47 protein-coding genes (2 of these 47 cut by a window edge) are annotated in these 57671 nt (G+C 62.4%); 18 read left to right on the forward strand and 29 right to left on the reverse strand.

Translation table 11 applies throughout. The features are described 5' to 3' along the window. From LJY25_RS11380 to LJY25_RS11450, 15 genes are all read left to right on the forward strand, one after another. A protein-coding gene (locus tag LJY25_RS11380; RefSeq protein ID WP_227608463.1) for a c-type cytochrome crosses the window boundary here: on the forward strand, positions 1 to 494 show its 3' portion. It extends 232 nt beyond the left edge of the window; only the last 494 of its 726 coding nucleotides appear in the window; the start codon falls outside the window, past its left edge; its stop codon occupies positions 492 to 494. Positions 495 to 500: 6 nt separating this feature from the next. Beyond that, positions 501 to 1826, forward strand: coding sequence for a quinol:cytochrome C oxidoreductase (locus tag LJY25_RS11385; protein ID WP_227608464.1), 1326 nt, complete (start codon positions 501 to 503; stop codon positions 1824 to 1826). Between the two features lie 104 nt (positions 1827 to 1930). Further along, a complete protein-coding gene (locus tag LJY25_RS11390; protein WP_227608465.1) occupies positions 1931 to 3004 on the forward strand; it encodes a cytochrome c oxidase subunit II in 1074 nt (357 codons plus the stop codon). Positions 3005 to 3031: 27 nt separating this feature from the next. Beyond that, positions 3032 to 4894, forward strand: coding sequence for a cytochrome c oxidase subunit I (locus LJY25_RS11395; protein ID WP_227608466.1), 1863 nt, complete (start codon positions 3032 to 3034; stop codon positions 4892 to 4894). 138 nt (positions 4895 to 5032) lie between these two features. Next, complete coding sequence (locus tag LJY25_RS11400) at positions 5033 to 6112, forward strand: COX15/CtaA family protein (RefSeq protein ID WP_227608467.1); 1080 nt, start codon at positions 5033 to 5035, stop codon at positions 6110 to 6112. A 51-nt stretch (positions 6113 to 6163) separates the two neighbouring features. Then, positions 6164 to 7015: a heme o synthase gene (gene cyoE / locus LJY25_RS11405; RefSeq protein WP_227608468.1), complete on the forward strand. Its 852-nt coding sequence runs from the start codon at positions 6164 to 6166 to the stop codon at positions 7013 to 7015. A 12-nt stretch (positions 7016 to 7027) separates the two neighbouring features. Next, entirely contained in the window at positions 7028 to 7615 is a 588-nt protein-coding gene (locus LJY25_RS11410) for a cytochrome c oxidase subunit 3 (RefSeq protein ID WP_227608469.1), read from the forward strand. Positions 7616 to 7636: 21 nt separating this feature from the next. Next, positions 7637 to 8407, forward strand: a complete 771-nt coding sequence (locus tag LJY25_RS11415; protein WP_227608470.1) for a cytochrome c oxidase subunit 3 — start codon at positions 7637 to 7639, stop codon at positions 8405 to 8407. Between the two features lie 116 nt (positions 8408 to 8523). Continuing rightward, complete coding sequence (locus LJY25_RS11420) at positions 8524 to 8865, forward strand: cytochrome C oxidase subunit IV family protein (protein WP_227608471.1); 342 nt, start codon at positions 8524 to 8526, stop codon at positions 8863 to 8865. Positions 8866 to 8868: 3 nt separating this feature from the next. Beyond that, positions 8869 to 9543, forward strand: a complete 675-nt coding sequence (locus tag LJY25_RS11425; RefSeq protein WP_227608472.1) for an SCO family protein — start codon at positions 8869 to 8871, stop codon at positions 9541 to 9543. Further along, positions 9524 to 10075, forward strand: a complete 552-nt coding sequence (locus LJY25_RS11430; protein WP_227608473.1) for a DUF420 domain-containing protein — start codon at positions 9524 to 9526, stop codon at positions 10073 to 10075. The genes LJY25_RS11425 and LJY25_RS11430 overlap by 20 nt, the downstream gene beginning before the upstream one ends. A 74-nt stretch (positions 10076 to 10149) precedes the next feature. Further along, complete coding sequence (locus LJY25_RS11435) at positions 10150 to 10413, forward strand: hypothetical protein (protein WP_227608474.1); 264 nt, start codon at positions 10150 to 10152, stop codon at positions 10411 to 10413. Positions 10414 to 10685: 272 nt separating this feature from the next. Further along, positions 10686 to 14387, forward strand: a complete 3702-nt coding sequence (locus LJY25_RS11440) for a sensor histidine kinase (protein WP_227608475.1) — start codon at positions 10686 to 10688, stop codon at positions 14385 to 14387. 1 nt (position 14388) lies between these two features. Continuing rightward, positions 14389 to 14922 carry a flavodoxin family protein gene (locus LJY25_RS11445; RefSeq protein ID WP_227608476.1) on the forward strand — a complete coding sequence of 178 codons (534 nt, stop codon included), beginning with the start codon at positions 14389 to 14391 and terminating at the stop codon, positions 14920 to 14922. Between the two features lie 87 nt (positions 14923 to 15009). Continuing rightward, positions 15010 to 18516 carry a hypothetical protein gene (locus LJY25_RS11450; RefSeq protein ID WP_227608477.1) on the forward strand — a complete coding sequence of 1169 codons (3507 nt, stop codon included), beginning with the start codon at positions 15010 to 15012 and terminating at the stop codon, positions 18514 to 18516. A 92-nt stretch (positions 18517 to 18608) separates the two neighbouring features. Here the strand turns inward: LJY25_RS11450 and LJY25_RS11455 are convergent, their stop codons facing one another. Beyond that, positions 18609 to 20690, reverse strand: coding sequence for a beta-N-acetylhexosaminidase (locus LJY25_RS11455; RefSeq protein ID WP_227608478.1), 2082 nt, complete (start codon positions 20688 to 20690; stop codon positions 18609 to 18611). A 141-nt stretch (positions 20691 to 20831) separates the two neighbouring features. Between LJY25_RS11455 and LJY25_RS11460 the strand changes: the two genes are divergently transcribed. After that, a complete protein-coding gene (locus LJY25_RS11460; RefSeq protein WP_227608479.1) occupies positions 20832 to 22628 on the forward strand; it encodes a hypothetical protein in 1797 nt (598 codons plus the stop codon). Positions 22629 to 22874: 246 nt separating this feature from the next. Here LJY25_RS11460 and LJY25_RS11465 read toward each other — a convergent pair whose 3' ends face one another. From LJY25_RS11465 to LJY25_RS11490, 6 genes are all read right to left on the reverse strand, one after another. Further along, positions 22875 to 24233, reverse strand: coding sequence for a DUF58 domain-containing protein (locus tag LJY25_RS11465; protein WP_227608620.1), 1359 nt, complete (start codon positions 24231 to 24233; stop codon positions 22875 to 22877). A 144-nt stretch (positions 24234 to 24377) separates the two neighbouring features. Next, complete coding sequence (locus LJY25_RS11470) at positions 24378 to 25424, reverse strand: AAA family ATPase (protein WP_227608480.1); 1047 nt, start codon at positions 25422 to 25424, stop codon at positions 24378 to 24380. 78 nt (positions 25425 to 25502) lie between these two features. Next, on the reverse strand, positions 25503 to 26759 hold the full coding sequence (locus tag LJY25_RS11475) for a DUF4350 domain-containing protein (RefSeq protein WP_227608481.1): 1257 nt from the start codon (positions 26757 to 26759) through the stop codon (positions 25503 to 25505). After that, a complete protein-coding gene (locus tag LJY25_RS11480) occupies positions 26756 to 27520 on the reverse strand; it encodes a DUF4129 domain-containing protein (RefSeq protein ID WP_227608482.1) in 765 nt (254 codons plus the stop codon). Before LJY25_RS11480 ends, LJY25_RS11475 begins: the two co-directional genes overlap by 4 nt. Positions 27521 to 27640: 120 nt before the next feature. After that, positions 27641 to 28639, reverse strand: a complete 999-nt coding sequence (locus LJY25_RS11485) for a hypothetical protein (protein WP_227608483.1) — start codon at positions 28637 to 28639, stop codon at positions 27641 to 27643. A 39-nt stretch (positions 28640 to 28678) separates the two neighbouring features. Next, positions 28679 to 29632, reverse strand: a complete 954-nt coding sequence (locus LJY25_RS11490; protein WP_227608484.1) for a stage II sporulation protein M — start codon at positions 29630 to 29632, stop codon at positions 28679 to 28681. Positions 29633 to 29736: 104 nt separating this feature from the next. Between LJY25_RS11490 and LJY25_RS11495 the strand changes: the two genes are divergently transcribed. Next, positions 29737 to 30489: an RDD family protein gene (locus LJY25_RS11495; protein WP_227608485.1), complete on the forward strand. Its 753-nt coding sequence runs from the start codon at positions 29737 to 29739 to the stop codon at positions 30487 to 30489. A gap of 84 nt (positions 30490 to 30573) precedes the next feature. On the opposite strand, the gene LJY25_RS11500 is transcribed toward LJY25_RS11495, so the two are convergent. The 3 genes from LJY25_RS11500 to LJY25_RS11510 all read right to left on the reverse strand — a co-directional run bounded on the left by LJY25_RS11500 (position 30574) and on the right by LJY25_RS11510 (position 34648). Beyond that, complete coding sequence (locus LJY25_RS11500; protein ID WP_227608486.1) at positions 30574 to 32574, reverse strand: DUF4394 domain-containing protein; 2001 nt, start codon at positions 32572 to 32574, stop codon at positions 30574 to 30576. Positions 32575 to 32788: 214 nt separating this feature from the next. After that, positions 32789 to 33520 carry an SDR family oxidoreductase gene (locus LJY25_RS11505; protein WP_227608487.1) on the reverse strand — a complete coding sequence of 244 codons (732 nt, stop codon included), beginning with the start codon at positions 33518 to 33520 and terminating at the stop codon, positions 32789 to 32791. A 531-nt stretch (positions 33521 to 34051) separates the two neighbouring features. After that, positions 34052 to 34648 (reverse strand): helix-turn-helix transcriptional regulator, encoded by a 597-nt coding sequence (locus LJY25_RS11510; RefSeq protein ID WP_227608621.1) that lies wholly within the window; start codon positions 34646 to 34648, stop codon positions 34052 to 34054. Between LJY25_RS11510 and LJY25_RS11515 the strand changes: the two genes are divergently transcribed. Continuing rightward, complete coding sequence (locus LJY25_RS11515) at positions 34638 to 34790, forward strand: hypothetical protein (protein WP_227608488.1); 153 nt, start codon at positions 34638 to 34640, stop codon at positions 34788 to 34790. The two genes, LJY25_RS11510 and LJY25_RS11515, sit on opposite strands and share 11 nt — an antisense overlap. Before the next feature lie 238 nt (positions 34791 to 35028). Here the strand turns inward: LJY25_RS11515 and LJY25_RS11520 are convergent, their stop codons facing one another. The 19 genes from LJY25_RS11520 to LJY25_RS21370 form a co-directional block, all read right to left on the reverse strand. Beyond that, on the reverse strand, positions 35029 to 36411 hold the full coding sequence (locus tag LJY25_RS11520) for an ABC transporter permease (RefSeq protein WP_227608489.1): 1383 nt from the start codon (positions 36409 to 36411) through the stop codon (positions 35029 to 35031). A gap of 4 nt (positions 36412 to 36415) precedes the next feature. After that, positions 36416 to 37831: an ABC transporter permease gene (locus LJY25_RS11525; RefSeq protein WP_227608490.1), complete on the reverse strand. Its 1416-nt coding sequence runs from the start codon at positions 37829 to 37831 to the stop codon at positions 36416 to 36418. Positions 37832 to 37837: 6 nt separating this feature from the next. Continuing rightward, positions 37838 to 38545, reverse strand: coding sequence for an ABC transporter ATP-binding protein (locus LJY25_RS11530; RefSeq protein ID WP_227608491.1), 708 nt, complete (start codon positions 38543 to 38545; stop codon positions 37838 to 37840). Positions 38546 to 38615: 70 nt separating this feature from the next. Further along, positions 38616 to 41036 (reverse strand): TonB-dependent receptor, encoded by a 2421-nt coding sequence (locus LJY25_RS11535; RefSeq protein ID WP_227608492.1) that lies wholly within the window; start codon positions 41034 to 41036, stop codon positions 38616 to 38618. A gap of 376 nt (positions 41037 to 41412) precedes the next feature. Continuing rightward, a complete protein-coding gene (locus LJY25_RS11540) occupies positions 41413 to 41808 on the reverse strand; it encodes a hypothetical protein (protein WP_227608493.1) in 396 nt (131 codons plus the stop codon). 215 nt (positions 41809 to 42023) lie between these two features. Continuing rightward, positions 42024 to 42488 carry an RDD family protein gene (locus LJY25_RS11545; RefSeq protein ID WP_227608494.1) on the reverse strand — a complete coding sequence of 155 codons (465 nt, stop codon included), beginning with the start codon at positions 42486 to 42488 and terminating at the stop codon, positions 42024 to 42026. Positions 42489 to 42567: 79 nt separating this feature from the next. Continuing rightward, positions 42568 to 43332, reverse strand: a complete 765-nt coding sequence (gene map, locus LJY25_RS11550; protein WP_227608495.1) for a type I methionyl aminopeptidase — start codon at positions 43330 to 43332, stop codon at positions 42568 to 42570. Between the two features lie 285 nt (positions 43333 to 43617). Then, positions 43618 to 45315, reverse strand: coding sequence for a bifunctional GNAT family N-acetyltransferase/carbon-nitrogen hydrolase family protein (locus LJY25_RS11555; protein ID WP_227608496.1), 1698 nt, complete (start codon positions 45313 to 45315; stop codon positions 43618 to 43620). Between the two features lie 141 nt (positions 45316 to 45456). Then, positions 45457 to 46617 carry a T9SS type A sorting domain-containing protein gene (locus LJY25_RS11560; protein WP_227608497.1) on the reverse strand — a complete coding sequence of 387 codons (1161 nt, stop codon included), beginning with the start codon at positions 46615 to 46617 and terminating at the stop codon, positions 45457 to 45459. A gap of 154 nt (positions 46618 to 46771) precedes the next feature. Further along, entirely contained in the window at positions 46772 to 47431 is a 660-nt protein-coding gene (locus LJY25_RS11565; RefSeq protein WP_227608498.1) for a 3-oxoacid CoA-transferase subunit B, read from the reverse strand. A gap of 3 nt (positions 47432 to 47434) precedes the next feature. Further along, positions 47435 to 47677 (reverse strand): hypothetical protein, encoded by a 243-nt coding sequence (locus LJY25_RS11570; protein WP_227608499.1) that lies wholly within the window; start codon positions 47675 to 47677, stop codon positions 47435 to 47437. Next, positions 47670 to 48050 (reverse strand): hypothetical protein, encoded by a 381-nt coding sequence (locus LJY25_RS11575; RefSeq protein ID WP_227608500.1) that lies wholly within the window; start codon positions 48048 to 48050, stop codon positions 47670 to 47672. Before LJY25_RS11575 ends, LJY25_RS11570 begins: the two co-directional genes overlap by 8 nt. Positions 48051 to 48073: 23 nt before the next feature. Continuing rightward, positions 48074 to 48775 carry a CoA transferase subunit A gene (locus LJY25_RS11580; protein WP_227608501.1) on the reverse strand — a complete coding sequence of 234 codons (702 nt, stop codon included), beginning with the start codon at positions 48773 to 48775 and terminating at the stop codon, positions 48074 to 48076. 116 nt (positions 48776 to 48891) lie between these two features. Next, positions 48892 to 49845 carry a bifunctional riboflavin kinase/FAD synthetase gene (locus LJY25_RS11585; protein WP_227608502.1) on the reverse strand — a complete coding sequence of 318 codons (954 nt, stop codon included), beginning with the start codon at positions 49843 to 49845 and terminating at the stop codon, positions 48892 to 48894. A gap of 47 nt (positions 49846 to 49892) precedes the next feature. Continuing rightward, positions 49893 to 50693: a tRNA pseudouridine(55) synthase TruB gene (truB, locus tag LJY25_RS11590; RefSeq protein ID WP_227608503.1), complete on the reverse strand. Its 801-nt coding sequence runs from the start codon at positions 50691 to 50693 to the stop codon at positions 49893 to 49895. A 74-nt stretch (positions 50694 to 50767) separates the two neighbouring features. Next, positions 50768 to 51598 carry an undecaprenyl-diphosphate phosphatase gene (locus tag LJY25_RS11595; protein ID WP_227608504.1) on the reverse strand — a complete coding sequence of 277 codons (831 nt, stop codon included), beginning with the start codon at positions 51596 to 51598 and terminating at the stop codon, positions 50768 to 50770. Continuing rightward, positions 51599 to 51946, reverse strand: coding sequence for a DUF3098 domain-containing protein (locus LJY25_RS11600; protein ID WP_227608505.1), 348 nt, complete (start codon positions 51944 to 51946; stop codon positions 51599 to 51601). A gap of 118 nt (positions 51947 to 52064) precedes the next feature. Then, a complete protein-coding gene (locus LJY25_RS11605; protein WP_227608506.1) occupies positions 52065 to 52964 on the reverse strand; it encodes a cell division protein FtsX in 900 nt (299 codons plus the stop codon). 174 nt (positions 52965 to 53138) lie between these two features. Further along, positions 53139 to 57671, reverse strand: the 3' portion of a protein-coding gene (locus LJY25_RS21370; protein ID WP_227608507.1) for a translocation/assembly module TamB domain-containing protein. The gene runs 36 nt beyond the window's last position; 4533 of the gene's 4569 nt are visible here — the last part of the coding sequence; its start codon lies off the right edge, out of view — the gene reads right to left on this strand; the stop codon is at positions 53139 to 53141.

The raw sequence follows: 57671 nt of genomic DNA on the forward strand, positions 1-57671 counted from the left end.
ACAACCACATCCCAAAGGACAGTGTAGGGGGAGCTCAGCGCCGACTGCGTAATCCCTATCCCTACACCAAAGCCAACCTCGAGGAAGGCAAGGTGCTGTACACCCGCATCTGCTCCCACTGCCACGGTGAGAACGGCGACGGTCAGGGCCTGGTAGGCGTGAAGTACAAGGGTGTGCCGAGCTACGCCAACGGGCAGTATGCTACCATGAACGATGGGCACATCTACCACGTGATTGTATGGGGCAAAGGCCGCATGATGCCGCATGGCTCGCAGGTAAGCCCCGAGGAGCGCTGGAAGATTGCCATGTACGTACGGGTGCTGCAGAAAGGCAAAGGCCCCGAAGGGCTGGCCGATCTGGTGAGCGTAAAAGACCAGACCACGCAGATGACCGATCCCACGAACCAAAGCCCGGTTCGGGAAGCACAGGCAGACAAGGAGTCAGCTACTCCCGGACAGGGCGGCGACCAGGCACGTAACGGAACCGCGAACTAACTCGATATGGCAACTCTGACGCATCACGAAGGCGCCACGGCTGAACACCTGGAGGTATCGCCGCGGACCAACCGCAATTTCATTTTCATCATCGTGGCCGGGGTCGTTCTCCTGGCCATCGGCCTGATCATGTCGGCCATGGGCATCGGCTCGGGTCATCATGAGGCTGCTGCCGGCGTAGCCCACGGGGCCGGCGCCGTGCAGAATGCCGGCCACGCCGCTCCGCACGAAAGCCCCACCTGGCTGAAACGCCTGATCGTGAGCCTGTGGCACAGCAACGTCTTTTTCATCGGCGTTTCCACCATCGGTACCTTCTTCGTAGCGCTGCAGTACGTAGCCTACGCCGGCTGGTCGGTTATGATTAAGCGCATCAACGAGGCCATGAGCGCCTGGATTCTGCCCGGCGCTATTATCATGCTGGTGGTATTCCTGTTCGGCCGCCACGACCTGTTCCACTGGACCCACGAAGGGATCATGGACCCTAAGTCGGAGCACTACGACGCCATCATTGCCGGCAAGAGCGGTTTCCTGAACCTGCCCTTCTACCTGATCCGCACGGTGGTGTACCTGGCTATCTGGTGGTTCTTCTCCCGCTGGCTGCGCAACCTCTCGCTGGAAGAAGACCTGCACGGCGGTACCGAGTACTTCCACAAGAGCATCAACGTAGCCGCCCTGTTCCTGGTACTTTATGCCGTGACCTCGTCGATGTCGGCCTGGGACTGGGTGATGTCGGTAGACGTGCACTGGTTCAGTACCATGTTCGGCTGGTATGTATTCGCCTCCTGGTGGGTAACCGGCATTGCCGTAACGACCCTGACCGCCATCTACCTGAAGCAGGCCGGCTACCTGAAGTTTCTGAACTCCAACCACCTGCACGACCTGGGCAAGTTCATGTTCGGCTTCAGCATCTTCTGGACCTACGTGTGGTTCTCGCAGTTCATGCTGATCTGGTACGCTAACCTCCCTGAAGAGGCCGTGTACTACAACCAGCGCCTGGGCGGCTTCAACGGCGCCTATACCTGGATCTTCTTCTTCAACCTGATCATCAACTTCGTTTTCCCCTTCCTGGCCCTTATGCGCCGGGACGCCAAGCGGCAGATGATCATGCTGAAAATCGTTTGTATTGCCATCATCATCGGTCACTGGTCGGACTTCTATTTAATGTTCATGCCGGCAACTATGAAGGGCGACAACGGGTTTATCATTGAGATCGGCGTAGCCCTGATTTTCCTCGGTGCCTACCTGATCCTGTTCACGAAGCGCCTGGCCTCGGCCGCCCTCGTGCCGGTGAATCACCCCTTCCTCGACGAGAGCATCCACCATACCACCTAATAAAGAAGGTAGGAGTTAGACGCTAGGAGCTGGTAGTATACTGTTTGTTCTTCCCGCCCCTGATTATTCTAGCTCCCAACTCCTAGGTTCTAACTCCTGAAAAAATGATTGCACTCGGTATTCTTCTGGTTCTGGTGTTGCTGCTGGTCGTGTTTGGCCTGTTGTTCCGCCTCCAGATCCTCACCTCGATATTCTCGGGGAGCTTTACGCGTGATATTGGCATGAGCAACCGCGTCAATGCCATTCTGATGCTGGTCTTCCTGATTGTGGGAGGTGCTGCCTTCGCCTGGTCGTTCGTGGACAGCTACGACAAGATGAACCCGCCCATCGCCTCGGTACACGGCTACGAAATGGAGCGTCTGTTCTGGACGACCATGATTGTTATTGGCATCGTGTTCGTGCTGACCCAGATTCTGCTGTTCTGGTATTCCTACAAGTACCAGCACCAGGAAGGCCGCCGCGCGTTCTTTTTCCCGCACAACAACAAGATCGAGATTATCTGGACGGTAATTCCGGCCATCGTCATGGCGGCACTGGTATTTGCCGGCTGGAAGGAGTGGACCAAGATTACCGGTCCGGCCCCCAAGGATGCCGTGGTGGTAGAGGTTATGGGCAAACAGTTCAACTGGCTGGTACGCTACCCTGGTCGCGACATGAAGCTGGGCGTCGTAAACTACCGCCTGATTGACGCTACCAACGAGTTTGGCTTTGACCTGACCGACAAGAACGCCTTGGACGACTTTACTGCCGGCGAGGTTCACGTACCCAAGGGTCACCCCGTGCTGCTGAAGATTCGCTCGCGCGACGTTTTGCACGCCGTCTATATGCCCCACTTCCGGGTGCAGATGTACGCCGTCCCCGGCATGCCCACCAAGTTCTGGTTTACGCCGACCAAGACGACCGACGAGATGCGTGCCCAGCTGGGTAAGCCGGACTTCAACTACGAGCTGGCCTGCAACCAGATCTGCGGTCGTGGTCACTTTGCCATGAAGTTGAACATTGTAGTCGACGAGCCCGACGACTACGTGGCCTGGTTTGCCCAGCAGAAGTCGTTCTCGGAGCAGAATCCGGACGTACTGGCTGGATTCAAACAAAAGACCAACAAACTAGTTGAGAATGAAGCGGCTGCACCCGCTGCTGCGGCAGTGGTAACGCCTGCTGCTAACGCCTCGCTGTAACCGCATAATTTAACGCAAGCTCTTCCTATGGCTGCTACCAATCTTCCCACCAACGCCCAAGCGCAGGGTGGCATCGGGGTAACCGTGCCGCACACTGAGCACGACGAGCATCACCACGATGAGCACCACGAGCAGCACTGGCTGTTCAAGTACGTGTTCAGTCAGGATCATAAAGTTATTGCCAAGCAGTTCCTGATTACGGGTATCTTCTGGGCAATCTTGGGCGGCACGCTCTCGAGCCTGTTCCGTCTGCAGCTCGGCTGGCCCGAGTCAACGTTCGAGTGGCTGTCCCCGTTCCTGGGCCGCTGGATCGAAGCCGGTAAGCTGAACCCGGAGTTCTACCTGGCTCTCGTCACGATGCACGGTACCATCATGGTATTCTTCGTGCTGACGGCCGGTCTGAGCGGTACCTTCTCTAACTTTCTGATTCCGCTGCAGGTGGGTGCCCGCGACATGGCTTCGGGCTTCATGAACATGCTCTCGTACTGGTTCTTCTTCCTGTCGAGCATCATCATGTTTACCTCCCTGTTCCTGGAAACCGGCCCGGCTTCCGCTGGCTGGACAATCTACCCCCCGCTGAGCGCCCTGCCCCAGGCTATTCCCGGCTCCGGCATGGGTATGACGATGTGGCTTGTGTCAATGGCGCTGTTCATTGTTTCCCAGCTGCTGGGCGGTGTTAACTACATCACCACGGTCATCAACCTGCGGACCCGCGGCATGAGCATGGGCAAGCTGCCCCTCACCATCTGGGCGTTCTTCCTGACGGCTATCCTCGGTCTGCTTTCTTTCCCGGTACTGTTCTCGGCAGCCCTGCTGCTGATCTTCGACCGTAGCTTCGGCACCAGCTTCTTCCTGTCCGACATTTACATTGCCGGTCAGGCGCTGAACCACCAGGGTGGTTCGCCCATCCTGTTCCAGCACCTGTTCTGGTTCCTGGGTCACCCCGAGGTGTACATCGTAATCATGCCCGCCATGGGTATGGTGTCGGAAATCCTGGCCACCAACGCCCGTAAGCCGATCTTCGGCTACCGCGCCATGATTGGCTCCCTGCTGGGCATCTCCCTGCTGTCGTTCGTCGTGTGGGCTCACCACATGTTCGTAACGGGCATGAACCCCTTCCTCGGATCGGTGTTCATGTTCCTGACGCTGATTATTGCCGTGCCCTCGGCCGTGAAGACGTTTAACTGGCTGGCGACGCTGTGGCGTGGCAATATCCGCTTCACGACGGCTATGCTGTTCTCCATCGGCTTCGTGTCGCTGTTCATCTCCGGTGGTCTGACGGGTATCATCTTGGGTAACGCCGCGCTGGATATCCAGATGCACAACACGTACTTCGTGGTAGCTCACTTCCACCTGGTAATGGGTTCGTCGGCCTTCTTTGGTCTTTTTGCCGGGGTGTACCACTGGTTCCCCAAGATGTTTGGCCGCATGATGGACGAGAAGCTGGGCTACATCCACTTCTGGCTGACCTTCCTGGGCGTATACCTGGTGTTCCTGCCGATGCACTACGTTGGTATTGCCGGCTTCCCCCGCCGCTACTACGCCTGGACCGGCTTCGATGCCTTCAGCCAGTTCGCCGACATGAACAAGTTTATCTCGATAGCGGCTATCCTGGCGTTCTTCGGTCAGTTCATCTTCATCTTCAACTTCTTCTACAGCATCTTCCGCGGCCGTCGGGCAACCGAGAACCCCTGGAACTCGACCACGCTGGAGTGGACCACGCCTATCGTTCCCGGTCACGGCAACTGGCCCGGCGCAATTCCCGCCGTGTACCGCTGGCCCTACGACTACAGCAAGCCCGGTGCTGCCGAGGACTTTATTCCGCAGAACGTGCCTTACTCGCAGACGCAGTCGTCGAACCTGCCCTACGAGCGCGACACAGCTGAATAAGCTCGATTGCACCAGAAGTCCCAAAGCGGGCCGCCGAAGCACGGCGGCCCGCTTTTTTTTGCCTTTCAGTTAAACAAAACCACTGGAAACACACCGGGCTACCGGTGGTTTTTCCAGTAACTAGCTTAACCCAGTAAGATGGAGAGTCCGGCCTTTGTGCAGCGGTTTCGGTTGGTGGGGTTACTGACCGTCGTTTCAATTTACCTGCTGATCCTGGTGGGCGGCATCGTGCGCAGCACCGGTTCCGGCATGGGCTGCCCCGACTGGCCCCGGTGCTTTGGAAAGTGGATTCCCCCGACGCGCATCGAACAGCTGCCGGCAGGCTACAAGGAAGTGTACGCCGCCCAGCGGGTTGCCAAAAACCAGAAGCTGGCCCGGACCCTGGAGCGGTTCGGCTTTCATCAGGTGGCTGCCAACATCTTCCGGAACCCGAGCCAGTACATTGAAACCGACTTCAACCCCACCAAAACCTGGATTGAGTATCTGAACCGGCTGCTGGGCGCTTTGATCGGCATCTTCGTGTTCCTGACCGTGGTGCTGGCGTTGCCCTACTGGCGGCGCGACCGAGCCGTCTTCTGGCTGGCCTTCTGGTCATTTATCCTGACCGGGGTGCAGGGCTGGCTTGGCTCCCTGGTAGTATCAACGAACCTGCTGCCGGTGATGGTGACGATCCACATGGGCCTCGCTCTGCTGATTGTAGGCATGCTACTGTACGCCGTCAACCGTTCCCAGCGTGAGCAGGAGGGGCCCCAGCCCGTGTCGTATTCGGGAGCGTTGCTGCTGGCGCTGGGCGGCGCGGTGCTGCTCACCTTCGTGCAGATTGTAATCGGCACGCAGGTACGGGAGGAAGTGGACATGGTCGCCTTTGGCGCGCACTACGCCGACCGTGCGGCCTGGGTAGAGCAGCTGGGCAACATCTTCCGTTTCCACCGCAGCTTCTCGATCCTGCTGGTGCTGGTCAACGGCTACGTGGCGTACCGGCTTTACCAGCTTGGCTCGGCCCGGCTTAATCGGCTGGCGACTTTTATCCTGGTATTGCTGGTGCTGGAGGTGGTGGCGGGCATCACGCTGGCGTACCTGGCCCTGCCGGCCCTGGTGCAGCCAGTTCACCTCACCCTGGCGACCGTTCTGTTCGGCGTGCAGTTCCTGGCCTTCGTTGAGCTGCGCCGGGCAATGAAATCCAGGCGGCAGCCCGCTTATCCGAGCGTTGTTGCGTAACTTTGCGGCCCATTCGGAGACGGCCCGGCGGCCTGTTCTTTCCCCTTCTTAATGCTAAAACTCAGGGCGTACTTTCAGCTGGTTAAGTTCCGGCTTTCCATCACGGTCGCGTTTTCCAGCGCAATCGGCTATCTGCTGGGAGCCCGGGAGCTAAACTGGAGCAGCGCGCTGCTGGTGATGCTGGGTGGCCTGCTCGTAACGGGCTCGGCCAATACCATCAACCAGATCCACGAGAAGGAACTGGACAAGCTGATGAAGCGCACCCGGAAGCGGCCCTTGCCCACCGGCGTGCTGAGCGTCACCGAAAGCTGGATATTCACCCTGGTTACGGGCGTTGCCGGCCTGCTGCTGCTGGGGTTCTGGTTTAACTGGCTGGCCGCGGCGCTGGCGCTGCTTTCCCTGATCCTTTACGGCTTCGTCTATACCCCGCTCAAGACCATTTCGCCTATTTGCGTCTTCGTCGGCGCCATCCCCGGCGGGCTGCCGCCGCTCATCGGCTGGGCGGCCGCCACGGGTATGATCGGGGTGGAGGGCTGGATCCTGTTTGGTATCCAGTTTATGTGGCAATTCCCGCACTTTTGGGCCATTGCGTGGGTTTTAGATGAGGACTATAAGCAGGCGGGCTTCAAGATGCTGCCCAGCCCCGGCCACAAGGATTTGCGCACTGCCTTTCAGATCATGACCTATACCATGCTGCTGATTCCGCTGAGTCTGCTGCCCCTGCAGTTTGGGATGGCGGGCAAGACGTCGGCGCTGATTGCGGTGGTGTGTGGGGTGCTGTTTCTGATGCAGACCCTGTATCTGATGCGGACGGGCACCAAAAAAGCGGCCATGCGGATTATGTTCGGTTCCTTTTTGTACCTGCCCATCGTGCAGATTGCGCTGGTACTCGACAAAGTTTAATTCTTCCTGATTATGCATCCTTCCGAAACATTAACGCACAAGGAGCCCGGCACCGGCCTGCATCCGATGCGTCTGGTGCTCATCCTGCTTATCATCAGCATCGTGATGATGTTTGCCGCTTTTACCAGCGGCTACATCGTGCGGCGCGAAGAGGGCAACTGGCTGGAGTACGCCCTGCCAGGGTCCATGCTTTACACGAGCATCATCATTGCTCTCAGCTCGGCCACCGTGCAATGGGCCTGGGTGTCAGCGCGTAAGGACAACGTCCGGCAGGTGCAGATTGCCCTGGTGCTGACCATGCTGCTGGGCGTGGCCTTCCTTTACGGACAGTGGCAGGTGTGGGGCGAGCTGGTACAGAACAAGGTGTTCTTCGGCGGCACGGATTCCAATCCGGCCGGCTCCTTTACGTATGTGCTGATGGGCGTGCACGGATTTCACCTGATCACCGGACTAATTTTCCTTTTAATCGTATTGGGCAAAAGCTTTCGGTACCAGGTGCATTCGCGCCAGATGCTGGCTATTTCCAACTGTTCCATCTACTGGCACTTCCTGGGTGGGCTTTGGTTGTACCTGTATTTGTTCCTACTTTTGAACCACTGATTTCGTCTTTACCTGCACGCTATGTCCACCATTTCCACGACGCAGACCTATTCGCCTACCTCGCATGAGCAGCCGCGCAGCGGCACCTGGGATGGAGGCAACGAACCCTTCAAGGCAAGCTATGGCAAGCTGATGATGTGGTTCTTTCTGCTGTCGGATGCCTTCACGTTCGCGGCCTTCCTGACCACGTACGGCCTGATGCGGCACCGTCACCTGGCTTTCACCGGCAAACCCGAAGATTTCACCTTCTCCACGGCCTACTGGCCTATTCCGGACAAGGTATTCAACTCGTTCCCCGGTTTTCACGGGGTGGATCTGCCCCTGGCCTTTGTGGCGTTGATGACGATGATTCTCATCTTCAGCTCCGTGACGATGGTACTGGCCGTAGAAGCCGGCCACCGTATGGACAAGGCGGACGTGCAGAAATGGCTGCTCTGGACTCTGCTGTTCGGCACTACGTTCGTGAGCTGCCAGGCCTGGGAGTGGAGCCACTTCATCGGCGGCACCGATGCCGGCACCCGGATGGCGGACGGCAGCATCTTCCACGGCGCTAACTTGGTCACTAACCAGTACGGCCCCCCGCTGTTTGCCGACCTGTTCTTCTTTATCACGGGCTTCCACGGTACCCACGTATTCAGCGGCCTGTGCTTGCTAACCTGGGCCTTTATTGCCACGACCAACGGCACCTTCGAAAAGCGCGGCCACTACGAGATGGTCGAGAAAATCGGTCTGTACTGGCACTTTGTAGACCTGGTGTGGGTGTTCGTCTTCACCTTTTTCTACCTCGTCTGATTCTTAATTAGTAATTGATAATTGGTAATTAAGAATTTGAGTCGGCTGCATCACTGCTCCTCACTTCCTGATTGCCAATTCTTAATTCCTAATTGTTAATTCTTAATTAAAAAGCAATGGCTCATCACGCATCAACCGAACCAACGCAGCTTGGCGAAATTCCAAAGCCGGTTACCGGCTGGATCTGGAAAACCTTCTTCATCCTGGTTGGCATCACGGCCCTGGAGTTCGTGTTCGTGTTCTTCATGGACGCCGGTACCCTGCGCAACTCGATCTTCATCATCCTGACCATCTTCAAAGCGTTCTACATCGTAGCGGAGTTCATGCACCTCAAGCATGAGACCAAGGGCCTGATCTGGACGATTATGATTCCGATGGCGCTGCTGATCTGGCTGCTGGTGGCCCTTATCACCGAAGGCTCCTACGTGGGCGAAGCCATTCAAAACGCCTTTAACTAACGGATGAGGCCCAAACAGACCTTGCTGCTGGGCCTCGTCCTGCTGGTGCCCGTACTGGCTTTTCTTTTTCTAAAAACCTTCGGGACCAACCACTACGCGCTGCCAACCTATCTGCCCGACCGCGTCGATTCGACGCAGGTTGGCGGGGGCTGGCAGCGCGATACTGTTTTTCACCAGCTCGCCGATTTCCGTCTGCCCTCTCAGTCGGGGCGGATCGTGACGGAGCAGGACCTGAAGCAGGGGCTGTACGTGGCCAGCTTTTTCTTTGCCACCTGCCCCGGAGCCTGCCCCCGGGTGAACAGCCAGCTGATGCGGGTGCAGGAGAAATTCCGGCACGAGCCCCGGGTGAAGCTGGTTTCCTTTACCGTCGACCCCGAGCATGACTCCGTGGCGGTGCTGTCGCGCTACGCTGAGCAGTACGGTGCCATTGCCGGCAAGTGGTTTTTCCTGACCGGAAACAAAGCCGACCTTTTTCGGATTGCTACAGAGGAGTTCCGCCTGCCCGCCCCGACCGGGGCCGGTCCGGGCTTGGTACACAGCCAGAACCTGTACCTCGTCGACAAAGACCAGCGGGTGCGCGGCATCTACGACGGCATGAAGCCCAAGGAAATTCAGCGCCTTATCACTGAGATGAGCATTCTGCTCTACACGTATGACCATGACAAGCCCCGTTCTTGAGCCTGAAGTAAACTACACCCGCTACAAGGTGATAATGGGCGTACTGGCGGCAGTCGTACCGCTGCTGGTGGGCATTCTGTACTCCTTTCCGGGCGCCTTTCAAATCGAGGGGGTGGAAGTGAAGTTTCTGCCCAAGGTTATTGCCGTGCTCAACTCCCTGACGGCGGTAGCGCTGGTGCTAGGCTATTACTTTATCCGGCAAAAGCAGGTGAACCTGCACCGGGCCATGATGGGCATTGCCTTCGGGCTGGGAGCAGTATTCCTGCTCGCCTATGTCGCCTACCACTCCCAGGTGCCGTCCACCAAATTTGGGGGTGAAGGTGCTATACGGGGTGTATACTACTTTCTGCTGCTGACGCACATCCTGCTGGCTATTGTGACGGTGGGTCTGGTGCTGTTTACCCTGTACTTCGCCCTCACGCGGCAGTTTGCCCAGCACCGCCGCATTGCCCGCTGGACGTTCCCGATCTGGCTGTACGTGTCGGTAACCGGCGTCATCGTTTACTTTATGATTTCGCCGTATTACACCTGACCGGCCGGAAACTTTGCTGCCCGGGGTATGTTAGCAAGTACCGGCCATTAGTGGCCCTGACCGTGAGAAGAGATATGAAAAAGTTTGTTTCAACCGCCGTGCTGACCCTGCTGCTTGGGTTTATGCTCGTGCTGGCCCCGGCTACCGCTTCGGCCCAGTGCACCATGTGCAAAACCCAGGTAGAAGCTTCCCGCACCGAGAAGGACGGCTACCAGAACTACTCCGGCCTCAACCGCGGGATTCTGTACCTGATGACCGTTCCCTACCTGCTGATGGGCGTGGTGGGCTTCTTCTGGTACCGCAGCACCCACCAGAAAAAGAAGCAGGCAGGAATTTAAGGATGCCTTCTGGGTAGCGCTGCCTGACCAGCGTCCCGCGTATCAGTGTCGCTTTTCGTTTCGCTGGTCAGCCTGGCCCCGCCGGGCGTTCCATACTACTGCTTCCACGGAACTGACTTCAAAGCCTGGTTGCAGCCGGTCGTAATAGCCGTTAAAATAGGAAATGCCGCCAAATGGCGGCATTTTTGTTAGGGGCCCGCTGCACCTGCTGCCCGCCTCCCGGAACGGCCAGACCACTACCCGACTTGACTTTTTCGCGCTTTTCCCCCTTTGTGCTGTTGCTTGTCGCCCTGCTTTGCCTGGCGGGGGCTTATCTGAGCAATCAGTACGGGAAGGCGCCCAACGTTTTGCTCCGGGCCGACACGGCCCGGCTGCAGGCCCTGGTAGGGGAGGCCGAGCGCACGGCCGGGCGCGAAGCCGCTGAGGTGGAGGCGCGGCTGCGCCAGGGTGAACTGCGGTTCGGTAGCCTGGTGGGCGTTACCACGTACCCCTGCTTTGTATTCCGGGGCGACCAGCTGCTTTACTGGTCTGACCACACCATGCGGCCGGAGCCCGAGAACGTCAGCCAGAACTTCCGGGAAAAGCTGGTGGAAATGAAGTTCGGGCAGTTCCTGGCCCTTCGGCGCATGGCCGGGGCTTACGTGATTCTCACGTACGTGCCCCTGGAGCAGTTTTACGGCATCAGCAACCGGTACCTCCGGGATGGCGCTGAGCATGCGCTGTTCCGCGGCCTGAACGTGCGCCTGACCGTCAATAGTGCCAACACCCGTCTGCCCCGGCTATACTCCCAGCAGGGCAGCTACCTGTGCTCGGTGGAAAGCCTGCAGCCCAACCCGTTCACCGATAAGTACCTGCCCTTGGCACTGCTGATCCTGGGATCCGGGCTGTATATCCTAAGCTGCCTGCAGCTGGCCAGGCGGCTGTTTCGGGCCCGGCGGCCAGTGGTGGGCACGGCTGCCATGGTCCTGCCCCTGGTGGCGTTCCGGGCCGGCCTGCTGTATTTTGGGCTACCTTTCTCGTTCATCGAGCTGCGCCTGTTCGACCCCCGCCTGTACGCGGCCTCGTGGCTGGCTCCCTCGCTCGGCGACCTGCTGATAAACGCCCTGCTCTTGCTGGTCGTGGCCTACTACGGGCTGCTGCTGTTTCGCCGCGCCGCGCTGGCGGCCCGGGTCCGGCGGCTGCAGGAACTGGATCTGCGGATTGGGGTGGGGGCTGTGGCGGTGCTGCTGTTCTGGGGCCTGCTGGTGCTGCTGTTCACGTTCTTCTCCAACAGCGTCGACAACAGCCAGCTGGTGCTCGACGTGACCCAAAGCATCCAGGTGTCGAGCTTCAAGCTGCTGCTGTGCCTGGCCATTGTGCTGCACACGGGCGGCTACATGGTGGGCTGCTATATTCTGACCCAGCTGTTCATGGCCTCGGTGCGAATCGAAACCCAGGGGGCGGGGGTACTGCTGCTGGGCGTATTTGCGGGCCTGTTTCTGCCCCTGGGACTGGTGCTGGGCATTGCCAGCCTGGCGCTGCTGGGAACCACGCTGCTGTTCTTTTTCCTGATCCGCCTTACCGGCCTGTCGCGCGTGGCCAACGTGGTGCCCTACCATGTCTACATCTTTATCTTCCTGATGCTGGGCGTAAGCTCAGCGGTGGGAGCATTGGCGCTGTTCGAGCACTTCGACCGGCAACTCGTGCTGAACAAGCAGCGGCTGGCGGGGAATATGCTGGTTGATAACGACCTGCAGGGCGAGTATCTGCTGGCCGAGCGCACCCGGCAGATGGCGGCCGACCCGCTGGTGCAGCGCATGCTGGCCAGTCCGTTTGCCAACCAGGACATGGTGCGCCAGAAAATCGTCAAGTACTACCTGCGCGATTACTTCGACAAGTACGAGGTAGCCATTTCCATCTTCGACGCCGCCGGCCGGCCCATCAAGGGCGACAGCATCCAGACCATCAGCAAGCTGCGCCACCGCATTCAGGGCACGGCCACGTCCACCGACCAGTTCAACCTCTACCTGATCCGGACCAGCAACCCGTTCAGCACGCGCCGGTACGTGATGTTCGTGCCGGTACGCACTTCCGAGGGCACGGTCAGCACGGTAGTGCTCGAGTTAATGCTGAAAAAGCTGACGGCCTACAGCGTAGTGCCCGAGCTGCTCGTGGACCAGAAGTTCTTTCAGCCCAGCCTGGGCTCCGAGCTTAGCTTCGCGGGCTACGAAAACGGCCGCCTCGTGTACAACGAGGGCGAGTTCGACTACGTCAACAGCCTGCCGCCGGGGCTGCTTACCGACTCCCGGATATTCAGCACCGGCCTGTCGGTAAACGGCTTTCATCACCTGGCCGTGCGTGGCCCCCAACGCCGGGTTATGCTGGTCACGACGGCCACCTACTCAGTTGCCGATGGGCTGGCCAACTTTTCCTTTCTGTTTCTGCTGCACACGTTCTTCTGGCTGCTGGGCATTGGCGTGTACACGCTGGCCAAGGGGCGCTACCTCGACGTGTTCCGCACCAATCTGAGCACCAAGATTCAGCTGTTTCTGAACTTCGGCATTCTGGTGCCCCTGCTCGTGGTCAGCGTAGCCACCGCCAGCCTCGTTACGTCGTCGTACAAGCGCGACCTGCTGCGGACCTATGAGCGGCGGGGGCAGGCCGTGCAGGAAAACCTGCTTAAGGGCCGGGGCCTGCTTACCGATTCCGCCAGCCGGGCCGAGCTTATTGAGCTGACAGAAAATGTGTCTACGCTCACGGAAACGGACATAAGCCTTTACGATGCCCGGGGCCAGCTACTCGTGAGCAGCCAGCCCCTGATTTTCGAGCTGGGCCTGCTTAGCCCGCTCATGAACCCGCAGGGACTAAGTGCCCTGGCCGAGCGGGGGCAGCGCCGGGTCCTGCTGCTGGAAAAAGCCGGTAGCCTGTCGTTTAACGCCCTCTACCTGCCTTTGCGCGCCGCAGGGGCCCGGCCCGGGCAGCCCGAGGTTGTGCTCGGCTATGTAGGAATTCCCTTTTTCGACTCCGAGAAAGAGCTGGATACCAAGCTGATCGAGCTGATTACGACCATCCTGAACATCTTCACGGTGATGTTCATTCTGTTTGTGCTGCTCACCTTCGTGGCATCGCGCCTGCTCACGGCTCCGCTTAAGCTTATCACCGAAAAGCTGAAGCAGACCACCCTTACCGGTCAGAATGAGATGCTGTCCTACCAGGCCTCGGACGAAATCGGGCTGCTGGTGAGCGAGTACAACGCCATGCTGCTGAAGCTGGAAGCCAGCAAGCAGGAGCTGGCCACGCAGGAGAAGGAAGCGGCCTGGCGGGAAATGGCCCGGCAGGTAGCCCACGAAATCAAGAACCCGCTCACGCCGATGAAGCTTTCCCTGCAGTTTCTGCAGAAGGCTATTGCCGAGCAGCGGCCCAACGTGAGCGACCTGATCAGCCGCATTTCCCAGACCCTCATCACTCAGATCGACGTGCTCTCCGACATTGCCACGTCTTTCTCCACCTTTACCAACCTGCCCGCCATGAAGCCCGAGCGGCTCGACATCGTGCCCATTCTGCGGCGCTGCGTGGGGCTGCACCAGGGCGAAACGGTAGGCGGGGCGATTCACCTGGTGCTGCCGGAAGGTGCCGAGGACCAGCAGTTCAGCGTATTCGCCGACGAGAACCTGCTGGTGCGCACGTTCAACAACCTGCTCATCAATGCCATTCAGGCGGTGCCGGAAGGGCGGGTACCCGAAATAGAGGCCCGGATTGAACCCGTCGGCATCGACCGGGTGCGGATCTGCATTCAGGACAACGGCGCCGGGATTCCCGAATCGGTGCGCGATAAGGTGTTTGTGCCCAACTTTACGACCAAGGAAACCGGCTCCGGCATCGGGCTGGCCGTGGCCCGGCGCGGCATCGAAAGCGCCGGCGGCACCATCTGGTTTGAAACGGAAGAGGAGGTCGGCACCCAGTTTTGCATTGAGCTACCCCTGGCGCCGGAATAGAATGAATGCGACTCCCTTGCTGCTCGTCGGCAGTGCCCGCCACGAAAGCCAGGCCGGAGACTTTGCCCGCCGCCTGCTCGCCGGTACCGGCTACGCCACCATCAACCTGTTCGACCTGCGGATCGCGCCCTACGACTACCAGCACGCGTATCCACCCGACGACCAGTTTGCCGAGGTTGTCGACGAACTGCTGAAGCACCCGGTGCTGGTGCTGGCCACGCCGGTGTACTGGTACGCCATGAGCGGCCCGATGAAAACGCTTTTTGACCGCCTCACCGACCTCACCAAAACCCGGAAACCTGCCGGCCGCGCCCTGCGGGGCAAGTTCGTGCTGCTGGTGGCCACCGGCTCGGACGAAGCGCTGCCCGCCGGTTTTACCGTGCCGTTTGAGCGCACTGCTGCCTATTTTGGAATGCAGTTGCAGGGCAGCTTTTACGCCTCAACGCGGGTGCCAGCAGGCCCGGCCGGGCAGGAAACGCAGCGGCGGGAGTTTCAGGAACTGCTTCGGTTTAACGCCGGCCCGGCGCTGCGCTAGCGCAGCGGCTGGAAGTGGCACGAATAACCAGCTAATTTGCGTTGTGGTGCAAATGCCCGCGCCCGGCGCGTCACCTTGTCGTTTTCCATGATCAGCAGTCTTACGCCCCGCTTCCTGCGCGCCTGCCTGCTGCTGTTTTTCCTGCTGCCAGCCGCAGCCAGCCTGGCTCAACAGCTGAGCCCGGCTTCGTCGCGGCGCTGCCGCTGGGTGCGCGTGCCGGCGGCTGACACCACCGGTTTCCAGCTGGCCGATACGCTGACCGTGGTGCCGGGCTCGGTAACGGCCAACGGCCGCCCGGTGGTGTACCAGGAGCGCACCAACCGCTACCGCCTGCTGCCCGCCGACGCGCCGCGCCCCGACTCCGTGCTGATCTGTTACCGGGTGCTGCCGCTAAGCCTGACCCGGGCCCGGTACAAGCGCCCCCGCAGCCTGCTCGATACGCTCGGGTTTCTGCGCCGGCCGTTCACCTACGAGGACTTCAGCCAGAAAGAACAGATCCTGAACACGCCGGGCATCAGCAAAACCGGCAACCTCTCCCGGGGCGTTTCCTTCGGCAACACCCAGAACGTGTTCGTGAACTCGGCCCTGAACCTGCAGCTCGAAGGCAAGCTCACCGACAACCTGACTTTGACGGCCGCCATTACCGACCAGAACGTGCCGTTCCAGCCCGAGGGCAACACCCAGAACCTGCAGGAGTTCGACCGGATCTTTATCACCCTGACCCACCCGCGCTGGAACCTGACCGCGGGCGACGTGGTGGTGCGCAACAAGCCCGACTACTTTATGCGCTTCTACAAGAACGTGCAGGGCGCGGCCATCGAAACCAACCTGGGCCAGGGCACCCGCAAAAGCAGCACGATGGTAGCCGCGGGCGTGGCCAAGGGCAAGTTTGCCTCCATCGACGTGCTGCCGATTGAGAACGTGCAGGGGCCGTACCGCCTGCGCGGGCCCAACGGGGAGCAGTTCATCATTGTGCTGGCCAACTCCGAGCGGGTATACCTTGACGGCCGCCTGATGACCCGGGGCTTCGACTTCGACTACATCATCGACTACAACCAGGCGGAAATCACCTTTTCGCCCCGCCACCTCATCACCCGCAACTCCCGCATCAAGGTTGATTTCGAATATTCCGACTTCAACTACGCCCGCTCGCTCTACCATGCCAGCCATTACCAGCAGCTCGGCCGGCTGAGTTTGCGGGTCAACTACTTTCAGGAAACCGATAACCCCAACAACTCGCCCAACCTGATTTTGAGCGAGGCCGACAAGGAGCTCCTCACCCAGATCGGCGACAACGTGAACTTGGCCCAGACGCCCGGCGCCGAACTTGTCGACTACGACCGGCGGCAGGTGCAGTACAACCGGCAGACCATCCAGACGCCCGGTGGGCTGCCCCTCGACATCTACACCTACCCGCTCACCGACACGCTGCGGAACGTGTACAACGTGCGCTTCACCAACGTGGGGCCCAACCAAGGCGACTACCGGCTAAGCACGGCGTACCGCAACGCCAACGGCCGGGTGTACGAGTACGTGGCCCCAGTAAACGGCGTGCCCCAGGGCAGCTACCAGGCCGTGCGCCTGCTGCCGACGCCCCTGCAGAAGCAGCTCGTGACGGTGGGCACCAGCTATCAGATCGACTCGACGGCCAGCGTGTTTGTGGACCTGGCTTCCTCGGCGCTGGACGTAAACCGGTTTTCGCCCGAAAAGCAGCAGGGCCGGGCCTTCCGGGTGGGCTACGCCGTGCAGGACCGACCCATCAGCCTGCCCATCCTGCGCGACTACCGCCTGCGCAGCGCCCTCGACTACGAGTACACCAGCCACGACTTCGCGCCCATCGACCGGTACCGCGACATCGAGTTTGACCGCAACTGGAGCACGAGCAGCACCGTGACCGGCAACGGCAACCGCCGGGTGGCCCGCGAAGACAACATCCTGAACTTCGGGCTGGGAGCCGTCAAGGACGTCAACAACAACATCTCCTACCGCTTCAGCCGCCGCTACCGGGTCGGGGAAGTGGACGGGGTGCAGAACTGGATTGACGGAGCCCGGCAGATCGGACCGGTGGAACTGCGGGGCGGGCTTTTTCTGCTGGACTCCGACGCCGGCCGCTACCGTTCGACTTGGAGCCGGGGCGAGGTGACGGGCCGGTATGCCAAGGGCCCCGTCGTGCCGGGCTACGCGTATCGGTTCGACAAAAACCGGGTCGTGTCGCCCCAGGGCGACACGGTGACGTCGGTAAACTACTACGATGAGCACGCCGTGTTCGTGCAAAGCCAGGACAGCGCCCGCACCCAGTACCGCCTCGACTACGCCTACCGCCGCGACCAGGCCCCGCAGCAAAGCGAGCTGCAGGTGCGGGGCATTGCCCAGACCTGGCAGGGCAGCCTCTCGACCCGGCTGGGCCGCACCCAGGACCTGCACCTGCTGGCCACCTACCGCAACCTGGCCGTGCGCGACAGCGCCCGGGAGCGGACCGTGCTCAGCAAGCTCGACTGGAATGCCTCCTTCTTTAAAAACCAGCTGCGCTCCGAGCTCAGCTACAGCGTGGCCACCGGCCGGGAGCTCAAGCGCGACTACTCCTTTCTGCCTGTGCCCAACGGACAGGGCACTCACTACTACCTCGGCGACCTGAACAGCAACCAGCGCGAAGACAAGGAAGAGTTTTCCGAAGCCCCGGCCCCCGACGCCATTTACCGCACCCACATCAAGGTGTTTCTGCCCACCGACGAATACATTCTGGCCTTTACGAACCGCTTCAGCTACCGCCTCACGGCCAACGCCCCGGCCGCCTGGCGCGACCAGCCGGGCCTGCGGGCCCTGGCCGCGCGGTTTTCCAGCATCAGCTCCGTCGTGCTGGACCGGCGCACGACCGAAACTGACCTGGCGTCCCGGCTCAACCCGTTTGCCCTGCAGACCGAAGACCAGTTTCTGCTTTCCCTCAACAAGCTGCTGCGCACCACGCTGTACTTCAACCGTTCCAATCCGATTTTCGGGGCCGAGGCCAGCGTGCAGCAAACCCAGCAGAAAGTGCTGCTCACCCAGGGTACCGATGTGCGCAACCTCAGCAGCCAGCAGGTGCTGCTGCGCCGGACGCTGGCCCAGTCGTTTACGGGACGGGTTACGGCAACCCGCAGCATCCGCGAAAACACATCCGACTACCTCGATGCCCGCAACTTCCGGCTGCTGATCTACGAGTTGGCGCCGGAGGTCAGCTACCAGCCTTCCAACTCCCTGCGCTTTACGGGCACCTACCTGCGCACGGCCAAGCGCAACACCTTTGAGGGCGCCGACTTTAACATGCAGGGCATTTTCGACGAGCTGGGCATCGAAACCCGGGTCAGTCAGGTGGGCAAGCGCACGATTTCAGCTACTACGCGCTACGTGAAGGTGGGCTTTGCGGGCAACCAGGGTTCGTTGGTGGGTCTGGAGATTCTGAACGCGCTGCGGCCGGGCAGCAACTTCACCTGGAACCTGAACCTGGAGCAGCGCCTCAGCAACGGCCTGAACGTGACCGTGGCCTACGACGGCCGCAAACCCAACGGCCTGGCCCCGATTCATACGGGCCGGATGCAGGTGTCGGTGCTGTTTTAGAGTTTTTTAGTTGTTCGTTGTCAGTTGCCAGTTGTCAGTAAAAGGTGCGCTGACAACGAACAACTCACAACGGACAACTCACAACTATCAACTTACTTCCGCTCCACCAGCTTGCGGATGCTGCCCACCACGGCCAGCTCCGTCTGTCCGGCTGGGGCTTTGGCCAGGTCAAGCTGGCGGATAGCGGCGGCCTGCCAGGCGGCAGTGGGCGCCTGGCCTTTTTGCAGCATGGTCAGGCGCTCCAGGCCCAGGGCAGCTATGGTGCGCAGCTGCACCGAGAGCGGGGCGTACTCCCACAGCGACGAGCCGGCCAGCAGCAAAGGCTGCAGGCGCTGGTCGTTGGCCTGCCATTGCCGCAGCGTCGCCGACAGGCTGGTAATCTGCACCCGGGTGCCCGGCGTCAGCGTAGTTCCGGCGGTGGTCGAGTTCAGGCTTTTAAGGAGGGAGTCCACTTTTACCGCAAACTGCCGGGCCACCTCCGACTCGGCCGGCGCCGCGTCCACCAGGCGGTTCAGGGGAGTCTGGGTGGTGTACTTGAAGCCCTGGAAGTGGCGCTTGTATTCCTTGACGGGCTCCAGCACGCTGGCCAGGGTTTGCAGCGGCGCCACGTCTTTGCCGCCCGCCAGCTGGGTGAGAATCTGCTCCGGGGCGCGGCGGTGCTGCAGACCCAACAATTCCAGCTTATCGGAAACCAGCGCCAGGCGGCGGTACATATCCGGCACGTTGCGCACCGAGGCGGGCGACCAGAACCGCTCGGCCACGGCCGCCGCCCGGGGCCAGATGCGGCTGTCCAGAATCACGGAATCGGCAAACTCGGCCCACATGGCGGCCTCGCCGCCCAGAATGCGCTGCTGCTCGGCAGCCGTGAGGCCGGCATCGGTGGGCATTGGGTCGTTGAGGTAGTGGGAAGCGGCACCGTAGTTGAGGTCGAGGTAGTAGCCGTTGGACAGCAGCGCGGAGTGGCCGGCTTTTACGGCTTCAATCAGCCCCTTGCGACCCCGCCAGCTTTGAATCACGGCATCCTCCGGCAGGCCCGGCCCCAGGATTTCGTCCCAGCCGATCATCTTCTTGCCCCGGGCCGTGACCAGCGTCAGGATGCGGCGGTTGAAGTAGGTCTGCAGGGCGTGCTTGTCGAGCTGCCCGTTGGCTTTGAGGTAGCCCTTTTCCTTGGCAAAGGCCATGATGCGGGGGCTGCGCCGCCACTGCCGCCCGTCGTTTTCGTCGCCGCCGATGTGGAAGTAGGGGTCGGGAAACAGCGCCGTCATTTCTCCGAACAGCTTGTCGAGCAGGGCGTAGGTGGTTTCCTTGGTGGGGTCCATGGCGATGTTGAGCACGCCCCAGCGCAGCGGAATACCATAGGTGGAGTCGTTGGCGGCCAGCTCCGGGTAGGCGGCCAGCCAGCTGGTGGCGTGGCCGGGCACGTCTAACTCCGGCACCACCCGGATGCCCCGGGCGGCGGCGTAGGCCAGCACTTCGCGCACCTGGTCCTGGGTGTAGTACTGCCCACCGGAGCCGACTTCGTGCAGGCGGGGCAGCACCCGGCTTTCCACCCGGAAGCCCTGGTCGTCGGAGAGGTGCCAGTGCAGCACGTTCATTTTCACCGCGGCCATGCCGTCGAGGTTACGCTTGATGACCGGCAGCGGCATGAAGTGGCGGGCCGCGTCGATCAGCAAACCCCGCCACGCAAACCGGGGCTTGTCGGTAATGTCGACTTCGGGAAAGTAAAAGCCCTTTTTGTCAGAGGTCAGCAGCTGCTCCACGGTGGCCAGGCCGCGCAGTACGCCCAGGCTGGTAGCGGCCTGCAAACTCATGCCCATCGGCGTCACCCGCAGGTTGTACGACTCATCCTCGCCCAGCCGGACCTGGCCCGGGCGGCCGTAGCGAATGGTGAGGCCGGTTTTGGCTTGGTCGCCTTTTGTCTGCCGCGCCAGGCGGGAAGTGAGGCGGGAGGCCGCCGCGGCCACGGCCGGGTCGGTGGTGGTTTCGAGCTGCACCCCCAGGCCGGCTTTGGCCAGGTAGCGGCCGGCGCCCCAGCGCACCTCGGTAGGCACGGGCATGAGCTGGTGCTGGTTGGCAGGGGCAACGGGTGGGGCGGCGGGGCGGACCGGAATGGGAGCTGGCGGACCGTTCAGAAACCAGAAAAGGCTGGTCAGCAAAGCCAGGAAATGCGGCATAGGGGTGGGGGTAGGGCGGGAAAGATAGGTTGGCCGGGTACGCAAGCCAACGCGGGAAAGGCGTAAAAAAACGCAACTCCCCGGAAAAATTCGGAATTTGCCCGCTCCGCCGCCTTGTCCGGGCGGCCGGCTCTACCTGCTATGTCCTTCTTCTCTTCTCCTTCGCGGCTGGCCTGGCTGTTCTGCGCGCTTTTCGTCGTGCTGGTTTCCTTCTGGTACTACCCTAAATGGAAGCAGTCCCGGGCCGAAGCGTCCATCAGCTGGGATGCCTCGGGCTACTACATGTACCTGCCGGCCACCATCGTCTACCAGGATCTGAAGCAGGTAAAGTTTCTGCCGGAAATCACCCGCAAGTACGAGCCCTCGCCCATCTCCGACCAGATATTCAAGCACGAGAAGAGCGGCAACTACGTGATGAAGTATTCCTCGGGCCTGGCTTTGCAGGAGCTGCCGTTTTTCCTGGTGGCCCACGCCCTGGCCGAGCCCCTGGGCTTTCCGGCCGACGGCTTTTCGCCACCCTACCAGTTTGCCGTGCAACTGGCCTCGGTGCTGGTGTGCCTGCTGGGGCTCTGGCTGGCCCGTAAGGCCCTGGTACCGCGGTTTGGAGAATGGCCCACCGCCTTTGCTCTGGTGATTCTGGTGGTGGGCACCAACTACCTCGACTACGCCGCCATCAACGGGGCCATGACCCACAACTGGCTGTTTACCTGGTACACGGTGCTGCTGCTGCTGGTGCCGGCATTCTACCGGCGGCCTTCCGTCGGGCGGGCCCTGGGAGTCGGGGCCGTTATCGGCATCATGACCCTGACCCGCCCCACCGAGCTGATGGCGGTGCTGATTCCGCTGCTCTGGGGGCTGCAGCCCAGCATGGCGAGCGTGCGGGAGCGGCTGGGCTTCTGGCAGCAGCACTGGCTTAAGCTGGTGTCGGCGGCCGTAGTCGGAGCCTTGTTTATCAGCATCCAGCCATTGTACTGGCACTACGCCACCGGCGACTGGATTGTATACAGCTACCAGAACCAGGGCTTCAGCTGGCTGCGGCCCCACCTCTGGAACGGCATCTTCAGCTTCCAGAGCGGCTGGCTGACGTATTCCCCGCTTTCCGTGCTGCCGCTGCTGGGCTTGCTGGTGCTGCGCCGGCAGGAGCAGGAAGGGTTCTGGGCCATCCTGGTGTTTATGCTGATTGCCATCTACGTGGCCTACGCCTGGGACATCTGGTGGTACGGGGGGCGGGCCATGGTGCAGAGCTACGGCGTGATGGTGTGGCCCCTGGCCGCGCTGATGCGCTGGCTCGGCAGCCACCGCCGCTGGGCGGTAGCGGCGGCAGTTTTCGTGGGCCTGGGCTTTTACTTCAACCTCTGGCTGACGCACATGTCGCACCGGGGCGGGGGCTACTACGCCGGGGAGATGAGCCGGGCGTACCTGTGGCGCATCCTGGGTCGGTTCGACATTCCGAAGGACGCCGCGCTGCTGCTCGACAGCAACGCCGAGTACACCGGCACGCCGGAAGCCCAGGAGCTGCTTTTGACCAAGGACTTTGAAGGAGCCGACTCCGTGAACTGCGCCGGCCCGGCCCTGAACGGGCGCTGCTCCCTGGCCCTGGACGCCACGCATCAGAACAGCGAGGAATTCGTGGTGCCGATAAAAGAAGGGCAGTACGACTGGGTCCGGGCCTCCGTGCTGGCCCGCTGCGACCAGAAGGAGTGGGATGTGTGGAAGATGACTCAGTTCACCGTGCGCTTCCGGCAGGGAGATAAGGTGGTCAAGGAGCGGATGGTCCGGCTGCAGCGCGCCCTGGAAGACAACTGGCCCGCCACCCTGCACATCGACGTGCACGCTCCCCGCCAGGCCTACGACAACGTAACCGTGTCGCTCTGGAACGGCGGCGGTACCAAACGCATCCAGCTCGATGACCTGAAGCTGGAGGGAATCAGGGAGTAGTTGTTGGGGTCTTGGATGGTGTTTTTGGTATTCGGTGCTGGGAACCGTTGCTAGTTAGCTCCGGCCAGTGCTTCGTAAATGAACCACCAAGCAGGGTGCCTTTTGGGCGAATCTGTGCTGGTTCGCGCCAGTCTCATTCTCATCGAGGTGGACAGCAACCCTCCCGGCTCCCAAGCCTTTTCTCAGCCCCTGGCATCAATTGTCTGGCACCCAAAACCAACAACCAAGCCCATAAGCCCCCAAAGCCTAAATCAGCCCCCGCGACTTGAATTCGAGGTAGCGGTTGATAGTGTTGATGGTCAGGTCCTGGGGCGGGGTGAGCAGGGCGTGGATGCCGTAGCGCTGCAGCTCCAGCACGATCTGCCGCTTTTCCTGGGCGAATTTCTCAGCAATGGTCTGGTTATAGACGTCCTCGGTGGTTTCGGCCGGGGTGTCGAGGTAGTGGCGCAGCTCGGTGTTTTCAAAGAATACGACCAGCAGCAGGTGGTCCTTGGCGATGCGGCGGAAGTAAGGCAGCTGGCGCTGCAGGCCGTTGAGCGTCTCGAAGTTGGTGAACAAGATCAGCAGGCTGCGCTGCCGCACCTTGTGCTTGAGCGTGGTATAGAGCAGCTCGAAGTCGGTTTCCAGGTACTTGGTGCGCTGCTTATACAGCACTTCCAGCAGCTTCTGCATATGCCCGCTCCGGCGGTCGGCCGGCACGATGGAGCCCAGGCGGTCGGAGAAGGTAACCAGGCCAGCCTTGTCGTGCTTGAGGATGGCAATGTTGCTCACGACCAGCGTGGCGTTGATGGCGTAGTCGAGCAGGCTCAGGCCCGCGAACGGCATCCGCATCACCCGGCCCTTGTCGATCAGGCAGAATACCTGCTGGGCCCGCTCGTCCTGAAAGTGGTTGACCACCAGCGTATCACCGCCGGGCTGGGAGCGGCGGGCCGAAGCTTTCCAGTTGATGGTGCGCGGGTCGTCGCCGGCTACGTAGGGGCGGATCTGCTCAAACTCCATGCTGCGGCCCACCCGGCGGATGCGCTTCACGCCGGCTTCGGTGAGGCGGTTGCTGATGGCCAGCAGCTCGTACTGCCGCATCTGCAGAAACGAGGGGTATACCGGCACCATCTGATCCTGGTCGTAGCGGAAGCGGCGGCGCACCAGCCCCAGGAGCGAGGACGCCAGCACGTTTACCGCCCCAAAATGGTACTCGCCCCGCTTCAGCGGGCGTAGCTGGTAGCGGATAACGGCCGTCTCGGCCGGGGCCAGCCGGTGGCGGAACAGCACGTCGCGGCGCTGAAACTGATGGGGTATCTCGTCGATGGTCTGCACCCGCACCGGGAAGCGGAAATGGTTTTCCAGGTAGATGGCCACATCGTTGTCGGAGCCGTTGGCCAGCTTCTCGCCCAGGGTGCGGCGGGCAAACACGTGCCCGGCCCCGGTTTTGCCCGGCAGAAACAGCAGCAACGCGTCCACCACCGTCAGCAGCGTCAGCAGCACCAGTACGCCCTGAACCGGGCGCAGTAGCGCCGGCAGGAAAAACGCCGCCACAAACCCGGTCGTCACGGCCGCGAGAACCACGAAAAAGCGTTGGGTAAGGTAGAGGCTGCGCATCAGGCAAATTAAGTAGTCGTTCAAAAGTAAACGAGTTGTCAGTTGTCAGTTGTTAGTCAAAGGGTTAAACCAGAGCTGACAACGGACAACTGGCAACGGATAACTTAGTAGCGCGGCAGAGTTGTCCGTCGGGACGAGTGACTAGGGAGGAGCTTAGCGCGGCACCTCGATCTGCTGGATGATCTGGCGCACAATCTCGTCGGTGCTGACGCCTTCCATCTCCCGCTCCGGGGTAAGCAGAATGCGGTGGCGCAGCACGGCCGGGGCCAGAAACTGAATGTCTTCGGGCGTCACGAAGTCGCGGCCCCGCAGCGCGGCCAGGGCCTTGGCGCCGTTCAGCAACGCCAGGGAGGCCCGGGGCGAGGCGCCCAGGTACAGGCCCTTGTGGATGCGGGTCTGGCCCACGAGCCGGGCAATGTACTCGAGCAGCTTGGGCTCCACGTGCTGCCGGCGCACCTGGGCGCGCAGGGTCTTTATCTGGTCGGCGCTGAGCACCGGCTGCACTACGTCGAGGGCGGTGGAGCCAAAGCCGGCGTGGTGGCCCTGCAGAATGGCTATTTCCTCTTCAGGGGTGGGGTAGCCCACGTTCACCTTAAACAGAAACCGGTCGAGCTGGGCTTCGGGCAGGCGGTAGGTGCCTTCCTGCTCGATGGGGTTCTGGGTGGCCAGCACCAGAAACGGCTCCGGCATCGGATAGGTCACGCCGTCCTGGGTGATGTGGCGCTCCTCCATCACCTCAAACAAAGCCGACTGCGTTTTGGCCGGGGCCCGGTTTATTTCGTCGATGAGCACCACGCTGGCGAAGATGGGACCGGGGCGGAATTCAAACTCGGCTTTCTGGGGCCGGAACACCGAGGTGCCCAGCACGTCGGAGGGCATCAGGTCGGGGGTGAACTGCAGGCGGCTGAACGGAATGGACAGGGTGCGGGCCAGCAGCTTCGCGGTCAGCGTCTTGGCTACGCCCGGCACGCCTTCGATCAGCACGTGCCCGTCGGCCAGGATGGCGGTGAGCAGCAGCTCCACCAGGTTCTGCTGGCCCACAATGACCTTGCCCAGCTCGGTGCGCACGGCCTCGGTGGCCTGGCGCAGCTGCCCGAAGTCGGCCTGCGGGGCAAACTCCGGGGCCGGGGCGCCGGACGGTACGGAGGGTAATTCGGAAGAATCGGCAGGCAGTTCGGGCTGGATATTTTCGTTTTCCATAAGGGGAAGGTAGCAGGCTAAATCAGCGGGACCAGGTAAAACGGTCAAGTAAAAGGAAAGCCGGAGCGGCGAAGCGCATCAGCCGGCGTCGCGGCGGAACTGGCTGATGGCCCGGCTCAGCAAGAGCAGCTCGTGGTCGGAAACCTGGGGAGCGGTGCGGGTCAGGTTGATCATCCGCAGGAGTTGGTCGAGCCGCTCCCGGGGCACCCCGGCCTTCTGGGCTACCCGGTCGCGGAAGTTTTCATCGTTGAGGTCGGTGGTGGGCTCCTGAAACCGGGTGCGCAGGTACTCCAGAAACAGCAGAATCTTCTTTTCGGCAATCAGGGCGTGGTTGCTGCCCTGCTGGTAGAGCGAGGCCACCGTGCGGGTAAACTGCAGCGTGGTGTTGGGCAGGGGCGTAATAACGGGAATGATGCGCTGCCGCCGCCGGGCCTCTATCAGCACGAACAGGGCCGTACCCAACAGCGCCAGGTACAGGGCCGTGCGCAGAGCCTCGTGGCTGAGCAGCACCCGCAGCAGGGACTGCTGCCCCGCCCGGCCCTGCTTCTGGTACTCATCCCAATACACCTGGCGGCCCGTGGGCAGGTAGGAGAGGGCGCCAAAGGCAAAGTCGCCGGTGCGAGGGCGAAGCACGAACTCGTTGGCAAAGGCAATGGGCACCGAGCACAGGTAGAAAGAGCCTTTGCCGTGGGGCACGCGCAGCAGCACGGGGCGGTTGCGCTGGTCGGTAGCCAGCACGGTAGCGGCTTGCGTCAGGCTGTCGGCCACGAAATAGCTGCCGCTCAGGGTGGTGGGGTAGCGGAAGCGGCGGCCGGTCAGCAGGGCCGGGTTGGTGAAGCGCAGCGTCACCGAATCAGAGCGGACGGGCGCGACGCTCACGCTGTCGGTCAGCTCGTAGGCCACGTCCTCGTCGGTCCGGATGGCAAGCGTATCGGCCAGCTTGTAGTCGAAGGTTTCGGCCGCAATGAAGACGTCGTTGCCCCGGGCTGTGAAGTCGAGCAGGGCCTGGGCATCGAGCGAGTCGACCCGGAAGCTGCCGTCGATAAACAGGTAGCTGGCTTTCGGCCGGGGTGGAACGTCGTCGGCTGCGTCCTCACCCTCCGTCTCAACGACCACCACCTGGTTGAAGATAGGCTCCCGCACGCTTTCGACCGGGCCGCCGAGCAAACCGGGCAGCAGCTCGAACAGGGCGTAGGTGCCGTAGGGAATCTTGTCTTTGTTGATAAAAGTGGTGCTCCGGTTCACGGGCTTGGGCCGGGAATTTTCCACGTACACCAGGCCCGCAAACAGCAGCAGCAGCCCGAGCAGGTACCAGATCCGACGGTCTTTGATCATGCTACGCGGCGGGAAAGCTGGTGAATGAGTTCGTGCCGGCTCTGCCGGGCCAGCTCGTAGTGCGCCGGCGTCAGCGTAAGCTCCCCATACCAGGCAAACTCAAACTGCCGGGCCACCACGGCAAACGCCTGCCGGAGCGGGCCGGCGGGCAGCTCGGCCAGAAAGTGGGCGTTGGTTTTGTCGGGCTGCCACTGCAGCAAGCCCTGGTCGGTAAGCTGCTTGAGCGCGCCCAGGTAGCCCAGGCGCACGGCCAGGCGGTAGTCGCCCCGGGCTTCGGCCTCGGTGAGCAGGGTGGGAATGTCCAGCTCGTGAATATTCTCATGCTCGGCGGTATAGGCCAGGGGCAGCCGGCGCGGGGCCCGGCCAAACGCGGCGGTCAGGTCCAGGTCGAGCAGCTGCAGAATCACGAAGACCAGCAGCACCAGCAAGGCGGCGTAGAGCACGTAATTCCAGCCCTTGCTGCCGGCAGTGCCGGTCACCGGGCGCTGCATCCGGCTAAAAAACCGCTGCCAGAACCGTTGCCAGGCGCTGGTGGCCGGCTTGGCGGGCTCGGGCGCGTACTGCAGCTCCCGGTCGGAGCGCAGCGCAGCCAGCTGGCCCGCGGCGGGCCGGCGGATGGTCAGCGTCGTGGTATCGGCCCGCTGCGGCCCCGCCGCCCAGGCCGCCGGGCGGGTTGGCACGCCCAACAACAGCAACCCCAGCGCCAGAACCCGCAGCAGCGGGGCGGCCGAAGCCGGCAGCATAGCAAGGTGAAAAAGCAAGGCAGGCAGCGTAAGGGTGGAAAGGATGGTGGTTAGTTTGTAGTTGTCAGTTGCTGGTTGTCCGTTGTTCGTATCGTTCTGACAACTGACAACTGACAACTGACAACTAATAACTAAAACCTAATACTCGCCTTCGTGCTCGTCGGGGCGGTACCGGTCCTCGGGCTGGGGACCGACAGCCGGGCTGCGCTGCCCGATCTGCCCGACCAGGGCAAACAGGCCCTCTCCGTCGCGGCGCTCCACCAGGTTGAAGTACTGAAAGGCCAGCGTCAGAAACAGCAGCGGGTAAAGCATCAGCATGACCGTGGTGCCCAGCGCGTTTGAGGCTACCAGCAGCAAGCTGTTGGTTGGGGCCTCACCGGTCTTCAGCATGTTCGTGATATTCATAAAGTACTGCGGAATCATGGCGAAGAAGGACAGGAAGCCGATGATGATGCTCATCACCAGCAACAGGCCGAACGTAGACCACCACTTGCCCCAGATCAGGTAAAACGAGCGGCGAAGCGCCGCCACAAAGCCCTGCTGCTCCCGCATCCAGATGATGAAAAACAAGCTCAGCGTCACCATCAGGTAAGGAAACACGACGTATTCCGCCAGCATTATCAAAACAAAGATACCCGGGTATTCCCGGGCCGGGTACAGCGGCAGCAGCACCAGAACCAGCAGGGCCACCATCCCGATCGTAACCCCGATTCCGCTTAGCAGGCGGCTTTTCACCAGGTTCCATACTTCCACCACGGTCACTTCCTCTTCAGCGGGCTTGTCCATGCGCAGCAGCAGGTAGCCGTACACGGTCAGCGACATGACGGTTCCGGTCAGGATGCTCAGCAGGATCACCAGCAGGTAGGTGGGGCTGCTCATAAAGCGCAGCATCGGCTCCATCACCGAGTCCCCGGCGCGGGTGGCCTGCTGCAAATCCTGCATGTAGCTCTTCATGCCCATCTGCGTCAGGCCGTTGGCAATGCCCGTCAGCAAAACCACGGGCAGCACGATGTAAAGCAGGCACTTGCCGAAGGGGCGGTAGTGGGCCCGGATGAAGTCGAAGGTGGCTTCAATCTTCTGCCCGAACTCCCGCTCCCGCATGAAGTCAGAGGTCTTGTTAAAGGGTAGGCGTGGCATGCGAAAAAAGTAGGGATGCAGGATATAAGGTAAGGGAAATCAGCTTTCGGCCCGCAGGCGGCGCTGTAGCCGCAGCGGGTAATAAACGAAGTACCACAGAATAAAGGCCAGGGAGAGGCCGATGATAAGCAGGCTCACCGCCACCGGCATTTCGGTGTGGCGGGTCACGAAGCTTTCCAGAAAGCCCGCCACCACGAAGATCGGGACGAGGCCGATGGCCAGCTTGAGCCCGTCGCGCGAGCCCCGCCGGAACGACTCGGTGCGGGAGTAGGTGCCCGGGAACAGCAGGCTGTTGCCCATCACGAACCCGGCCCCGCCCGCCAGCACAATGGCCGATATCTCCAGCGTACCGTGAATCCAGATGGTCAGCACCGACTGCGTACCTACGCCCTTGGCGAAGAAGAAATACTGAAACGAGCCCAGCATCACCCCGTTCTGAAACAGCGACAGCGCCGTGCCCACCGACAGCAGCGCGCCCATGGCGAAGGTGCGCAAAGCCACGTAGATGTTGTTCAGGGTGATGTACAGAAACATGATTCCCTCACCCTGGCTTTTGTAGACCGCCATCGGGTCGCCCTTCTCGATGTTGCGCAAAGTCTGGTTTACGTACTGGTCGCCCAGCACCACGCGCACGAAGGTGTCGTCGTAGGCCGCCGACAGCGCCCCGATGCCGGTGGCGACCAGGAAAAAGACCAGGGCCCAGAACAGCTGCCGGTGCGAGCGGGCCACCAGCAGGGGCAGCTCCCGGGTCCAGAACGGCCCAAACCGGTTGCTGCGCTCCTTTTTGCTTTTGTAGAGGGCCTGGTGTAGCTTGCCCGTCAGGGCGTTCAGGTACTGCGTGGTGGTAGAGTCAGGGTAGAAGGTGCGGGCAAACGAGAGGTCGTCGGTCAGCTCCACGAAGCGGGCCGCCAGCTCATCCGGATTCGCCGCCGGCGTGGTTTCGTAGCGCTGCCACTTCTCGGTATTCTGACGCAGAAAAACAGCTTCACGCATAACCCTTCACCTACTGGCACAACCGGGGCACCAGCGCCCGGAGCATCGGTCAAATATACCGATAAACCCACACGGGGCGCCCTAATCCTCTACTTTATTCCGGCATGAATACCATCCGCATCCAAACCGCCCAGAACGTCAGCGTCGAGTACGAAGTAGCCAGCGTGGGCGACCGGATCATTGCCACCATCCTCGACTACCTGGTTATGTTTGGCTGGATGGTCGTGTGGGTACTGATTCTGGGAATTGTGCTGGGGGGCAACGGCACGCGGAAGTTTGATTCGGAAAGCTCTAACCTGACCATCGGGGTGCTGGGCGTCCTCATTATCGGGGTGCCCTTCGTGTTCTACCACCTGGTGTGCGAAATCTTCTTCAGCGGGCAAAGCCTGGGCAAGCGCGCCCGCGACATCAAAGTAGTACGCCTCGACGGCGGGCAGCCCAGCGTGGGCGACTACCTGCTGCGCTGGCTGCTGCGCATCGTGGATACCGGCATTGGCAGCGGCGTGGTAGCCGTAATCACGATTCTGCTCAACGGCCGGGGCCAGCGCCTCGGCGACCTGGCCGCCGGCACCACCGTGGTACGGCTGCGGCCCATGGCCCGGCCCGAGCCGATGGGCGTTTCACTGACCCCGCCCGACTACCAGGTGGTATTTCCCGAGGTCACCAAGCTTTCCGACCAGGACGTGGCCGTGCTGCGCAAGCTGCTGGTAGAGGGACTGCAGCGCGAAAACTACCTGCTGCTCAACGAAGCGGCCACCCGCGTCAAGCAGCTTACCGGCATCCATACCGACCTGGCCGACGAGCCCTTCCTGCGCACCGTGCTCCGCGACCACGCCCACCTGGCCGCCACGCAATAGCCGCCGTACCGTCGACCCGTTTGCCTGATAATAAAAAAAGCCCTCCGAAACGTTCGGAGGGCTTTTTTAAGGGGTTGCGGGTTGCTACTTGAGCACGATGGTCTGCCGCACGCCGGCCGGCTGACCGTCGATGGACAGGTGCAGGAAGTACAGCCCGGCATGCCCGCGCGCGTTCCAGCGCACCTGCTGGGCGCCGGCCGGCAGCATGCCGGCCCGTACTACCTCAACCTGGCGGCCCAGGGCATCAAACACCGTTACGTCCACGCGGGCCGATTTCTCAAGCCGGAACGCAACCGTGGCCTGGTTGGTAGCCGGGTTCGGATACACGCTCATCTCCAGGGTAGCCAGCTCGGCGCGGCGCGTGCCGGTGACGACGCCCGTAGCCGCGGCCACGGCAATATCCCGCACGGCGCTGCCCTGCCCGATGGCGCCCACCAGGGTGGTGGCACCGTTGGTCAGGTTCAGGGTATAAAGCGAGCTGTTGGCCGAAGCAGCCGAGTTGGTAACCAGGTAGGCCGTGTTGGTGCCGGCGGCGGGGCTGTAGATGTCGAGGCTCACGCTGGGCATGGTGGCGTTCAGCGTCAGGCCCGAGCTGCCCAGGGTGTTCAGGGTACCGTCGTTCGGGGGCACCTGGGTGGCCAGGATGTTGAGGGTGCGGTCGTAGTCGTAGAGCGTGGTGCCCGACGTGGCCGTGGCGCCCATGAAGCTGTTGGTGTACGCAACGGTGGCAATGGCCGGGGTAGCGGCGGCGTTGGCATCCGTGGCGGCGTAGGCCAGCTGGGTATCGGTGGCGGCAATGGCGCCGGTGGTGGGCACGAGGCGGAAGTTGGCGCGGTTCGAGCTGGTCACCCGGATGCGGTCCACGGTGGGGTTGAAGTCAAAGCCGATGACGTCGGTGGCTGCGGTGCCCAGGGGCAGCATCACGGCCGGACCCACGGGCGTAGCAACCCCGGTCGTGGCATTGAGGGTGTAGACGGTGGCCATCTGGTCGGCGGCGCGGTAGCCCAGGCCGTAGAGCACATTGGTAGCCGGGCGCACGTCAATGCCCACCAGGGTCTGGTCGGCGGGAATGCCGGTGATGCCAGTGGCCGTGCGGATCAGGCCCGGCTGGGCGGTGTCGAAGGTGAGCAGGTTGGTGCCACCCAGGGCGTAGGCCAGCTGGCCGGTAATGGCGGGCAGGGTGGCCGGGCGGCTGATGGCGAAGGCAATGTCGGTGACGATGGTGCCGGCCGGGCCCACGTTGCCCACCAGCGTCAGGCCCGCGCCGGTCATAAAGTCCAGCGTGTAAAGCTGGGTGGGCATGGCGGGCGGCATGCCCGGAGGATTCTGCGCCATGGTCAGGTAGGCGCTGTTGGTCCGGGTGGTGGGGTTGAAGTAGATATCCAGGTCGGTGGCAATTCCAAACAGGTTCCTGCCGAACGCGGTGCGGCTGTTGAGAATACCGTCGTTGGGCGGATTCTGAACGGTGTAGCGGCTGTTGGCCTCGTCGATGTCGTAGAGCACGGTGGTCGTGGCGCCGATAAACGAGTTGGCGTAGGCCACGGCGCCGATGCCCGGCGTCTGGCCCGCGTTGGCATCCGTAGCGGCATAAGCCAGGTTGCCGTCGACAATGACCGCGCCGTTGTTGGGGTTGAGACGGAAGTTGGTGTTGTTCGAGCCGGTCACCCGGATGCGGTCCACGGTAGGGTTGAAGTCGAAGCCGATCCGGTTAAAGTTGTTGCCCAGGTTCAGCGGCTGGAGCGGTCCTACGGCGGTGAGCACGCCGGTCGTGGGGTTCAGGGTGTAGAGCTGGACTTGGATGTCAGTGAAATTGTAGCCCAGGACAAACAGCTCTCCGGTGTTGGGGCGCGAGTCGAGCCCGACCAGCGTCTGCCCGGCGCCCCGGCCGGTGATGGCCACGGTGGCGGTAAGTACGCCCGGGTTGGTAGCGTCGAAGGTGACAAGGGAGCCAGGAGTGGCGCCAAGCGTGGCGGACAGGCCATAGACGGTTTGCGCGGCGGCCGGGAGCGAAGCGGCCCCGGCCAGGATGGTTCCGACCACGATGCTTTTCAGGGCAGTAGTCCAGCGGGTAGAGGTTGTCGACATAAGGAAAGAGGTGGTCAGGTAGTTGAATAAAGAAAACCGTAAACCCATACGACCAGCCCGCCCGCTGCGGATTGCGGCCCGCCCGGCTTTGCCGGCCTTTTCTGCGCCGGCCCACCGGTTCAGCTTGACTGCTTGCGGCTTCCGGCACCGGCGGGTGCATAAAAAAAAGCCGCCCCCGAAAGGAGACGGCTGGAAAAGCAAGGAGTAGGACCGGCTACCACGGCACCGATTTGCCCTGCCAGGTCAGGAAGGAGCCGTTTTCCTCGGCGTGCAGCTGGTCGGTGAGGCGGATGATGCCGCGGGCGGAGTCAGCCGGGGGCAGGGAGGCGCCTTCGCCGCCCATGGCGGTGCGCATCCAGCCCGGGTCAATCATCACCGAGATGATGCCGTAGTGCCCGGCTTCGGCGGCCACCGTGCGCATGTACATGTTCATGGCGGCCTTGCTGGCGCTGTAGTGGTAGTGGGTTCCGGAGGCTTTCAGCTCCAGGGAGCCAAGGCCCGACGACAAACTCACGATGCGGGCCCTGTGGGCGGCGCGCAGCAGGGGCAGAAACTGCTGGGTCACGAGCAGGGGGCCCACGGCGTTAGTGCCCAGCACCTGCATGGCCTCTTCGTAGCGCAGCTGGCCCAGGTGCTGGGTGTCGGAGTCGGCGCCGATGTCGGAGCCGGGGTGGCCGGGCAGGATGCCGGCGTTGTTGATGAGAATGTCGAGACGGTCGGTGCGGTCGGCTACGGTCTGGTAGGCAGCTGTCAGCGAAGCCGAGCTGGTGATGTCGAGGCCGACGAGCACGAGCTGGTCGCCGTGCTGGGCTTGCAGGGCCTGCAGGTCGGTGGCTTCGGCGGGCTGGCGGGTGGCGGCAAACACCTGGTCGCCGCGCTCCAGGTACTGGCGGGTGAGTTCGAGGCCGAGGCCGCGGTTGGCACCGGTGATAAGGACGCGTTTCATAAAAGTCAGGCTGGGTTGTGGCAGAGGTTGGAAAAGCGGGTCGAAGCCCGTTTGGAACGGAAGTTTAGGTAAATAAAACCCGCTTTTTGGTGGCTTTAGTGGCCCCGGCGCAAAAAAGCCAGCCGGGAACGTTCCCGGCTGGCTTTTTTCTGTTCGGTCCGCTGCCGGGGCTAGACCTATAATGATTTAGACCGTCATGCAGAGCATGTGGCGCATCAAGCCAGGGACGAAGCATCCCGCGTGCTGACGCCGGAGTTAGTAATCCAACGACGCACGCGAGATTCCTCGGCTGCGCTCGGAATGACTGCCTTTGGGGTAAAGCTCTCCGCTGCTGGTGCGAGTTTAGCGCCGCGCAACTCGTGCCGGCCTTCCCGGGAAGCGGTGCGCCCCCGTCGGCCCACGTCGCCTGGACGACTCCCCGACGGCGCGGTTCCGGCTTGCCGCTGCCGCGGCAGGGGAGGCTGAGCCTCCCCATCAGGGCTGGGCACTGGTTACGCTGCGCTAAACCCGGCGCCAGTGCCGTGCCTGCACTCAGGCGGCTGGGGGCAGCAGGGAGGCCAGCGCGGCGGCTTCGGCTTCCAGGGCTTCGGCCTGCAGGCGTAGCAGGTGGTAGCGGGCACTCAGGTCGGGCGGCAGGACCGGGCGGCGCAGGTCGAGCCAGCGGTGGCGAAACCAGCTTAGCCAGGCAGCCCAGGCGGTATCCGGGTCGGGCTCGGCGGCCAAACCCGGGTCGGGCGGCAGAGCGGCGCGCAGGGCGGGCAACGCCGCGGCCCAGCGGGAGGCCACGGTGGCCTGGGCTTCGAGGGGGCGCAACTGGGCGCGCAGGCGGCCCACGGTGTGCCGGCAGTGGTCGATGCGGGAAAGCAGGGGGGCGGCCTCGGGTGAGGAGAGCGCCAGGAGCGGGGCCGTAGCCGAAGCCAGCCGCAGGACGGCAGGGGCGGCCCCGGCCGGGGGCAGGTGGCGAAGCAGCGGAGCCAGGGCTTCGGCGGTGGCTTCATTAATTCCCCGCCGGCCGGCTTCGAGGTGGCTTACTTTCACCTCGCTCACACCCAGCCACCCGGCAACTTCCTGCTGGGTCAGGCCGAAGTACGCCCGCAGGGCCGCGACCATCCAGCGCTTGGGCGCCACCAAGGTCGCTGAGCAGGAGGTGACGTATTACGGCGAGCAGCCCAAACGCAACTTCGTGTTTGAGTTAACCAAATCAGCCTGGGCCGCCCGCACCACGAAAGCCGGAGCACCGGCCGCTTCCTCGTGGTTGGTGGTTTTGTAGTGATTCGCTCGTTTAGCTTTCCGGCCGTTCCACCGAATTGACGGGGGCACCCCGCTGAGCCCTTTCCGTGACTCCGGAACCCCTGCGTCAGCACCTAATTTGACTTTGTGCCCAGGTCGTCAAACGTCTGGTGCCCTCCCGCTGCCTTTACAGCCCACCTTCTCGGTGCACCAGGCCGGGCGGTGAGTTTTCGGCAGCGCGTACTCTCTTGCGAGCAGGTAGGAATGTAAGTACATCCTCAGTGTGGCAGAATCGACCGTCGACGCACCAGCACAAAACCCAACGCCAGCACTGCCGTCACGCTCAGCAGCAGCTTGCTAAGGCCACGCCGGACCGTAGGCATTTCCGACTGGCTGGTAAAGGTATGCTGGGGCTCACGCGCGTAGTCGGCATGCGTAAAGTCAACTTTGCGGAAAAGCAATGGGTAGTAAAATGCCCGTAGCGAGTCGTGGTAGCGGGCCGCGCTGCGCTGAAACGCCAAGTGGGCAGGCAGGTCCGAACCTCCCAAAGCGTTGAAGCTGGTTTGAGCAATGATGGCGGGAGAAAACAGATTGAGCGTTTCCACTAAATCGTAGCGCTGCTGCAGGCCCTGGGCGTACGCGCGGGCCTGGCTGGCCACGGCTTGGTCGCCAAGATGCTGGAAGGCATAGTACCAGCGCCACGCAAACCGCTCCCGGATGATGGTCGTATCTCGCCATTGGGGGTACAGGCCGAAAAAGCGGTTCATGGTCTGCGTTTTGGGCTTATCCCAGCCGGCATGGATTTCCTCCCGCTGCCGGATGGTCAGCTCGATGCCCTGCGGCACGGGGCGGGCAGCTGCCACGCCGAGGCTGAGCAGGCTGGGCACCAGCACCACCAGCACCAGCCACACCCCGAGCAGGGCCACGGCATTCACGGCCGAGGCTCGCTGCCAGGCCGTAACGACCAGCGCCACGCCAAACCAGAAAAGGCAATAGAGCGTGCTCATCGCCAGCCAGCTTGGCACGCGGATATCGAGCGGCACGCCGGCCCAGGCCATGCCGACCCCGGAAAGCAGCCAGGCCAGGGCCATCACAATGCCAGCCCGGAAGGCGAGCTTGGCTCCCAGCACCGTGGCCGGGCGCACGGGCTGAGCCAGCAGCAACGTCAGAATGCCTTCTTCCCGCTCTGCGGACAGCAGATTGAAACACAGCGCGATGATGAGCAGCGGCAGCAGGTACACCAGTACAAAGGCCAGGTCGAAGTTGCCGGTGAGCGTTTTCATCGGGTTGGTGTTGTCGCTGGCGTAAAGCTGGTTGTGCAGCCCCAGCAGCCGCAGCTTCACGTAGGTAGGGTTCACGTCGCGCAGTCCCAGCGAGAGAGCCGCCCACGGGTCGGGGTGGTGCACGGCGAAGGTGGAATGATAGTAGCCGATGTCGCCGGCATCGGTCGGGCCGGGAAACTTCACTTTCAGCTCCTCAACGTTGCGGTGGGTGAGCTCCGGCAGGGTGGCCAGCTGCTGGCGCTGGCGCTCGATTTCAGTGGTGCCGTAATAGATGCCATACAGACCCGTGGCCAGTAGCAGGCCACAGAGCAGCACCAGGCCTTTGGCAGCGCGGAAGTGGCGCCACTCATAAGAAAACAGAATCCAGAATACGCGCATCCGATTAAGCAATAGAGGTTTTGGAAATCAGCCGCAGGCCCAGCCAGCTCAGGACCATCGCCCAGAGCAGCAGCGCGGCTACCGGCAGGAAAAGGTGCGGCAGGGCCCAGTGTAGGTTCGGCGCCCGGTAGGCAAAAACGGGCAGTTCGCGCCAGGTGTGCGCGTCCAGCCGGCGCTCCTTGTCACCGTAGCCCATGCTTGCCTGCAAACCGTTCAGGCGCTGCACCAGCCCGTAGCGGTAGGCTTCGGCGGCCTGCTGAAAGTGCACGTAGTGCGTAAAGTCGGAGCCGGCCAGCCCCATCGACAGCGGCCGGATGGCCTGGTAGGGATTAAGCAGGCCGGCCCAGTCCGACAGGCGGTTTTGCTGCTCGTAGGTGGCATTCAGCGCCGCGAAATGCTGCTGATATACCCGTGCGGAGTATGCTTCGCCAGCCGCCATCTGTACCCCGGCCACGCTCACCGGCAACTTTTCCTCGGAGTCGACGCCGTACTTTTTCAGCAGCGCGGCCTTGATGGCTGCGGCCCGCTGGTCGTGCGGGTCGTGGCCATTCACACCGTGCTGCGCTTCCTCGTGCACCTCGGCATCCATCTGGGCTTTGGTGATGGTGGGGTAGAGCGACGCGCCCAGGTTAGCCGTGGCCTTGGGCAGGATAATGCCGCCCAGGATCCAGAGGCCGAGCAGGGTAACCAATGCGGCGCGGGAGCTGGCCTGCCGGGCCGACACGACCACCGAGCCTACCACGAACAGGAAGAAATACACCGCGTAGCTGAGCCCGAACAGCACCAGTCGCGCCAAAAGGTCCGTGTTCGAGGCAAACTCTTCGCCCGTGAACAAAAGCGCGGCGGCCAGGGCCAGGGCCGGCGCCACCACCAGTGCCACGGCCTGGCAGTAGCCGCGAATCTTGCCCCAGGCCACCTGCCGCAGCGTAGTACCCTGGGCCAGCAGCAATTGCAGCGTGCCGGTTTCCCGCTCTTGGGTAAATGCTCCGAAGCAAAGGAAAATGATGAGCAGGGGCACGAGCAGCTGTAGCACGAAGGCCACGGTCATCTCCCCGAACCGAATCAGAGAGCCCGACTGCTGGGCCTGGCTGAAGTTGACGCTGTTCTGCTGGTGGGCTTCCAGGTACACGGCGCTGCCGGTAAACGAGTCTACGCCCGCATCCAGCAAGCTAAGACCCGACCTGGGCCGGAAGGCAAAGGAGCCATAATGGGCCACGCGGTGCGGATGCCGCGCCGGCTGGTTGCGGAACTGGTCGTTAACCGTGGTTTGGGCCAGCTGCCGCTCCCGCTGCAGGGTGCGGAAGGAGGCGCGGCCCACCAGCGTGGCGGTGAGCAGCAGGGCCAGCACCAGCGCGCTCAGCACCACGAAGCGCCGGTCGCGCAGGGTGCTGATGAATTCTTTTTGGGCAATGCTCTTCATCGGGGGCTAGTTCATGTAGGTGAGGTAGAGCTGTTCTAGCTCTTGGGCGTTGAGGGTGGCCGTGGGCCGCACGTCTACCAGCTCGCCTTCGCGCATGATGCCCACGCGGGTACCGACTTCCTTGGCCCGGAAGATGTCGTGGGTGGCCATGAGCACAGCCGTGCCCTGCCCGCTGAGGCGGCGCAGCAGCTCCGAGAATTCGTTGGATGCCTTGGGGTCGAGGCCAGAAGTGGGCTCGTCGAGCAGTAGCACCTGGGCGTGCTTGGCCACGGCAATGGCAATGCCCACTTTCTGACGCATGCCCTTGGAGTAGGTGCCCACCCGTCGCCGGGCTGCTTCCGGGGGCAGGCCCGCGTCGGTGAGATAGTCAAGCAGTTCCTGGTCTGCATACTGAAAGCCCGCCAGGCTGCTGAACAGGGCCAGGTTTTCCAGGCCCGTCAGGTGGGGATACAGCATGACATTTTCCGGAATGTAGGCCAAGTGCTTTTTGATTTCGAGCACATTCTTAGCCACTTCCAGTCCGTTGACAAAGGCCGCGCCCGAGGTCGGCTCGACAAAGCCCAGAAACAGGTTAATGGTGGTGGACTTGCCCGCGCCGTTCTGGCCCAGCAGGCAGAAGATTTCGCCGGGGGCAATCTGCAGATTCAGCCCGCGCAGGGCCAGTTTGCCCGGGTACTGCTTGCGCAGCTCCCGGGCTTCGAGGAGGTAAGACATAAAGTTGGAAATCAGGGGGTAAAGCCGCGGAGCAGACGAAGCGTTGGATGAAGGACCGCGCGCCGGGCGCTTAAAAAGTGTAGGCCAGCGTGGCCATGAAGTTGCGCGGTGCGCCGGGGCTCACGCGGAAGAAGTCATACCCACCGACGAAGTAGTGCTTGTCGAGCAGGTTGCTGGCGTTCAGGTGAAAGTTGAATCGGTTGATGGTGTAAAAAAGGCCCGCGTCCAGCACGGTGTAGCTGGGCCAGTAGCCCCAGTACAGCTCACCCTGGGCATCAGGCACGCGGTTTTCCATGCGGCGCCGGGCCACGTAGTTGCCGCCCACGGCTACGCCCAGGCCGCGCAGGGCCAGGGCGGAAAACGTGTACTTGGTCCACAGGCCGGCCAAGTGGCGCGGGGCATTGGCCAGGGGCTGGCCGTTCTCGGCGGCCACGTCGGCGCGCAGCACCTCGGTGGCGTTGAAGGCGTAGCTGGCGTTCAGGCTCAGGGTGGGCAGCACGTTGCCGGTCAGTTCCAGCTCCGCCCCACGCGAGCGGGCCACGCCGTTCTGGCGGTACTCCGGGCTGTCGAAGGCCGTGATGTTGCCAGTGCTCACCAGCTGGTTGCGCTTCTCAATCTGATACACAGCCACGGTAGCCAGCAGCGCCTTCTGGAAGAACTCGCCCTTGAGCCCGGTTTCTACCTGGTAGCTGGTTTCAGGACGAAACGCCGAGCTGCGGCCGTACCGCTCCGGCGTACGGATGAATTCGGGCTTCAGCGGCCGAAAGCCGGCGCTGTAGGAGGCGAAGTAGTTGACATGGTCGCTCACCGCATAGGTGAGGCCGGCCCGGGGCAGCAGCTGACGCTGGGCAATGGTAGCTGAGCCGTTGTCGCGCTCATCGTTGAACATTTCGTAGCGCAGACCCAGCAGCAAACCCAGGCGCGGGGTCACGGTAAGCTGATCCTGCACGTACACGCCGGTGGTGTGGTACTCGGCGTTGAGGTAGTCTACAAAGAACTGCGGCAGGGGCCGGCGCACGTACTTGGTGGGGTCCTGCAGCTCGTACACGGGCTTATCCAGGTTCAGGGTCAGCGGCGAGGTCACGCCGTTCACCAGCTTCTGCCGCGCTTCCCACATGGTGCTTTGCTTGTCGGTGGTAAAGCGGATATAGTCCAGGCCCGCCACCACTTTGTGGCTGATAGAGCCCGTGGCCTGGTTCAGGGAGAAGTAGGCGGCCAGGTTCTTGGTGTACTCTTCGGCCTGCCGGGCAAAGTAGCGCAGGTTCATCACCGTGTTGGCCGGCGCGTCGGCATAGGTGTTCAGGGTACGGTGCTCGCTCAGGTCTTCGTTGTAGGTAAAGTCGAGGTAGGACGCATTAAAGGATAACCAGTCCGCGAAACGGTGATTGAGCGAAGCGTTCAGGTAGTAGGTGTTGGTGCGGAAGTAGTCGCTGGGCTGGCTTAGGGTAAACGAGCGGGGCAGCGCGTACAGGTCGCCGCCGCGCACTACCTGGCCGCGGTCGAGGTAGCCGTCCACGCGGGTGTACACCAGCTCGGCGTTGACGGTGGTTTTGTCTGAAGCCAGGAAGGTCACCGTTGGGGCCACCATTACCGAGCGGCTGTCGTTCACGTCGCGGAAGGTGTTGGACTTCTCATAGCCCGCATTAAACCGGTAGAGCACGTTGCCACGCTCGTTGAGCGGGCCCGTCAGGTCGGCGGTGGTGCGAGTGGTGTTGAACGAGCCGGCCGAGAAGCTTACCGCCTGCCGGGCTACGTCGAGCGGCTTTTTGGTGACCATGTTCACCGTGCCGCCGGGGTTGATGTCGCCGTACAGCGCTGAGCCCGGCCCTTTAAGAATCTCCACCCGCTCCAGGTTCACCGTGAGCGGCGCCACGAAAAACGAGTTGCCGTAGCTGAAGCCCGAGCGCAGGCCGTTCAGCAGCCGGAAGCCGCTTTCGTAGCCGTTGCGGAAGCCCCGGATGGACAGGTCGTCGTAGTGCGAGTACTGGCTTACGCCGGCTACGTTCTTCACCACATCGGGCAGCCGGAAGGCCTGCCGGTCGTCCATCAGCTCCTTGGTTACCGTCGAAATCGACTGCGGTACATCCTTGGGGTTAGCGGCTGTTTTGGTGCCCACAAAGCTGTAGGCGCTCTTGTAGGTGGTTTCCTTGCGGCCCAGCACTTCCACTTCCTGCAGGGCGTTGGTGGTGGCTTGCAGCACGAAGTCCACGGTTAGCGTTGGCTGCTCGGCGCTGAGCCGTACCGTGCGGCGCTGCTCCTGGTAGGCCAGGCTGCGGGTGATGAGGGTGTATTCGCCTAGGGGCAGATCCAGCGAAAAGTGTCCATCTGAGCCACTAAGCGCGGAAAAGCGGCCCGCTGATTCCAGCACTGAAACGCCTTCCAGGCCCCGGCCGCCGGGACCGGTGATATGACCATCGAGGTGACCGGAAGCACCTTGGCCAAGAGAAAAGAAAGGGCATAGCAGCCCTAAAAACAACAGGAAACGAAACATAAAAGCAAGGGTTGACCTGTCGTAGGCGTCGTGCGGCTACGAGTGGGTGAAGTCAGAAATAAGAGAGCGGGAATTGCCCCTTTGCCGGGGCAGGCGCACAAGCGGGCTCTGCTACACGGTCATCGGCCCATAAGCCAACCTACTACAGCAGCGTCACGCTGCCGTAATGGGGCAGCGTGATGCACGTGCTGTGGCCACACAGCAGGGAGCATTTCCCGTAAGCAGCAGAGCAAGGCAGCTTCGGCTCCACGCGTCGCCCATAGCCCGGCAGGCTATTTCCCATGAAAAGGCTATCCGGCTGCCCAACGACAGCACATGCTAAGCCCTGTCACCATGTGACAGAGCATCCATAAAGCAACAGGAGCTGAGAGCCGCCTTAGGCTGTTGGTGGCCCGCGCAGTTGGGCGGGTATGCGTGCAATCCAAGGCGCTGTTGCTACCGTGGGCACAGGTACTGAGGCAAAAAACAGCGGGACCGCCTGCACCGGTATCATCACAGGAGCACCCGGTAAAAAGGGCACGTCGTAAAAGTGATCCACGGCACAGTGCTGGTGCTGGCTGCTCACCAGGGCTTTGCCCTTGGTTTGGAAAGCCGGCGCCTGCGCCGGTTCCTCGGTGGTGTGGCTGTGCGCGTGCAGATCCAAAACCCATGCCTCGGGCAGCAGCGTCCGCGTCAGGCAGAGCAGCAGGAGCAAGGCGATATAGGAGCGCAGGGCGAACACGGAGCAAAGATGCGGCAGAAATGCGGAAAGCAAATGGTGTTTCTTGCCCAAGGGGCGCAGTCAGCAAAAACGCTCGTTTTGTGATCTACTGCCAAAGAGTGCTTGCGAGTTCAGTAAGGGGTGCTAAAACTGACTAGCCACGCTCTTTGCCGGCGGAGCGGAAACAAGCGTGGCTAGTCAGTTTTAAGATTAATGCGGCAGCAACGGTCCCCCGCGGAGCTCAGGCATGCGGGCGGGCCCGGGCCCGGCGGGGTGCGGGAGGCGGCCTACCGGTCGCGGTCGATGCGCACCACCCGGGTTTTGGAAAGCCGGTCGTGCAGGCCGCTTTCCGGGTCGCCCAGAAACGAGAAGGCTTCGAAGGGAATAAGCCGGCACAGGGAGCGGATCAGCGCGGCGCGGGTGGTAATCCGGGAACCGTCGGCCATAATCACGCGGGTGCGGGTAAACAGCTTGCCGATGGTGCGCCCCGTGGTGGCTTCCAGCACGAAGTAGTAGAGCGACAGCAGGAGCATGCCAACCAGGGTGCTGAAAGGCCCCTCGAGCCCGTTCAGCAGGTGGACGTTGCCCGACATGCTCAGGCCGATGCCAACCAGAATGCCCGCCCCGATGCAGCCCAGGTAAAAGGCGGCTATGTCGATCAGGTAGTTGCCGAAGCGCTGGCCCTTGCCGGCCGGAGCCCAGTCGATTGGCACGGTCAGCTGGTCAGCGGCGAATACGTAGTCTTGTTGCATAGAATGGAAGTTGGATTAGCCATCAATATGCATAGAAAACCAGCCGGCTGCAATAGCCCCCGGCACAGTCGGGCGGTCCCTAGTCCCAGATGTTGTTCGCAGCCGTCAGGATGAGGGGCTGGCCGTCGGTAATCACGATGGTGTGCTCGTGCTGAGCCACGAAAGAGCCGTCCTTGGTGACCAGCGTCCAGCCATCGTTGGACTGGTGGGCAAACGTGGCCCGGGTAGAGATAAACGTTTCGACGGCCACCACCGAGTTCTTCTTGAAGCGCTTCAGGTTGTGGCGGTCGTAGTAGCACGGAATTTCGCTGGGCTCCTCGTGCAGGCTGCGCCCCACGCCGTGCCCGACCAGGTTCTTGATCACCTTGTAGCCGGCCCGGCGGGCTTCGGTTTCAATCAGGCGCCCGATCTCGGCGATGCGCACGCCGCCCCGGATCTGGCTGAGCGCCGTGCGCAGAATCTGCCGGGAGGCATCCACCAGGGGCTGGTGCTGGTGCACGTCGGCGCCCAGCACAAACGAGCCGCCGTTGTCGGCCCAGTAGCCATCCAGCTCCGCCGACACGTCGATGTTGACCAAGTCGCCTTCCTGCAGCGTGCGCAACGCCGACGGAATACCGTGGGCCACTTCGTTGTTGACGCTGATGCACGTCCAGCCGGGAAAGCCATAGGTAAGCTTCGGGGCGGACTTAGCACCCTGACCGGCCAGCAGCTGCCCGCCGTACTCGTCCAGCTCCCGGGTCGTCATGCCCGGGCGGGCGTACGCGCGCATTTCCCGCAGCGTGGTAGCAACGGCCTGACTGATTCGCTGGAGCCCGAGCAGCTCGGCCTGGGACGTGATAGACATAGAAGTAGAAGCGTAAGGGTAACCTGTCATCCAACAGCCGGCCATCCGCCGGCTTGGGCCGCAAGATAAGCAGGCTGCTCCGGCTCGGCCGGGCTGAGGCTTTTCAGAGCCAACCTATTGGTCCGCCCGGGACAACGGCAGGAACCGTCTGCATTCCCCTCACCAGCCCCCGGAAACGAGCAACGCCCTTCTCCGGATTAGTAGAGAAGGGCGTTGACTTTTTGAAATCAAGCCTGCTGCGCGAAGAAAGGAAGGCTCTTCCCGGCACTCAGGATGACGAGCGGGCTAGCCGGCTGCAATAGCCTTGCGCTTACTGGTACGGGGGTGGCGCTCGTCGGTGCCCTGGGCCAGCAGCTCGTCGTCGCGGTCGGTCTTCTTGATCGTCCAGCTCAGCGAGTACAGGTCGCGGCGCCGGTCGCGCAGGTTGCGCACGGCCCCGCTGGTGTTCAGGTCCTTGAGCAGATCCAGGTCGAGGTCGGCAATCAGGGTCATCTCCGTATTCGGCGTGGCCTCGGCCACGATGGCGTCGTGGGGGAAGGCAAAGTCCGAGGGGCTGAACACGGCGCTCTGCGAGTATTGGATGTCCATGTTCTCGACCCGGGGCAGGTTGCCTACCGAGCCGGTAATGGCCACGTAGCACTCGTTTTCGATGGCCCGGGCCTGGGCGCAGATGCGAACGCGCTGGTAGGCGTTCTTGGTGTCGGTCCAGAACGGCACGAACAGGATTTTCACGCCCTCGTCTGATAGCATGCGGGCCAGCTCTGGGAACTCCACGTCGTAGCAGATCAGGATGCCGATCTTTCCGAAGTCGGTTTCAAAGCAGCGCAGCTTCTCGCCGCCCCGCATGCCCCAGTAGGAAGCCTCGTCGGGCGTTACGTGCAGCTTGTACTGCTCGTCCACGGTGCCGTCGCGGCGGCAGAGGTAGGCCACGTTGTGCAGCTTGCCGTCCTCGTACACCGGCATTGAGCCGGCCACGATGTTGATGTTGTAGCTTACCGCCAGCTCCATCATCTTAGCCTTGATGGGCTCGGTGAAGGCGGCCATGGCCCGGATAGCCACCGAGGGCGAGTCCTCGTTGGTGAGGGCCATCAGCGGGGCGTTGAAGAACTCCGGGAACATCACGCAGTCGGACTTGTAGCCCGACACGGTGTCCACGAAAAACTCGATCTGCTGCAAAAGGTCTTCCAGGGAGCGGGTGGCGCGCATCTGCCACTGCACGATGCCGATGCGGACGTTGCTTTTCTGGTTGCCGATGAGCTTTTCCTCTTCCTCGTAGTACACGTTCAGCCATTCCAGCAGGGTGGCGAAGGCCTTGCTTTCGGAGTCGTAGGGCAGGTAGCCGCGGATGATCTTGCGGACGTGAAACTCGTTGGAAAGCTGGAAGGTGAGGATGGGGTCGACTACTTCCTTGTTGCGCACCATCTCCACGTACTTGGCCGGCGTCATCTCGTTGGCATACTGGGCGTAGCCGGGAATGCGTCCGCCCGCCACCATGGCGCGCAGGTTCAGGTTTTCGCAGAGCTCCTTGCGGGCGTCGTAGAGGCGGCGGCCCAGGCGAAGGGAACGGTACTCGGGGTCCACGAACACGTCGACGCCGTAGAGCGTGTCGCCGTCGGCGTTGTGGGTGTCGAACTTGCCGTTGCCGGTAATCTTGGCGTAAGTGTGCCGGTCGCCGAAGTCGGAGTACTGCACGATGATGGCCAGGGCGGCGGCTACGAGCGTGCCGTTGTCCTCGATGCCGATCTGGCCCTCCGGGAACTTGCGCAACAGGGCGCTGAACTCATCGGCCGACCAGGAGCCCTCCATGTTGGAGTATACCTTGTCCATGATGGCCTTTACGGCCTTGAAGTCGGAGCGGCGCAGGGTACGCAGCACCAGCTTGTGGGCCGGTACGGCGGTGGGGGTGAGCCGCTCGGTGGGAGCGGGCTTGTCTACTTTTTTGGCATGGCTGCCACCGGCCTTGCCATTGGAACTTGTGGCCATATAAATCGAAAGTGAAAGTGTCGGAACGGTGGGGCAAAGATACCCGGCGCGAGCGCTACGGTACCTTCTTACGACGGGCTAACAACTTCGGTGGCAAAATAGCTCAGTCGACCACATACCGCGGCCTTGCCAAACCGGCCTTTACTGCCGCACTACCCGGCGCACCGCCACACCCTGGTCGGTTTGCACCGTGAGCAGCATTACGCCCCGGAACTCCCCGAATGCGGCCGCGGGTACGGCCGCCCCCGCCTGCTGCACGGGCAGCGGCAGCGCAAACAGTACCCGCCCGGTCAGGTCGGTGGCTTTGACCGTCACGGTGGTACCGGTCAGGCCGGCCAGCTGCAACGGTCCCGTGCCCAGCGGGTTGGGATACACGGCCACGGCGGCTTCGGCGGCGGAAGCGCGGGTAGCAGTGCGGACGATGCGGCGGTACCGGTCGCGGTACTGCACGGCGGTAATGGTTTCGCGGCCGGCCAGCACCTGGGTTGTGATGGTCAGCACCGGCACGTGGTGGGTTTTGGCCAGCCACTTGTACTCCCGGGTCAGGGGCACGTCGAAGCCGGTGCCGGGGGCGCCCCCGAAAGCAATGCTGTCGTGGTCGGCAAGCTTGCTGACGACGCGCACGGTCTGAAACGTGCCGAACGGCGTGGTGAGCGTGCCCCAGGCGTCCACCGTGTTTACGCGCTTGCGGCGGCGGCTGAAGTAGCCGGTGGCCGCCAGCGCGCCCGGCGTCTCAAAATACGACCGGCTGGAGTCGGGCCGGCTGGCGAAGCTGAGCGGAAACCGGTAAATGACGTCCTGTTCGGCCTGGCTGCGGTAAGTGAGCGGCACCTGCAGGCCGCCGAGCGTGCCGCCGAAGCCCACCGAGCGGTAGTCCTGGTTTGCCGCCGTGGCCGCCGAAACGCTGTAGAACTGGTAGGGGTCGGTGATAACGGGCAGGCCGGGACCGGCTAGGGGCAGGGGCTCGGGCGAGGCCACCGTGGCGCGGTTCACGCCGCCCAGCACCCCGAAGGTAAACTGGTAGATGGGTGCCCCGGTAGCCGCCACGGAGATGTAGCGGTCTACGGTCTGGGACGTGGCTACCAGCGTGCTGTAGTTCCAGGTCTGGTTGGCTCCGCGCTGGGTGAGCAGGGGCGCGCCGGCCGGCAAAGCGGCCGCGGCCTGACTGATCCGCATCGTGTCGACCGGCAGGGCCGTCGTCACGGCCGGCATATCGGTACGGTCGATGATGGGAGAAACCTGCGCCCGGGCAACCGTAGCCGCCGACAGCAGGAAGAGAAGAGAGTAAAGGTTTTTATGCATAGAAGCGTGGTTCTGAAGGCGAAGCGAGGTTAAATATACGGCCGGCGCCCGTAATAAGCGCCAGCGTCGAGCTACGCTCTCAGGCAGTGGTATTAAACGAACCAGGGCCACCCGTTGTCGGATGGCCCTGGCTGGAAAGCGGATTGGTGCCGGCTTAGCTGATCTGGATTTCGGGAATCTCCCCTTCAGGCACGACAAGCTTGCCTTTGGTGGCGGCCCGGATCTGCTCCACCGTAACGCCCGGAGCCCGCTCCCGCAGCACGAAGCCGTCGGGCGTCACGTCGAGCACGGCCAGCTCGGTCACGATCTTCTTGACGCAGTGCAGGCCGGTGATGGGCAGGGTGCAGTCGGGCAGGAGCTTGCTGCTGCCGTCTTTGGCTACGTGCTGCATGGCCACGATGATGTTCTTGGCCGAGGCCACCAGGTCCATGGCCCCGCCCATGCCCTTCACCATCTTGCCCGGAATCTTCCAGTTGGCAATGTCGCCCCGCTCCGAGACTTCCATGGCGCCCAGGATGGTGAGGTCCACATGCTCCCCGCGGATCATGCCAAAGGAGTCGGCCGAGGAGAAGATGCTGGAGCCCGGCAGCGTGGTCACGGTCTGCTTGCCGGCGTTGATGAGGTCAGGGTCTACCTGGTCTTCGGTGGGGAAGGGGCCCATGCCCAGCAGGCCGTTCTCGCTTTGCAGCTCCACGTTGATGCCGGCGGGAATGTAGTTGGCGACCAGCGTGGGAATGCCGATGCCGAGGTTGACGTAGGAGTTGTTTTCTACTTCTTGCGCAATGCGCTTGGCAATGCCGTGTTTGTCGAGCATGGATCAGGAATTGGACGGGGTGGGCGGTAGAAGAAAGGTGCGGCGGAGGCGGCGCAGCTCAAACCACTGGGCGATGCGCACGCCGATGAGCAGCGTAAGCAGGCCGGGGATGAGTAGCAGCAGAATCCAGGTGTTGGCCTCGTTGTAGGACGAATGCGTGAGGTTGGCCAGGTTCACCATGAAGTCGGTGCAGTACCAGAAGGCCAGACGGATAAGACGAAAGATCAGGTGCAGCACACTACCCATGACGCAGGGATTTGAGACGACGGATAAGCACCATGTTGCGCAGGGCGCCGTAGGTAAGCCAGATCAGCAGCAGCGGAATGAAAACCAGATAGAACGCAATGTTAAAAGCGGCATACAGGCCCATGCCGCCCAGCGACAAAGCCATGATGGTGAGCACGTACAGCGGGCGCAGGCGGAAATAAGCCGGGCTGTTGGCCGGCGTGGCATGCGGGCAACCGTAGTGCTCACAGTAGCGGGAGCACCGGTCGGGCAGACGCTTCTCCGTTGGGGCCGGGCTGACGGTGTTCACGTAATAGCCGAAGGCCATCGGCAGCACCGATAGCAGCACTACTACACAGATCAGTAAAAGCCGGGTGGAAAAGGCGAGGCGCATAGCCGGTTGGTCAGGCTGAAAGGCTAAATCGCGGCCCTAACCGTCCTTTGCTCAATCCGCTTCTCGTAGTCTTTGCCCTGGAAGATGCGCTGCACGAAGATGCCGGGGGTGTGAATCTGGTTGGGGTCCAGCTCGCCGGCGGGTACCAGCTCCTCGACCTCTGCCACCGTGATTTTGCCGGCCGTGGCCATCATCGGGTTAAAGTTGCGGGCGGTGCCTTTGTAGATCAGGTTGCCGGCGGTGTCGCCTTTCCAGGCTTTCACGAAGGCATAGTCGGCGCGCAGGCCGGTTTCCAGCAGGTACATCTTGCCGTTGAACTCCCGGCTTTCCTTGCCTTCGCCCACCTCGGTGCCGAAGCCGGCGGGGGTGTAGAAGGCCGGGATGCCCGCGCCCCCTGCCCGGCACCGCTCGGCCAGGGTGCCCTGCGGAATCAACTCGACTTCCAGCTCCCCGCTCAGCAGCTGCCGCTCGAACTCGGCATTCTCGCCCACGTAGCTGGAAATCATCTTTTTTACCTGCTTGGTTTGCAACAAAAGGCCGATGCCGAAGTCGTCGACGCCGGCGTTGTTGCTGATGCAGGTCAGGTTTTTAACGCCACGGCGCAGGATTTCCTGGATAGCGTTTTCGGGGATGCCGCACAGGCCGAAGCCGCCGAGCATCAGCGTCATGCCGTCGGTGAGGCCGTGCAGGGCTTCCTCGGCGTTGGCTACTACTTTGTTGATCATAAAATGAGTGGGAGGTTTGCAAGCAGCAAGGTAGAATTTCTCGCCCTGTTTCGCAGAGTCACTACCGTGAGTTACGGCAAACTACGCCGGTTTCCACTCCTGGCCGCCGCGGAACGTCAGCCCCCAATCAGGTGCTCCCGGGCGGCGTCGGCGTCTTTGGCCAGCTGGGTTTTCAGCGCGTCCAGGCCCTCGAACTTCTGCTCGTCGCGCAGGCGGGCCACAAACTGCACCGTCAGGGGCTGGTCGTACAGGTCGCCGTCGAAGTCGAGCAGGTGGGCTTCCACGGTCTGCTGCAGGTCGCCGCCCACGGTGGGGCGCACCCCGATGTTGAGCATGGCCGGATGGTGGGTGCCCGCGGCAGTAGTGGCCATCACGGCATACACGCCCCGGGCCGGCACCAGCTTCAGCGGCTCCGCGCACTCCATGTTGGCCGTGGGGTAGCCGATGGTGCGGCCCAGCTGCCGCCCGCGCACCACGGTGCCGGTCAGCGGGTAGGAGTAGCCCAGGTGACGGTTAGCGGTCAGGATGTCGCCGCTTTCCAGGGCCCGGCGGATGCGGGTGCTGCTTACGGCCAGGGCGTCTACGTCCTCCCGCGGAATTTCCTCTACTTCCAGCCCGTAGCGGTCGGCATGCCGGGTAAGGTAGTCGAAGCCGCCTTCCCGGTTTTTGCCAAACCGGTGGTCGTAGCCGATGACGAGCTTTTTGGTGCCCACCGTATCGAGCAGCAGCTGCTGGATGTACTGTTCCGACGTCATTTCGGAAAACTCCTTCGTGAAGGGCACCACCAGCAGGTAGTCGACGCCGAACTCCGCCAGCCGGGCCGTACGCTCTTCCAGGGTGGAAAGCAGGCGCAGCTCCAGCAGCTCGGGGTGGGTGAGGGGCGGCCCCAAAACCAAGCGGGGGTGGGGCCAGTACGTAATGACGACGCTCGGGCCGCCGGTTTGCCGGGCAACTTCCAGCAGGCGGCGCAGAATCTTCTGGTGACCCAGATGAACCCCGTCGAACGTGCCGCTGGTCACGACGGCCTGGGAAAGGTGCGGGAACTGCGCCGGGTCCTGAACGACTTGCATCTGCGGAGGTGGTGAGAGGGTGAGGGATGAGTTTGCGCAGCTACCTTTTACGCAGGCGCATCGGTTGGGTCGGGAGCCGGGTTGTTGGCCTCGTAAAACTCCAGGCCGGCCCGGCGCTCGGGCTTGCGCTGCCGCTGCTGCCGGGGCGGGCGTGCTTGCTCGCCCTCGGGCCGGGGTAGGCGCAGCGCCTCGATCTGCGTCATCGTCAGCGCCTCTTCCACGCGGTAGTCCCCGATGCGGGTGCGCACCAGCTTGGTGAGGTGGGCGCCGCAGCCGAGGGCCAGGCCAAAGTCGCGGGCCAGGCTGCGGATATACGTTCCCTTGGAGCACACCACCCGGAAGTCAACCTCGGGCAGCGCCACGCGGGTCAGCTCGAAGGCTTTGATCGTGACCTGCTTGCTTTTGATTTCGGCTTCCCCGCCGCGCCGGGCTACCTCGTAGGCGCGCTCACCGTTCACCTTCACGGCCGAAAACAGGGGCGGAGTCTGCTCAATCAGCCCTACGAAGTCGGTCGTGGCCGCTGCCACCTGCTCCGGCGTGAGGTGCTGCCAGGGCAGTTCGGCGTCGACGGCCGTTTCCAGGTCGAAGCTCGGGGTAGTCTGGCCCAGGCGGAAGGTGCCGGTGTATTCCTTTTCCTGGGCCTGGATCAGGTCAATCTGCTTGGTCTTTCTGCCGGTGCAGAGAATCAGCAGGCCGGTCGCTAGCGGGTCAAGAGTGCCGGCATGCCCGATTTTCTTGACCCGTAGCGTGTTCTTGACTTTGCGCACCACGTCAAACGAGGTCCAGGTCAGGGGCTTGTCGAGCAGCAGCACGGCGCCATCTTCTGAGCTGATAGCGGCAAGCGGCAAGCTCCAAGCATCAGTTCTTGGCTGTGCTGCTGCCTGTTGTTCGCCTAAAGAGCTTGCAGCTTCCTTTTCCTCACTCATAGCAGCTGCAGGTTGATGCCCAGGGCCAGCATGAGCAGCAGCAGGCCGCCCACGATAATGCGGTAGATGCCAAAGGCGCGGAAGCCGTACTTGGCCACGAAGCCCACGAACAGCCGGATGGCAATCAGGGCCACGATAAACGCTACCACGTTGCCCAGCGCCAGCTGCCCGAGCTGCTCCCGGGAGAACAGGTCGGCCAGCTCCACGCCGTGCGAGTGGGCTTCCTTGTAGTAGTCGTACACGTCCTTGACCGCGGCGGCGGCCATAGTGGGCATCGCCAGGAAAAAGGCAAACTCAGCGGCAGCCCGGCGGGTGAGCTTCTGGGTGAGGCCCCCGATGATGGTAGCCGCCGAGCGGCTTACGCCCGGCACCACGGCCAGGCACTGAAACAAGCCGATGAGCAGGGCTTGCTTGAAACTGGGGTTCGTGACTGGGCGCCCGCCCTCCTCGGATTCCTGCTGCGGAAACCAGCGGTCCACGAATAGCAGCACAATGCCTCCGAGCAGCAGCATGGCAGCTACCGTGGGCACGGAGTCAAGCAGCGCGTCGATGTGCTTTTTGAGCAGCAGCCCCACCACCACAATAGGCAGGAAAGCTACGAGCAGCTTCAGGTAGAAGTCAACGCTCTGAAAAAAGCGCCGCCAGTACACGGCAAACACCGACAGGATGGCCCCAAGCTGGATAACGACCAGAAAGAGCTTGGTAAAGGGCGTCGCCGGAATGCCCAGCAAAGCCGAGGCAATAATCATGTGCCCGGTGCTGGAGATGGGCAGGAACTCGGTGAGTCCCTCCACAATAGCCAGAATCAGGGCTTGCCAGTAAGTCATCTAGGGGCGCTTGTAGGCTGGGCGGGAAGGGACGGCCGGGGTCGTGGGCGGAACGGGCGTCACCGGCGTAGCGGACGGGCCGGCGACCGGAGCACCCGGGGTCAGCGTAGTCGGGTAGGTCGAATCAGCTGCTACGTCGCCGGACCGCTTCATAATGGCAAAGAACTCAATAACGAAGCCGATGAACAGCAGGATCGGACCCAGGGTGATGCCCAGGAATCCTTCGCCGTAATCCTCGGTATCGAGCGTCATGGTAATAAAGCCGGCGGCCAGCACGGCAATGCCGATGAACATCAGCCGGTAGTTGGCCGGCCCAAAGGCTAAGCGGGAAGGTTGTTTCTGTTCCATGTTGTTGGGGACTTGGGACCTTGGGGACCTGGGGTCTTGGATTTCGTTGTGCTGATGCTCAATTGCGTGCATTCGAACATAAACCAAGATCCTAAGACCCCAAGCCCCTGCTAACTACTTAATACAAATCATCGAGCGACATGCGCAGGTACTTGCTGACGGCGCGGTAGGAGCTCAGGAAGCCGATGCCGGCGCCCAGGGCCAGCAGCCCCAGCAGCAGCACGCCAATCAGCCGCTCGTCGCGCAGCAGGCGCAGCTCCTCCACTTCCAGATATGCGTACTGCAGCAGCGCCAGCAGGAGCAGCGCCGCCAGCGTGCCGCTCACCAGGCCCTGCAGCGTGGCGCGGCGCAGAAACGGGCGCTGAATAAACAGCGACGTGGCCCCCACCAGCTGCATGCTCCGGATCAGGAACCGCTGCGAGAACAAAGCCAGGCGAATGGTATTGTTGATAAGTACCACCACCACAAACGTCAGAATCACGGCGAAGCCCAGCAGCACCAGGCTGAGCTTGCGCACGTTCTGGTTGATGGAGGTAATCAGGCTTTGCACGTACTGCACCTCGTGCACGCCGCTGGTAGCCCGCAGATCGGCCTCGATGCGACGCAGGTTGGTGGTATCGGAAAAGTCGGGGTTGATTTTGAGCAGGTAGGCGTCGCGCAGGGGGTTGTCGCCCAGAAACTGCTTGAAGTCTTCGCCCGTCTGATCGATAAACTGCCGGGCGCCTTCTTCCTTCGACAGAAAGCGCACCTGCGGCTGGCTGTTCTTAAAGGCAATGTATTTCTTGGCGCTGAAGTCCTGCTGCAAACGCAGCAGCTGGGCATCGGGCAGGTCCCGCTCCAGGTACACCTGCATTTCGATGTTCTCCTTCACCACGTTCGACAGCTTGTGGGCGTGGATGAGCAGCAGCCCGAAAAGTCCAATCACCAGCAAGGCCAGCGTGATGCTGAACACCACCATCGTGTGGGGGTAGCTGCCGAGCTTTTTCTTGCGAACGGGCGGACGATTCAACTGAGCCATACGGGCAAAGGTACTTGGTTGGGCTGATTGTTGACGGCTGATTGTTGATTGTTGCCCGGAGCGGGCCGGTTGGCGCTGGCCTTTAGAAGTTTGGGTTCCGGCAAGCCAACCCGCCGGCTCCGCTTACCGCGTCCGGCTGACAACAATCAACAACCAGCATCCAACCATCAGCTCCTACATCACCGTGCGCGGGTCGTCGTCGACGTTGAGGACCTCGCGGGCTTTGCGGGCATTCACGTCGCGGCGGCGCAGGCGCTTGCGGGCAAACAGCTCCTCGAGCGTATCGAACTGCTCGGTGTGCAGCACGCTGACGCCGGCCCGGGTCTGGATGGTTTCCAGGTCGCCGCCCCGGGGCGTGGTTTCGTAGCGGAGCTTGGCCCGGAACTTTCCGTCGGGGCGCAGGTAGTATTCCAGGCTTATGTCGCCTACCAGGGAGGCCTGGCCGGTGGTAGGCGTGCCGGGCACCGGGCTGGTATTGGTAAAGCCGCCTTCCCGCGTTACCCGCAGGCGGCCGTTCAGCAAGCTGTAGCTGAGGCGGACCTGCAGCTGCTGCAGCTGCTCGGCGGTGATACCGTTGATGTTGAAGTCGATTTCCAGGTTCTGGTCGATCTGCGAGGTAAGCAGGCCCAGCTGGGTCGACAGCACCTGGCCCAGGCTGTTGGAAACGGTATTGTCGCGTCCCTGCAGGCTGATCTGGGTGAACTGGCCCTGGGGGGAAAGCTGCTTGAATACCAGCAGGCTGAACACCTGCCGGTTCAACTCCTGCTCGTCGTTGCGGAGCTTGGACACGAAGTCGGCCAGGTCGCCTTCCAGCCCGGATGGCGCGTCGTTGAATTCCAGCCCAAGCTTGATGCTGGGCAGCAGAATAGGACCAGTCAGGTTCATTACCGCCGTCACGGGCACCACCGCGCTGTTGCTGGAGCCGCTGCTGATGCCCGACAGAATAGGAGCCAGGGAAGTGCGCTGGGTGTAGGCCGCCGTCACGTTCATTTCCCCCGCCAGCGGGTCCCCGTTCCAGGAAATGGTGCCGCCGGGGCGGACCACGAACTCCTTGTTCACGAGGCCTTGCAGGGTGAAGTTGTACGCGCCCCGCACAATCTCAATCTGCCCGTACATGTTAAATTCACCCCGGGTATCGATGTTCATGCGCAGCTGGCCGGTGGCAGCCCCCCGGATTACGTCGCCGGTGCTTTCGTCGAGCAGAATTTCCACGTAGGCGTCTTCCGTCACGCTCAGGTTGAAGTTGAGCTTAATACCGGACAGATCCACCTTGCCCACTGACACCGCCCGCTTGCGGGTCACGGTATCCGGCAGGTTGTGGTTGACGAACCGGATATAGCTGGCTTGTTCGGCCTTCGCGGCGTTGTCGAACGGCAGCGACATGCGGGTGCCAGCCTCGCTGCGGGCCGTCACGTTCACGGTCAGGTTGTCGGGGGTACCGTACACTTCGGCTTCACCGGTAGCGTAGGCCGTGCCGAAGTACAGCTCGTTGTCTTTCCGGGTGGTATTGAGCACCTGCAGCTTGCGGAACTTGCCCCGCAGGTCCAGGCGCATGTCCTCGAAGCCCCGGTGGAAGATATTGCCGTCGATCGTGCCGGTGTTGCCCAGCACGTCGCGTACGCTCACGTTGCGGAAGGCAATCCGGTCCTCGGCAAAGCGAATCCGGTCGGAAAACGAATAGGTGGTACCGAGGTAGATAAAGGTGAGGCGCCCGTTGCTTACGTCGACGTTGCCGCTCAGGATAGGCGAAGCCAGGCGCCCGGTCAGGCGCAGGGTGCCGTCGGCCGTGCCGCGCAGGTTGCGGAACAGCGTGTTCAGCAGGGGCTCGGCCAGCTTGATGGGCGCTTTGTTGAACACGCCTGTCAGGTTAAGCTGGTTTACCGTTTCGCGGGGAGCGTAGGTGCCGGCTACGCGCACCACCCGCTCCTGGTCGCGCAGCACGTCAAGGTCCACAAGCAGGCGGCTGGTGGCGTTGTCCCAGTCGCCCTGCCCGCGCACATCCCCGATGAGGGTATTATCGAACTTCAGCGAGTCGATGCCCAGCTTGCTGTTGATAACCAGGGCTCCATACACCCCGCTCAGCGTTCCATTGGCATTTACCCGGCCGGCCAGGCGCTGCTGGGTAAGGGAGCTGAGTGTGTTCAGGTCGAAGTTGCTGACGGCCAGCTGCAGCTGCTTGGAGGGGTCGGCCGAGATAAAACCCTGGGCACTGACCTGCTGGGCGCCGTTGGAAATAGTCAGGTTCTTGATGTCAAACTCCTGGCCCAGCCCCGAGATAATCACCGAGTTTTCTGCCGCAATGGTCCACTCCTTGCCCAGCAGGTTCACCCCCGACTGGCGGAACACCACCTGGATGGCCCGGGGCAGGAATTCCAGGGAGCCGTTGATAGCCGCTTTGTTGGTCGTGCCGGTCTGGGCCAGGGAAGTCGAGAAGTTGATGCGCTCCTGGTCCCACACGCCTTCCACGTAGAATTTCTCGGTTTTGCCCAGCCCCGGCAGGCGCTGCCGCTCCGAGGTAATGTTGGCCTGGGCCAGCACCTCGGGCTGGTAGGGCAGCTTGGAGGTGGTGAATTCGAAGTCGGTATTCACGGCCCGCACGCTGTCGTACTGGATGCCGGTGATGTGTCCGCCCAAACTGAAGATAGAGGTATTACCGTTGCGGAACGAGCCGTCCAGGCGGGAGTAGTCGGACACCTTGAGGCCGGGCACGAATACCTGCAGGGCCGGGTTGGGCCGCTTCAGGTACAGGTCGAGGGCAATGCTGTAGTCGGGGGTGGGCAGGCGGCGCTTGCGGCGGTAGTAGGCCGCCGTGGCCGCGTCGTTGCTTTCGAAGTTGAGGCGGTATTCTTCCAGCAGCACCTTTACGTCGCGCGCCACCCGGGTAAAGCTGAAGTTGCCCACCGCCGTCAGATCGGCCAGCTCCGAGCGGATGGCCAGGCGGCGGTTCCGGTCGGCGTCGCGCCGGGAGTACACGTCAAAGGTGTCGACGGCCATGGTGCGGCCATTGTAGCCCAGCGTGGAGTTGCGCAGCACAATGGACCCGATCAGGTTATCGATCTGCAAACCCTCAAACTCGACGTCAGCGGTAGTGGCAAGCGTGATATTCTGCTTGGTCAGGCCCAGCGCCCGCAGGTTGGATTTGCGGATCTTGGCTTTCAGGTCGAAGGCCTGCCGGCCCCGGTTCAGGTCGATGCTGCCGTCGGCGGAGGCCTGCAGGTTCGGGTCGTTGATGGCCAGCTTGCCTTCGAAGGCCTGGCGGCGGAACTGTCCGTTGGTGACGATGTTGCGGTAGCGGTAGCCCTGCAGCCAGATGCTTTGCACGTTGGCGTTGGCTTTCAGGCGGGCCTCCTCGGGCGTGAAGCCTACGCCTTCCACCCGGCCGTTGAAAGCCAGGTCCCGGATGGTGGTTTCGTCGCCCAGCAGCTTGCCCAGCTGGAAGCCCGTCGTCTTCACCTGTCCTTCGTAGGTAGAGTAGCGCGGGTCAGTCTTAAACTTGATGTTGACGTCCGATACCACGTCGCCAAGAGCGGTACGGAAGGCGCCGTTGGCGACAAAGTCGTTGTAGAAGCCCAGAAACTGTCCCTGCAGGCGCACCCTGCCCAGACGCTGCACGTAGGCATAGCCGCCGGCCGGCACGTAGCGGCGAATGTCACGCCCGTCGATAACCGAAGGCTTAAGGCGCATGTCCACGAAGCTTTCCTTGAGGTCGGGCAGGCCTTCCACGGCCACGTTGCCTACTACGTGGGTGTTCTTGCCATAGCGGATATCCAGGTTGCGGGCCGAGAACTTGCGCACGTAGCCCTTGGCCTCGCCGGAAAGCAGCACCGTCTCGTTCAGGTCCCGGATTTCTGGCTGGGGCGCAAACTTGGCAATGTCCGACGAGTACACCCGGGTCGGGCCGAGGCGGGCCGTGACCTTCACCGAGTCGTTGAAGTCAACGAAGTTGAGGAAATGCTTGTAGTCGAAGCGGACGTAGTCCTGCAGGTGGCTGCGACCCACGTGCAGGTCGGTTTCGGCGAATTCCCAGAAGGTGGGCGTGAACACCATGTTGGCGTCGAGCCGGTGCAGGCGGGTGCCCGAGGGCGTGTCCACGGCCCGCAGATTGCCGATGTGGGTGGCAATCGTGTCGCCGATCAGCTTGATGTGGTGAAAGTCGCCGTAGATGCTGTCGACGCGCATGTGGCCGTAGTCGATGGTGCGGCCGTAGCTGGGCTCGCGGGGCAAATCCTGCCGGTCGAGCACGAAGCGGCCGTTGCGGATGCCCAGGCTGCTGAGCTTCAACTCAAAAGGCGTACTGGCTTTCGTGGTGTCCGTCGGGCCCACCAGGCGCTTGACGGCCAGCAGAAACTGGTCGAGGTTGGTTGTCTCAGGCGAGCCGGCATAGGTTACCAGCGCGAAGCGGGGCTCTTCCAGAATCAGCTGGTCTACGTGCAGGCGGGTGGGGTCCAGCACCGAGAACATGGCGATGTCGGCGTCGGCGCGGCCAATATTGAACAGTTCCCCGCCCTGCCGGTCGAGCACTCGCACGTCTACCAGCAGCAGGCGGGAAAACGGCCGCAGGTCGACCCGGCCGATGGTAACCGGAAAGCCCAGCTTGTCCGACAGCTTACCGGCGACGGTGTGCGCAATCCGGGTCTGCACGCTTGGTACCCGCAGTGCCACCAGCACGCCGCCCGCCAGCACGACCAGCAGCAGCAGCACCGAAAG

Source organism: Hymenobacter translucens (assembly GCF_020685205.1).
GTDB lineage: Bacteria > Bacteroidota > Bacteroidia > Cytophagales > Hymenobacteraceae > Hymenobacter > Hymenobacter translucens.

What these genes read in the sequence shown, in the direction of transcription:
- LJY25_RS11385 (WP_227608464.1), top strand. Translation starts at nt 501, where the DNA reads ATGGCAACTCTGACGCATCACGAAGGCGCCACGGCTGAACACCTGGAG.
- LJY25_RS11390 (WP_227608465.1), top strand. Translation starts at nt 1,931, where the DNA reads ATGATTGCACTCGGTATTCTTCTGGTTCTGGTGTTGCTGCTGGTCGTG.
- LJY25_RS11395 (WP_227608466.1), top strand. Translation starts at nt 3,032, where the DNA reads ATGGCTGCTACCAATCTTCCCACCAACGCCCAAGCGCAGGGTGGCATC.
- LJY25_RS11400 (WP_227608467.1), top strand. Translation starts at nt 5,033, where the DNA reads ATGGAGAGTCCGGCCTTTGTGCAGCGGTTTCGGTTGGTGGGGTTACTG.
- cyoE (WP_227608468.1), top strand. Translation starts at nt 6,164, where the DNA reads ATGCTAAAACTCAGGGCGTACTTTCAGCTGGTTAAGTTCCGGCTTTCC.
- LJY25_RS11410 (WP_227608469.1), top strand. Translation starts at nt 7,028, where the DNA reads ATGCATCCTTCCGAAACATTAACGCACAAGGAGCCCGGCACCGGCCTG.
- LJY25_RS11415 (WP_227608470.1), top strand. Translation starts at nt 7,637, where the DNA reads ATGTCCACCATTTCCACGACGCAGACCTATTCGCCTACCTCGCATGAG.
- LJY25_RS11420 (WP_227608471.1), top strand. Translation starts at nt 8,524, where the DNA reads ATGGCTCATCACGCATCAACCGAACCAACGCAGCTTGGCGAAATTCCA.
- LJY25_RS11425 (WP_227608472.1), top strand. Translation starts at nt 8,869, where the DNA reads ATGAGGCCCAAACAGACCTTGCTGCTGGGCCTCGTCCTGCTGGTGCCC.
- LJY25_RS11430 (WP_227608473.1), top strand. Translation starts at nt 9,524, where the DNA reads ATGACAAGCCCCGTTCTTGAGCCTGAAGTAAACTACACCCGCTACAAG.
- LJY25_RS11435 (WP_227608474.1), top strand. Translation starts at nt 10,150, where the DNA reads ATGAAAAAGTTTGTTTCAACCGCCGTGCTGACCCTGCTGCTTGGGTTT.
- LJY25_RS11445 (WP_227608476.1), top strand. Translation starts at nt 14,389, where the DNA reads ATGAATGCGACTCCCTTGCTGCTCGTCGGCAGTGCCCGCCACGAAAGC.
- LJY25_RS11450 (WP_227608477.1), top strand. Translation starts at nt 15,010, where the DNA reads ATGATCAGCAGTCTTACGCCCCGCTTCCTGCGCGCCTGCCTGCTGCTG.
- LJY25_RS11455 (WP_227608478.1), bottom strand. Translation starts at nt 20,690, where the DNA reads ATGCCGCATTTCCTGGCTTTGCTGACCAGCCTTTTCTGGTTTCTGAAC.
- LJY25_RS11460 (WP_227608479.1), top strand. Translation starts at nt 20,832, where the DNA reads ATGTCCTTCTTCTCTTCTCCTTCGCGGCTGGCCTGGCTGTTCTGCGCG.
- LJY25_RS11470 (WP_227608480.1), bottom strand. Translation starts at nt 25,424, where the DNA reads ATGGAAAACGAAAATATCCAGCCCGAACTGCCTGCCGATTCTTCCGAA.
- LJY25_RS11475 (WP_227608481.1), bottom strand. Translation starts at nt 26,759, where the DNA reads ATGATCAAAGACCGTCGGATCTGGTACCTGCTCGGGCTGCTGCTGCTG.
- LJY25_RS11485 (WP_227608483.1), bottom strand. Translation starts at nt 28,639, where the DNA reads ATGCCACGCCTACCCTTTAACAAGACCTCTGACTTCATGCGGGAGCGG.
- LJY25_RS11490 (WP_227608484.1), bottom strand. Translation starts at nt 29,632, where the DNA reads ATGCGTGAAGCTGTTTTTCTGCGTCAGAATACCGAGAAGTGGCAGCGC.
- LJY25_RS11495 (WP_227608485.1), top strand. Translation starts at nt 29,737, where the DNA reads ATGAATACCATCCGCATCCAAACCGCCCAGAACGTCAGCGTCGAGTAC.
- LJY25_RS11500 (WP_227608486.1), bottom strand. Translation starts at nt 32,574, where the DNA reads ATGTCGACAACCTCTACCCGCTGGACTACTGCCCTGAAAAGCATCGTG.
- LJY25_RS11505 (WP_227608487.1), bottom strand. Translation starts at nt 33,520, where the DNA reads ATGAAACGCGTCCTTATCACCGGTGCCAACCGCGGCCTCGGCCTCGAA.
- LJY25_RS11520 (WP_227608489.1), bottom strand. Translation starts at nt 36,411, where the DNA reads ATGCGCGTATTCTGGATTCTGTTTTCTTATGAGTGGCGCCACTTCCGC.
- LJY25_RS11525 (WP_227608490.1), bottom strand. Translation starts at nt 37,831, where the DNA reads ATGAAGAGCATTGCCCAAAAAGAATTCATCAGCACCCTGCGCGACCGG.
- LJY25_RS11530 (WP_227608491.1), bottom strand. Translation starts at nt 38,545, where the DNA reads ATGTCTTACCTCCTCGAAGCCCGGGAGCTGCGCAAGCAGTACCCGGGC.
- LJY25_RS11535 (WP_227608492.1), bottom strand. Translation starts at nt 41,036, where the DNA reads ATGTTTCGTTTCCTGTTGTTTTTAGGGCTGCTATGCCCTTTCTTTTCT.
- LJY25_RS11545 (WP_227608494.1), bottom strand. Translation starts at nt 42,488, where the DNA reads ATGCAACAAGACTACGTATTCGCCGCTGACCAGCTGACCGTGCCAATC.
- map (WP_227608495.1), bottom strand. Translation starts at nt 43,332, where the DNA reads ATGTCTATCACGTCCCAGGCCGAGCTGCTCGGGCTCCAGCGAATCAGT.
- LJY25_RS11555 (WP_227608496.1), bottom strand. Translation starts at nt 45,315, where the DNA reads ATGGCCACAAGTTCCAATGGCAAGGCCGGTGGCAGCCATGCCAAAAAA.
- LJY25_RS11560 (WP_227608497.1), bottom strand. Translation starts at nt 46,617, where the DNA reads ATGCATAAAAACCTTTACTCTCTTCTCTTCCTGCTGTCGGCGGCTACG.
- LJY25_RS11565 (WP_227608498.1), bottom strand. Translation starts at nt 47,431, where the DNA reads ATGCTCGACAAACACGGCATTGCCAAGCGCATTGCGCAAGAAGTAGAA.
- LJY25_RS11570 (WP_227608499.1), bottom strand. Translation starts at nt 47,677, where the DNA reads ATGGGTAGTGTGCTGCACCTGATCTTTCGTCTTATCCGTCTGGCCTTC.
- LJY25_RS11575 (WP_227608500.1), bottom strand. Translation starts at nt 48,050, where the DNA reads ATGCGCCTCGCCTTTTCCACCCGGCTTTTACTGATCTGTGTAGTAGTG.
- LJY25_RS11580 (WP_227608501.1), bottom strand. Translation starts at nt 48,775, where the DNA reads ATGATCAACAAAGTAGTAGCCAACGCCGAGGAAGCCCTGCACGGCCTC.
- LJY25_RS11585 (WP_227608502.1), bottom strand. Translation starts at nt 49,845, where the DNA reads ATGCAAGTCGTTCAGGACCCGGCGCAGTTCCCGCACCTTTCCCAGGCC.
- LJY25_RS11595 (WP_227608504.1), bottom strand. Translation starts at nt 51,598, where the DNA reads ATGACTTACTGGCAAGCCCTGATTCTGGCTATTGTGGAGGGACTCACC.
- LJY25_RS11600 (WP_227608505.1), bottom strand. Translation starts at nt 51,946, where the DNA reads ATGGAACAGAAACAACCTTCCCGCTTAGCCTTTGGGCCGGCCAACTAC.
- LJY25_RS11605 (WP_227608506.1), bottom strand. Translation starts at nt 52,964, where the DNA reads ATGGCTCAGTTGAATCGTCCGCCCGTTCGCAAGAAAAAGCTCGGCAGC.